Source organism: Bacteroidota bacterium (assembly GCA_018831055.1).
GTDB lineage: Bacteria > Bacteroidota > Bacteroidia > Bacteroidales > B18-G4 > M55B132.
Genome location: JAHJRE010000122.1, coordinates 1 through 48,172 on the forward strand (window position 1 = coordinate 1; position 48,172 = coordinate 48,172).

At 44.7% G+C, this 48,172-nt stretch carries 35 protein-coding genes; 18 read left to right on the plus strand and 17 right to left on the minus strand.

Features of this window, described 5'->3' with window-relative positions:
- Window positions 1–81 precede the first annotated feature (81 nt).
- From KKA81_07565 to priA, 4 genes are read left to right on the plus strand one after another with little or no spacing between them, the layout of a single operon-like run.
- The gene (locus KKA81_07565; protein MBU2650776.1) at window positions 82–1,188 is read left to right on the plus strand and encodes an AI-2E family transporter; all 1,107 of its coding nucleotides are present in this window, start codon (window positions 82–84) and stop codon (window positions 1,186–1,188) included.
- Between the two features lie 31 nt (window positions 1,189–1,219).
- The gene (locus KKA81_07570) at window positions 1,220–2,395 is read left to right on the plus strand and encodes a class I SAM-dependent RNA methyltransferase (protein MBU2650777.1); all 1,176 of its coding nucleotides are present in this window, start codon (window positions 1,220–1,222) and stop codon (window positions 2,393–2,395) included.
- Window positions 2,396–2,404: 9 nt separating this feature from the next.
- On the plus strand, window positions 2,405–3,385 hold the full coding sequence (gene pfkA / locus KKA81_07575) for a 6-phosphofructokinase (GenBank protein MBU2650778.1): 981 nt from the start codon (window positions 2,405–2,407) through the stop codon (window positions 3,383–3,385).
- A gap of 31 nt (window positions 3,386–3,416) precedes the next feature.
- Window positions 3,417–5,894: a primosomal protein N' gene (gene priA, locus KKA81_07580; protein MBU2650779.1), complete on the plus strand. Its 2,478-nt coding sequence runs from the start codon at window positions 3,417–3,419 to the stop codon at window positions 5,892–5,894.
- A gap of 10 nt (window positions 5,895–5,904) precedes the next feature.
- Here the strand turns inward: priA and KKA81_07585 are convergent, their stop codons facing one another.
- The 4 genes from KKA81_07585 to KKA81_07600 form a co-directional block, all read right to left on the minus strand.
- Window positions 5,905–6,189, minus strand: a complete 285-nt coding sequence (locus KKA81_07585) for a septum formation initiator family protein (protein MBU2650780.1) — start codon at window positions 6,187–6,189, stop codon at window positions 5,905–5,907.
- Window positions 6,190–6,276: 87 nt separating this feature from the next.
- Window positions 6,277–6,831 (minus strand): HDIG domain-containing protein, encoded by a 555-nt coding sequence (locus KKA81_07590; GenBank protein MBU2650781.1) that lies wholly within the window; start codon window positions 6,829–6,831, stop codon window positions 6,277–6,279.
- A gap of 11 nt (window positions 6,832–6,842) precedes the next feature.
- Window positions 6,843–7,316, minus strand: a complete 474-nt coding sequence (locus tag KKA81_07595) for a GNAT family N-acetyltransferase (GenBank protein ID MBU2650782.1) — start codon at window positions 7,314–7,316, stop codon at window positions 6,843–6,845.
- 14 nt (window positions 7,317–7,330) lie between these two features.
- On the minus strand, window positions 7,331–8,266 hold the full coding sequence (locus tag KKA81_07600; GenBank protein MBU2650783.1) for a molybdenum cofactor synthesis protein: 936 nt from the start codon (window positions 8,264–8,266) through the stop codon (window positions 7,331–7,333).
- Window positions 8,267–8,354: 88 nt separating this feature from the next.
- Between KKA81_07600 and KKA81_07605 the strand changes: the two genes are divergently transcribed.
- Window positions 8,355–8,723 (plus strand): DUF5362 domain-containing protein, encoded by a 369-nt coding sequence (locus KKA81_07605; GenBank protein MBU2650784.1) that lies wholly within the window; start codon window positions 8,355–8,357, stop codon window positions 8,721–8,723.
- Here the strand turns inward: KKA81_07605 and KKA81_07610 are convergent, their stop codons facing one another.
- From KKA81_07610 to KKA81_07645, 8 genes are all read right to left on the minus strand, one after another.
- Window positions 8,724–10,730, minus strand: coding sequence for a tetratricopeptide repeat protein (locus KKA81_07610; protein ID MBU2650785.1), 2,007 nt, complete (start codon window positions 10,728–10,730; stop codon window positions 8,724–8,726).
- Window positions 10,727–11,179: a cyclic pyranopterin monophosphate synthase MoaC gene (gene moaC, locus KKA81_07615; protein ID MBU2650786.1), complete on the minus strand. Its 453-nt coding sequence runs from the start codon at window positions 11,177–11,179 to the stop codon at window positions 10,727–10,729. Before moaC ends, KKA81_07610 begins: the two co-directional genes overlap by 4 nt.
- Window positions 11,180–11,236: 57 nt before the next feature.
- Entirely contained in the window at window positions 11,237–12,037 is an 801-nt protein-coding gene (locus tag KKA81_07620) for a radical SAM protein (GenBank protein MBU2650787.1), read from the minus strand.
- On the minus strand, window positions 12,021–13,196 hold the full coding sequence (locus tag KKA81_07625; protein MBU2650788.1) for a molybdopterin molybdotransferase MoeA: 1,176 nt from the start codon (window positions 13,194–13,196) through the stop codon (window positions 12,021–12,023). The genes KKA81_07620 and KKA81_07625 overlap by 17 nt, the downstream gene beginning before the upstream one ends.
- Window positions 13,197–13,253: 57 nt before the next feature.
- The gene (locus KKA81_07630) at window positions 13,254–15,143 is read right to left on the minus strand and encodes a hypothetical protein (protein MBU2650789.1); all 1,890 of its coding nucleotides are present in this window, start codon (window positions 15,141–15,143) and stop codon (window positions 13,254–13,256) included.
- Between the two features lie 82 nt (window positions 15,144–15,225).
- Window positions 15,226–17,283, minus strand: coding sequence for a polyphosphate kinase 1 (ppk1, locus tag KKA81_07635; protein ID MBU2650790.1), 2,058 nt, complete (start codon window positions 17,281–17,283; stop codon window positions 15,226–15,228).
- A 93-nt stretch (window positions 17,284–17,376) separates the two neighbouring features.
- Window positions 17,377–17,868 carry a histidine phosphatase family protein gene (locus KKA81_07640; protein MBU2650791.1) on the minus strand — a complete coding sequence of 164 codons (492 nt, stop codon included), beginning with the start codon at window positions 17,866–17,868 and terminating at the stop codon, window positions 17,377–17,379.
- Window positions 17,869–18,060: 192 nt separating this feature from the next.
- A complete protein-coding gene (locus KKA81_07645) occupies window positions 18,061–19,341 on the minus strand; it encodes a serine hydroxymethyltransferase (protein MBU2650792.1) in 1,281 nt (426 codons plus the stop codon).
- A 208-nt stretch (window positions 19,342–19,549) separates the two neighbouring features.
- Between KKA81_07645 and KKA81_07650 the strand changes: the two genes are divergently transcribed.
- The 11 genes from KKA81_07650 (at window position 19,550) to KKA81_07700 (ending at window position 34,386) form a co-directional block, all read left to right on the plus strand.
- On the plus strand, window positions 19,550–21,580 hold the full coding sequence (locus KKA81_07650) for a gliding motility-associated C-terminal domain-containing protein (protein MBU2650793.1): 2,031 nt from the start codon (window positions 19,550–19,552) through the stop codon (window positions 21,578–21,580).
- Between the two features lie 40 nt (window positions 21,581–21,620).
- Window positions 21,621–22,328 (plus strand): DNA alkylation repair protein, encoded by a 708-nt coding sequence (locus KKA81_07655; protein ID MBU2650794.1) that lies wholly within the window; start codon window positions 21,621–21,623, stop codon window positions 22,326–22,328.
- Between the two features lie 93 nt (window positions 22,329–22,421).
- Window positions 22,422–23,891, plus strand: coding sequence for an IMP dehydrogenase (guaB, locus tag KKA81_07660; protein MBU2650795.1), 1,470 nt, complete (start codon window positions 22,422–22,424; stop codon window positions 23,889–23,891).
- A 39-nt stretch (window positions 23,892–23,930) separates the two neighbouring features.
- Window positions 23,931–25,967: a peptidyl-prolyl cis-trans isomerase gene (locus KKA81_07665; protein MBU2650796.1), complete on the plus strand. Its 2,037-nt coding sequence runs from the start codon at window positions 23,931–23,933 to the stop codon at window positions 25,965–25,967.
- Window positions 25,968–25,976: 9 nt separating this feature from the next.
- Window positions 25,977–26,819, plus strand: coding sequence for a hypothetical protein (locus KKA81_07670; protein ID MBU2650797.1), 843 nt, complete (start codon window positions 25,977–25,979; stop codon window positions 26,817–26,819).
- A gap of 76 nt (window positions 26,820–26,895) precedes the next feature.
- The gene (locus tag KKA81_07675) at window positions 26,896–28,248 is read left to right on the plus strand and encodes a peptidylprolyl isomerase (protein MBU2650798.1); all 1,353 of its coding nucleotides are present in this window, start codon (window positions 26,896–26,898) and stop codon (window positions 28,246–28,248) included.
- Between the two features lie 95 nt (window positions 28,249–28,343).
- Window positions 28,344–29,315, plus strand: a complete 972-nt coding sequence (locus KKA81_07680; GenBank protein ID MBU2650799.1) for a MoxR family ATPase — start codon at window positions 28,344–28,346, stop codon at window positions 29,313–29,315.
- 102 nt (window positions 29,316–29,417) lie between these two features.
- Window positions 29,418–30,815 carry an efflux RND transporter periplasmic adaptor subunit gene (locus KKA81_07685; protein MBU2650800.1) on the plus strand — a complete coding sequence of 466 codons (1,398 nt, stop codon included), beginning with the start codon at window positions 29,418–29,420 and terminating at the stop codon, window positions 30,813–30,815.
- A gap of 16 nt (window positions 30,816–30,831) precedes the next feature.
- Complete coding sequence (locus KKA81_07690; GenBank protein ID MBU2650801.1) at window positions 30,832–32,193, plus strand: ABC transporter permease; 1,362 nt, start codon at window positions 30,832–30,834, stop codon at window positions 32,191–32,193.
- 11 nt (window positions 32,194–32,204) lie between these two features.
- Window positions 32,205–33,692 (plus strand): TolC family protein, encoded by a 1,488-nt coding sequence (locus KKA81_07695; protein ID MBU2650802.1) that lies wholly within the window; start codon window positions 32,205–32,207, stop codon window positions 33,690–33,692.
- Between the two features lie 52 nt (window positions 33,693–33,744).
- The gene (locus KKA81_07700; GenBank protein MBU2650803.1) at window positions 33,745–34,386 is read left to right on the plus strand and encodes a peroxiredoxin; all 642 of its coding nucleotides are present in this window, start codon (window positions 33,745–33,747) and stop codon (window positions 34,384–34,386) included.
- 48 nt (window positions 34,387–34,434) lie between these two features.
- On the opposite strand, the gene KKA81_07705 is transcribed toward KKA81_07700, so the two are convergent.
- The 5 genes from KKA81_07705 to KKA81_07725 all read right to left on the minus strand — a co-directional run bounded on the left by KKA81_07705 (window position 34,435) and on the right by KKA81_07725 (window position 44,906).
- Entirely contained in the window at window positions 34,435–39,159 is a 4,725-nt protein-coding gene (locus KKA81_07705) for a GH92 family glycosyl hydrolase (GenBank protein ID MBU2650804.1), read from the minus strand.
- Window positions 39,160–39,291: 132 nt separating this feature from the next.
- A complete protein-coding gene (locus tag KKA81_07710; GenBank protein ID MBU2650805.1) occupies window positions 39,292–40,266 on the minus strand; it encodes a N(4)-(beta-N-acetylglucosaminyl)-L-asparaginase in 975 nt (324 codons plus the stop codon).
- A gap of 6 nt (window positions 40,267–40,272) precedes the next feature.
- Entirely contained in the window at window positions 40,273–41,445 is a 1,173-nt protein-coding gene (locus KKA81_07715; protein ID MBU2650806.1) for an MFS transporter, read from the minus strand.
- Window positions 41,446–41,514: 69 nt separating this feature from the next.
- Window positions 41,515–42,339 carry an endonuclease/exonuclease/phosphatase family protein gene (locus KKA81_07720; GenBank protein ID MBU2650807.1) on the minus strand — a complete coding sequence of 275 codons (825 nt, stop codon included), beginning with the start codon at window positions 42,337–42,339 and terminating at the stop codon, window positions 41,515–41,517.
- Window positions 42,340–42,377: 38 nt separating this feature from the next.
- Window positions 42,378–44,906, minus strand: a complete 2,529-nt coding sequence (locus tag KKA81_07725; protein ID MBU2650808.1) for a glycoside hydrolase family 2 protein — start codon at window positions 44,904–44,906, stop codon at window positions 42,378–42,380.
- Between the two features lie 88 nt (window positions 44,907–44,994).
- Here KKA81_07725 and KKA81_07730 point away from each other — a divergent pair, with 88 nt between their 5' ends.
- Together KKA81_07730 and KKA81_07735 are read left to right on the plus strand one after the other, a co-directional pair.
- Window positions 44,995–47,406: an endonuclease MutS2 gene (locus tag KKA81_07730; protein MBU2650809.1), complete on the plus strand. Its 2,412-nt coding sequence runs from the start codon at window positions 44,995–44,997 to the stop codon at window positions 47,404–47,406.
- Window positions 47,407–47,419: 13 nt separating this feature from the next.
- Entirely contained in the window at window positions 47,420–47,683 is a 264-nt protein-coding gene (locus KKA81_07735) for a hypothetical protein (protein ID MBU2650810.1), read from the plus strand.
- The last annotated feature ends 489 nt before the right edge of the window (window positions 47,684–48,172 follow it).

The following is a 48,172-nucleotide window of genomic DNA, read 5'->3' on the forward strand; positions in this document are numbered from 1 at the left end:
AAATTTTAAAAGAAGAAATAAAACTATAGCTTATTTTCCCTCTTTATTTTGTATCTTGGGGATCCAAATCAATTATTGTTTATGAACTACAGATTCCCTCTTATAGTCAGGTTAACCTTTATCCTACTTTTCATTTTCTTGTTCTTTTATGGAGTAATCGTTGCCAGGAATTTCCTTGGCCCTTTGGTTTTGGCCGGCCTTTTCAGTTATCTTTTGCTTCCCCTGGTGAATTTCCTTGAAAGACATCATATTCACAGGGTTATTGCCAGCCTTTTCAGCCTTATCCTGCTGATTGGCCTGTTAACATTTATACTTATTCTTATGTATAAAAATGTGGTAGTCCTGGTTGACGACCTCCCCACATTAAAAGCTAAAGCCATTTCAAACATCGACCATATGTCGGTATTTATCCAGGAAACATTTGGATTTACCATCGAAAATCAGAAGAGTTTTCTGAAAGAAAGCGTGAACAACCTGTTCAAAGCCGGAAGTGAGTTTACCAATTCTATTCTGAACACTACCACCTCCACCATTTTCAAGCTTGGCATTTTGCCAGTATTCATCTTTTACCTGCTCTATTACCGGCATCATATCAGAGAATTTCTCGAAAAAGCCATTCCTGCAAAGCACAGTGAAAACGTCCAAAATATCATCCGGAAAGTTTCTTTCATCACTCCGCGCTATATAGGCGGTGTTTTCACGGTGGTTATGATCCTGTGTGTGTTGAACAGCCTTGGATTATACATCATCGGAATGAAACACGCTATTGTATTCGGTATTATTTCCGCTATGTTTTGTTTCATACCCTATTTCGGCACATGGATTGGTGCAAGCATTCCGTTTCTCTTTGCTTTGCTGACCGGCGACAGTCCAAATCTTGCACTGCATGTTATTTTTGTATTCCTGATCATTCAATTCACTGAAAACAATATCCTTACCCCTAATATTACCGGAAGCTATGTCCACCTGAATCCACTTTCCACTATTCTTTCCCTTATTGTTGGTGGTATGATCTGGGGACTGATAGGGATGTTTGTAATAGTACCCATTATGGCCATAATGAAAATAATATTTGATCAGTTCGAACCGCTGCAACCATATGCTTTCCTCATCGGGGAAAGGGTTTCAGAAGGACCTGGTTGGTTGCTCAGGCTTAGGAGCATGCTTACAATCAAGAAAAATAAATGATTACTTTTGCCCGGCTTTAACGATAATTACTTTGGATTTCCTTGATAAGACATTTACCATCATTGCTAAAACCCTTTTCGGGCTGGAAGAGGTTTTACTTCAGGAATTACAGGAATTGGGAGCCGAAGAGGCAGTCACTATTACCCGAGGGGTTTCCTTTCGTGGTGATCGTAAGCTATTGTATTCCTGCAATTACGCCAGCCGCCTCGCTTTGCGCTTTCTTGTCCCCATTGCCGAATTCCCTGCCAGAGACGAGGAAGAGCTGTATAACCGTATTAAGAGAATTCCATGGGAACAATATCTCGACATTCGCCAGACTTTTGCCATAGAAAGTAATATTTTCCGTTCCCGGTTAAACCATTCAAAATATATCGCCTTAAAAGCCAAGGATGCTATTGCTGATAGGTTTCGCGACAAAAGAGGCCAAAGGCCATCGGTAGATACCATTGAACCGGATGTTCGTATCAGTCTCCACATTCAGCAGGATAATTGCACGGTTCTGCTCGACAGCTCCGGAAGCTCCCTGCACCTGAGAGGTTACCGCAACCGTACCAGCCCGGCCCCCCTTAATGAAGTCCTGGCAGCAGGAATGATAAGGCTTTCGGGTTGGGACACCACAACCGACTTCGTTGATCCCATGTGCGGATCCGGAACTCTTCCCATTGAAGCATGCCTTATGGCAATGCACGTGCCTCCGGGAAAGATTCGTCAGGATTTCGGGTTCATGAAATGGAAAAACTTTGATGCTGATCTGTGGATGAAGATCCGGGAATCATTGGATAGCAAAATTCTATCCCGCCCTCCCTGCCGAATACAAGGATATGACAATAATCCGGATATGGTGTCAATATCACGCACACATGCAACATCCGCCGGTGTTAAGGCTTTTACGGATTTCGCCAAAAGAGATTTTTTCACTGCAGAACCTCCCTATCCTTCAGGTTTCATGATCACAAATCCTCCTTATGGTGAACGGATACAGGTTGAGAATGGTGCGTTATTCTACAAGAATATTGGCGATACCTTAAAAAAAATCTATGCAGGATATACCGCCTGGATATTAAGTGGTGATATGGATTCACTTAAACATCTGGGTTTAAAACCAAATAAAAAAATATCATTGCTAAACGGACAGCTTGAATGTAAATTCCAGAAATTTGAATTGTATTCAGGAAGCAGGAAAATCACAAAACACACAGAAGATTAAATCATTATGATGAATAATTTAAAAAGAATTGGAGTGTTTACTTCCGGAGGAGATTCCCCCGGTATGAATGCGGCTATTCGCGCAGTCGTCAGAACAGCCATCTATGAAAATATTGAACCTGTTGGTATCTACAGAGGATACCAGGGGCTCATTCACGGAGAAATGGAAATCATGCACAGCCGGTCTGTATCGAACATTATTCAACGTGGCGGCACCATCCTGAAATCGGCCAGAAGCGAGGAATTCAGGACTGAAGATGGAAGAAAAAAAGCTTACAACAATCTTATAAAACATAAAATTGATGCCCTGGTAGCAATAGGTGGGGACGGCACTTTTACAGGAGCCAGGATTTTCGGGGAAGAATATGACTTCCCTATTGTCGGGCTGCCAGGCACCATTGATAATGACCTTTTTGGAACGGACTTTACCATAGGCTACGATACAGCCATCAATACGGTTGTACAGGCAGTCGACAAGATCCGTGATACTGCCGACTCACACGACAGGCTTTTCATCATAGAGGTTATGGGACGAGATGCCGGGTTTATTGCCCTGCGAAGCGGTATTGCCACCGGCGCTGAAAAAATACTCATACCCGAAACCCCAACCTATATCGATAACCTGATCCGCCTGCTCAAACACGACTGGAGTAAAAATAAAACTTCAGGAATCATCATTGTTGCAGAAGGTGATGAGTCGGGTGGCGCCATCGAGGTAGCCAAAAGAATCAACGAAAAATTCACCCAGTATGAAACCAGGATATCCATCCTGGGACATATGCAACGTGGCGGTTCACCTACAGCCATGGACAGGGTTTTGGCGAGCCGTCTGGGTTATGAAGCTGTAAAAGCTTTGATAGATGGACAAAGAGATATCATGATCGGTGAGATTAACCACCACATCGTCCATACTCCTTTTGAAAAATCGATCAAGCACCATCAGACCGTGGATCTCGGACTGCTTGAAATAGCAAGGGTTCTGGCACTCTAATATACGGGTATTCCCGTAAATCCAATCCATCATGGAAACATCAACCCTTTTTGCCGATGTAATCTTACCCCTGCCCATTCCTGGTACTTTCACCTACAGGATACCCAGAGACAAGGCAGAAGAGATTATGGCCGGAAAAAGAGTGGTGGTTCAATTTGGAAAGAGAAAGATCTATTCGGCAGTCGTATTGGATGTCCATGACCGTATCCCGCAAAGCTATGCAGTAAAGTACATCCTGGATATCCTCGATGATCTTCCTGTTGTAAATGAAGTCCAACTACGGTTCTGGAGATGGATGTCGGAGTATTACCTCTCTACCCTCGGGGAAGTTATGCATGCCGCCCTTCCTTCAGGATTCAAACTTGCCGGTGAAACAAGGGTATTGCTCAATCCCGGGATGACTGCCGACCCGATCACATTAAATGAAAAGGAAACGCGAATCCTGGAGGCTCTTGGCTATCAGCATTCACTCACTATCCATGAGATCAGTAAGTTGCTCGATCAGAAAAAAGTCATGAACGTGGTAAAAACCCTTCTCGACAAATCCTTGATCATTACTGAAGAAGAGATCCACGACCGATACCGGCCCAGGCAGGAAACCTTTGTTTATCTGAATCCGGAGTATGAAGCTGAAGATAAACTCCATCAACTCTTTGATGAACTGAACCGCAGAGCGTTCAAGCAACTTCAAATGCTTGTCTCTTTCCTGAACCTTGCCCATGATGCGGCTACAAGGGAACAGGGTATCAGAAAAACAGACCTGATCAAAAGTGTTGATGCAACCTATGCCCAGTTCAATGCCCTGGAAAAAAAAGGAGTGTTCCTTACACGCGAGCAGGTGGTTTACCGCATGGCTTCTTTCAATGCAAGCCTTAACCCAAAGGAAATAATATTTACCGGATCCCAGGAACAGGCTTTGAGTGAAATCCGGGAAGTTTTTGCTCACAAGGATACTGTCCTGCTTCATGGGGTAACTTCCAGTGGTAAAACCGAAATCTATATACGGCTGATCCAGGAAACCATTGAAAAAGGCGAACAGGTTCTGTATCTTCTGCCGGAGATAGCCCTAACAACACAGATTATACAACGGCTCCGAAAATACTTCGGGAATAAGGTCGGTGTATACCATTCCCGGTTTAATGAGCACGAGCGTGTGGAAATATGGAAACGGTTATTAGAACCTAACAACGACCTCCCTATCATCCTGGGAGCCCGTTCTTCACTCTTCCTTCCCTTTAGTAATCTTGGTTTAATCATCGTTGACGAGGAATACGATACATCGTTCAAGCAATTCGACCCCGGTCCCCGGTATCATGCACGCGATAGCGCAATATATCTTGCACATCTTCACAAAGCCAAAACCATCCTGGGTTCTGCGACACCATCCTATGAATCATACTTTAATGCCCTTTCAGGAAAATATGGTCTGGTCTCGCTGAATGAACGATACGGCAATATTCAGTTGCCGGAGACAAAGTTCGTCGACCTCCGGCGCGATCATATCACCGGTAAGAAAAAAGCTCACTTTACCAGCACTCTTCTCCATCACATCAGAGATGCCCTCGACAATCATCATCAGGTGATACTCTTCCAAAACCGGCGGGGATTTTCAACAAGGCTGGAATGTCACCATTGTGGCTATACACCATCCTGCACCCGTTGCGATATTACCCTCACTTACCACAAAAGCCATGATCAGCTTCGTTGCCACTATTGCGGTTATTCCACACCCGTGCCTGCCCGATGCCCTTCCTGCGGTAGCAATGAAATCTTTATGAAAGGATTCGGAACAGAAAAAGTGGAAGAAGAATTGCAGATATTTTTTCCACAAGCCAGGATACGCAGAATGGACCTTGATACAACACGCGGGAAATTCTCACACCAGGAGATCATCAACGAATTCGAAGCCGGCAGGATCGATGTCCTGGTTGGAACTCAAATGGTAACCAAGGGACTGGACTTTGATAATGTAAGCCTTGTTGGGATCATGAATGCCGATAACCTGTTGAATTTCCCCGATTTCAGGTCGTTCGAGAGAGGATTCCAACTCATAACACAAGTGAGTGGGCGGGCAGGACGAAAGAATAAAGTGGGAACAGTTATCATTCAAACCTATAATGCCGCTCACCCAATATTGCAGTACATTGCTCAAAACGCATACCATCCAATGTTCCTGGAACAAATGAAGGACAGGCAGAAATTCCGCTACCCTCCCTACTACCGCTTGATCCGGATCCGTGTGAAACACCGCGACCCAGACCTGCTCAACGAAGCCAGCGGATTATATGCCCGTATCCTGAAAAAAACCTTGGGAAACCGCATCCTGGGCCCCGAATACCCCCTGGTCGCCAGGATTAAAAACCAATATATCAAAGACATCCTGGTTAAATCGGAAAAAGATGCTTCCATTTCCTGGGTTAAATCAAAAATACTTGAGGGAACCCAGGAACTACAATCGGAACATAAATTCAAAGGGATAATGATACAGATGGATATTGACCCGGTTTAGGAAAGGCTCCTTATTCTTTGATGATCAAAAATAAATCTTCATCATCCTTTTTCATCAGATATTTTTCGCGGGCGAATCGTTCCAGCACTTCCTTATCGGTCATAAGCTGATGCGAAGCGGTTTTATTCTTCTCTATTTCCTCCCGGTAAAAATCCATTTCACGCTCCATCTCTTTCAAAGAAGAAGATAACCTGTACTGATTTACCAGGCTGTTGTTGTCGAAAAAAGCAAGCCAGACAAAGAAGATCAGGGTAGCGTAAACGTATTTATTTTTGAAGAATCCCGGAATCCGCATATTATTTGAGCTTTACACAAAGGTAACCTAATGTTTTACTGGTTTCAAGCACAATATAAATATTTTTTCAAATGCACGATGTTCATATCATAAACCCAGCTGGTCGCTGATCCTGCTCATGGCCTGAATGCTTAGTGCAGCAAATTCATCCAATGGTATCCCTGCTTTTTCACATTCCAGGATAGTATCGCGGTTCACCGAAGCAGCAAAGCTTTTTTCTTTCATCCTTTTAGTCACGGATTTCGGCTTTACACTTGCGATTTTTTTATCCGGGTAAACCATTGCTGTTGCCATAACCAGTCCTGTTATGGTTTCTCCGGCAGCCAGGGCATGATGGAATAATTCTCTCCTTCCGTCGCTATGCGCGTACTCATTATGCAAACGTATGGCTTCAATAATTTCTTCATCAACCCCCTTCTCCCTGAGTATTTTAACCGTCTCATGTGTATGGGTTAATGGATCCGCGTTGGTGATCTCCACATCCAGGTCGTGCAATAAACCCGCCAGACCCCATTTTTCAACATCCTGACCGAGTTTTTCTGCCATTGCTCTCAGAACAGCTTCCGAGGCCAGGCAATGGTTTATCATTCGTTCATTTTTTACATAATGCCGGAGCAAATCAAGGGCTTCCTGTCTATTCATGATTTTACTTATTAATAATTCCCGAACTGATCTTTCTTAAGCCTCACATTGATCCATGAAGGGTCAAAAATTGCATTGTATTTCCGGTAAAAGGAGATAGCAGGTTCATTCCAATCGAGGACCTGCCACATTAGTCTTGCCACATTTTCCTCCCGGCTGATGCGAATTATCTCCCTGAACAGTTCACCCCCTATTCCCTTTCTCCTGTAATCCTGTTTAACAATAATATCTTCCAGGAAAATACATTTACCTTCCCAGGTAGAGTAAGAATAATAGTAAAATGCCATTCCCACTGTTTTTCCTTCCAGGATGGCAAGGATGACATGGAAAAAGGGGTGATCGCCAAAACCGTCCTCCATGAGTTTTTCAACCGTCACCGTCACAGCATCTGGGGCTTTTTCATAAACGGCAAGTTCACGTATAAGATTAAGCACTTCAGACATATCGGCTGCTTCCGCTTTCCGGATTATGATGTTCTCTGCCATTTCCCTGATTAGATTTAATGTGAATCAATACCATGAAGCATAAAAACCATATGTCTGAGTGATTTGGCTATTTCCGTCATATATTCATTTACCGCCTTAACACTACCGGGCAGCGCAAAAATCAGGGTATCACCCATGACCCCGGCTATACTGCGGCTGAGAAGAGCGTTGGCTTTTTCCATTCCATAGCGTATCCTTATACCTTCCATAATACCAGGTATCTCTTTATCCAGATTTTCCCTTATCACTTCCGGCGTAATATCGCGAGGCCCGATACCGGTACCACCGGTGGTGAAAACAAAATCAAGGCCTGAAACCGTGGCATCTTTAAGCAAAAGGTCTAATTGCACGGGATCGTCCGGAATAATATGATGCACAATATCAAATGGCCATCCTTCAAACCGGAAAAAAGTCTCCATAGCAGAAATAACTGCAGGGCCACTCAGGTCTTCGTATTCCCCGGAACTGGCCCGGTCACTCAGAGTGATCACAGCAGCCCTGAACTGATACGGGATGTATTCCAGGATGTCGCCTTCTTTTAACTTTCCTCCCCGTATTACCCTGCAAAAGATACCTTCCTTTGGCATCACACAGTTGCCAACCTCCCTGAATATGGCACAGGAATCCCCATGGCATTTCTTACCGATCTGCGTCACCTCCAGGATAACATCTCCTGAAACGAAGATATCCAATGGATGAGACTCATACAATAACATACCTTCTGTAGTAATATTTTCGGCAAACTCACCAAAAGCAATTGTCCTGCCGGCCAGTGCTGAAAACTTGTTCACGCTCTCCAACGCAAGCAGACTGATTTGGCGATGCCATTTACCCGAATGGGCATCCCCTTCTACCCCATTGTCATTCAAACTGATCTCCGCTACAGGCTTTTTAATCGTGCCCTTTTCCTCAGAGATATTTACCGAAACAATCCTGATTTTTTCCAACATGCGCTAAATCTTTTCCAATCCGGTATTACCGGATTTACAATGTTATTGATTATTTTTACCTGACAAATTTACCTAAAATTAACCCGACATGGAAAATACACAAGATCAAAACATGCTGATCCGGGAGATAGCCTCTCCTCTTTACAATGGAAAAGGATGGATGAAATTCCTCGGGATATTATCGATTATTTACGGGGTGTTTCTTGCATTAACTATTATTGGCATTCTGATCGCCTGGTTGCCGATCTGGCTGGGGATTCTGATTTACAATGCTGCTGTTTCCTGTGAAAATGCATACATGAACGGAGATAAGTACTCTTTGATGAAATCTATGCAGCAATTGCAAAATTATTTTGTTATTAACGGGGTACTTGCTTTAGTCGGAATAGTTTTCACAGCCATTGCACTCGGACTGGGATTGATCAGCACAATTTACCAATATCTCAATTTTTACTAATTACTTATAGCAGAACCGGCTGATGGCTTTATAGGCATCCTGTATACCCAGTTCACCTGCTTTGCTAAGATCGGCGCATCCTTCCTGAAGCCGGCTCACATATATCTGCGTTAATCCACGGTTGTAATAAGCTTCCGCAAGCCTGGGATCTTTTTCATAGGCTGTCAGGAAATCCTTTATGGCTTTTTCAAACTCTTTCATGCCCAGATAAATGTTGCCTCTGTTATAATATGCGATACCAAGTCCGGGCCTTAGTTCGATCACTTTTTGAGCATCATGCAAGGCTTTGGTTAAATCAGGTGATTCAGGTTCCTGATTCAATATCTGAGGATCGGCCTTTCCAAGACTTATGGTTACCTTGCTGCTGTACATGCCTTCAGAGAACCTCATCATCTCCAATTCATAGGCAACCAGGGAACGGTTCATAAAAGCAAGTTCATTCAGGGGATCCATTTCAATAACTTTACTATATGCTTCATAAGCATCCCGGTAATTTCTGAGCATGCTGCTCACCATGCCTTTGAAAAAATAGGATTTTGTCGAAAAAGGATCGTAAATGACCAGGCTATCGCTCAGTCTGAGAAGCCTTTCAGAGTCATGGTCGCTCAAAGAAGGAACTTCTCCTCCAAAGACCACCGGAATGCTTTCCTTTTTTTTCAGTGTCAGGTCATATAGTTTCTCATACCGTTTACCGGATCGTGATAATTCTATGAACCGGTCTTCATCAGTCACCACAAAACACGACAAGAGGGGTGCCGGGACCAGAGATTTATCCATCTGGGCAATTTTGCCTTCCTCCGACCGGGTTGTACGGAAATCTGCCTCAAACTGGATAATCTTATGGAAATACGATGAATCGGCGTATTTTTTAAATATATCATCGCTGTTTTCCCCTGTCCCATGCAAGGCATTGATTATGTCCATCGCCTTTTCATAATCGGCTCTGGCTCCGGCATTATCACCGGCACTTCCCCGTGCTGCCGACCGGTTAATATAGGCACCGGCAAAATCAGGAAAGAGTTCAATGGCTTTGGTGTAATCCTCGATGGCTTCAGGATATCGTTTAAGCTGATGACGCGCGGCAGCACGATTATATAAAGTATATACGTTTCTTGGATTAAGCATCAGAACGCGGTCAAAATCCAGGATGGCCCCTTCAAGATCCTCCATGTCCGCCTTTAACAGAGCACGGTTGTAATAAGTCAGGGCATTGTAGGGATCCATTTCGATCACTTTATTGAAATCAGCCATAGCCCCTGTAGAATCGTGCAATTCCAGCTTAACCATTGCCCGGGTGAAGTAAGAATAAGGATCATTGGGATCCAAACGAATGGCTTGTTGAAAATCCTCCAGTGCACTCTCATATTCTTTAACCTCCAGCCTGATTAAGCCCCGCTTTATGTAAGCTCCCGTATTGAAATAATCAAGCTGTATGGCTTTATTACAATCCTTGATGGCACCTTCGTAATCTTTCAGCTGGTTTCTGGCAATGGCCCTGTTAAGATATGCTGTTGCATCACTTACATCATATTTAATGGCCTGGTCGAAATCATCCCTGGCGCTGATATAGCTCTTCATATGAATTCTTGTTGCACCACGGCTTACATAAATTCCTGCGTTAAAAGGATCTATCTCCAAAGCCCTATTAAAATCCTGAAGTGCACTGTGATAGTTCTGCATCTGATCACGTGTAACTCCACGGTAATGATAGGCATGGGAATAAAGAGGGTGCATTTCTATGCTCCGGGTGAAATCACTCTCTGCACCCAGGTAATCACCAAGGTTGTATTTGGCAATACCACGAAGAAAGTAAGGCTCAAATAAGTCAGGTTTGTATGTGATTACAACATTAAAGTTCTTCAGTGCATCCTGAAAATTATTTTCCCTTAACGCATTTTCACCCAGGGTCATGAAATGCTTAATATTCACCTGGGCTGTGAGGTTGAAGGTCAACATCAACAGAATCAACACACTTACTATTCTTTTACTTAAATTCACAACATTCATAAATCCTTCTTGATCTTTTCTACAAGTCTCACATCCTCGATCACCATTGCCTTATCGACCGCCTTACACATGTCATATACCGTTAGCAGGGCAACCTGAACGGCCGTTAGCGCTTCCATCTCAACGCCTGTGGGACCGGTACATTTAACCTCGCTGTTTATCCTTATCCCTCCCTCTTCCTGGATAGCTTTAACGGAGATTCCTGTTAAGGACAAAGGATGACAAAGTGGAATGAGGGTGCTTGTCATCTTTGCTCCTGAAATCCCTGCAAATTCAGCAATAGCTAAGACATCACCCTTTTTTATGCTGTTTTCCCGGACCAGGCGCATGGCTTCCGTGCTTAACCGGATGAAACCGGTTGCCCTGGCAATCCGATGCTGTTGTGACTTATTGCTTACATCCACCATCCTTGCTTTGCCTTGTTCATCCGTATGACTTAATTCTCCCATTGATTATCTATTGATAGGATAAAAATAATCATTTTCCGGTTCAAAGCGTGTAACCATTTATCCACCTATATTATAAAACCTTCCCGTATGGTTTTCCGAGCCGCATCGGGGTTTATTCTTCAAAGCTTCCAGGATGGCTTTTTCGGCTCCCAATTCCCTGACATTGTATGCCAAATCGTTAAACAAACAGGGTTGAATCATCCCGTTAGCAGTAAGCCGCAAACGGTTGCATTTTGCACAATTGCCGCCTTCACCGCCAATAACCTTGGAGAAATAACCTCCACTGAGGCTCATCTGGCGAATGTATCTAACCTGTAATCCTTTGGTAGCAGCGTATTCCGCTACCATCCGGGCATCTTCCTCAAATGGTGATTGCCTTATCACACAATTGAGTTTTACCGGAGCAAGACCAGCTTCCAATGCAGCATTAATTCCATCCAAAACTGCGTACAGGTCACCTCCACGGGTTATCTGGCGGTATTTTTCAGGGTCTGTAGTATCCAGACTGACATTCACCCTGTGCAGTCCAGCCCTTTTTAATGACAAAGCAAATTCACGCAGAAGTATCCCATTGGTCGTCATCCCGAAATCTTTCAGTCCTTTCAGCGCAGCAATCTTTTCTATCAGATAAACTATATTTCTTCTCACCAAGGGTTCACCTCCTGTAATACGGACCTTGTCAACACCCAAACGAACAGCCACTGTAACAACCTCCAGGATTTCATCATACGTAAGGATGGATTCGTGGGATAGCAAACGTATCCCTTCTGCAGGCATGCAATAGACACAACGCAGGTTACACCGGTCGGTGACCGAAATCCGGAGATAGTTTATTTTCCTGTTAAAGCTGTCGAACATGAACTCTGGCGCCTTCTTTCAATATAGTTTCTCCGATGGGTATAGCAATCATACCATCAGCACTGCTTAATGAATGGATATGTCCGGATCCGTGATATTCGAGAGGAATAACAAAGCCTTCCCGGTTGATGGACACAGGTATCCACGACATACGGTCGGATCTTTTCCTCTGATAGGTAACCCCCATAGGTAATATCAACCTCTTATCATTCTCTTTCATACCCATCATTCTTCGTATCATCGGTTTGACGAAAATGTTGAATGTATTGTAGGAGGAAACAGGATTACCGGGCAGGCCAAAAATTCTTTTGTCGCCAAGGTGCCCGAATACAGTTGGTTTACCGGGCTGCATGGCTACTGTCTCAAAAATGATCCTGATACCTAGTTTTCTGAATACTTTGGGAATAAAATCAAAATCACCCATAGATACACCCCCGGTAAGCAAAACCACCTGATTCTCATGGATTGCTTTATCAAGTATCCTGTAACTTTCATCCTCAGTATCGGGTGCAATACCATAATAATAAGGCTCTGCACCAGATAGTTTCGCCTGTGCCAGAAGCTGCCATGAATTGCTGTTCCGTATCTGTGATGGACCGGGCTTTTCATCAGGTTCCACCAATTCATCTCCTGTGGAGATAATTCCAATTTTCGGCTTCACGGCTACCCTGGGTTTTGTGCAGCCAACCGAAGCCATCACTGCAATATGTGGCGGTTGCACCCATGTTCCGGCCGTTAATACTATATCACCTTCCCTGACATCTTCACCGAGCCTGGAAATATTGGTCTTAACCTTATCTGCTAAAATACGGATACTATCTCTTCCTGCAGGTTCTGTATCTTCAACCGGGACTACTGCATCCGCACCCTGAGGTATCATTGCTCCGGTCATGATCTTCGAACACTGACCTTCTCCAATCGCCTTTTCAGGAACCTTACCCGCAGGAATTGTTTCCCGGATTAACAACTCTTTATCCATGTCGCTCATCCTGAAAGCAAATCCATCCATCGCGGATTTATCAAATGGCGGCATATTCAAATCTGATGTTACGGGGGCAGCAAGCACACGGCCTATAGATTCCATGAAAGGAATCTCCTCGGAAGGGAGGACAGGCACATTTTCCAGTACCAATGCAAGGGCTTCTTCAAATAATATCATGACAAACCAACGGGAATAATGTCAATTATTGCACAAAGGTAGGGTAAACAATCTCGTTTAGCGCAAATTTGCAATACGTTGATCTCCGATTTTCCGGAAATCACGGATTCGGCCTTTGCATGCTCTGATGGTTGGATATTTCAGATCATAGAAAACATCCATATAAAATGAAAGAGTTTCTTTCAGCTCGCGGCGATGAACCAGGTGTTGTATTTTTCCTGTTTCGTATAGCTTATCGGTAGTAACAATATTCCTGTCAACATCAAATCCTGCGCCCATAACTACCCTGGGCCCTGCAAATTCAACCAGAGCACCCTTTTCACCAATGATGATATCCCCCTGTGTAACATAACTGGCGTAAGCACCCCCCGTCGTCGGCCCGGGTATAACAGATATGTACAGAAGGCCTTCATTTTTCAGATCCAAAAGTGCCATGTTCATTTTAGCCATCTGGGCGAGTGACATAGGCCCTTCGTTCATCCTGGCCCCACCCGATGAACAAATAGAAATAAAAGGATGACGGTATTTAACGGCAAAATCCACAGCCCTCTTGAATTTCTCCCCAAAAACAGCCCCAAATGAACCTCCAAAAAACTTTAAGTCGGTGATAACAAGCACAACCTGACGGCCATTGATCTGGGCAGTACCGGTGACCAATCCTTCCGTTGAAAAGGTTGTGCCCTTCAGTTTCTCCAATGATGATTTATATTGTCCAAAGTAATAGCGCTCCTTTCCAATAAGTTTTTCCAGGGTCAAATGGCCTTCAATCTCGTGGAAAGTATCGCGATCGCATATTTTCTCGATTTGCTCCTCAACAGCTAAATATTCTCCTTTACCGCATTTGGGACAAGCATAAAAATTCGCTATGTAATCTTCAACAGGAATAAATCCACACCCACCGGCTACACGAAAAACATTCATATCCGGATCCCATTCCTTTTGACAATGATAAACTTCCGTCCCTTTTATCCCTTCTTTTTCAAGGTGAGCTTTGATCAGGAACATTGTATGGAAATCCTCCCTGTCAATATCTATAGTATTGATCTTTGCATGATCAATCGTTTTTATCTTTCTCTTGGCAAGCTTATCAAGCGTATCATTGAAAATCCCGTAGTGTAACACTTTATTCCTTCTTTCCTCAAGCAACTTCGGGATGACCTTGGTTTTCACTGAACGTTTTTTGCTTTTCGATGAGGTAAGCCATTCATTTAGTGTTTCTGATAAAGCTTCTTTGATTGTACCGATAGTAAAATTATAATCGGTATGTGCACCTTCCGGCGGTTCCGGCAGGATTTCATCAATCATACCGATTTCTTTAATATGAACAGCACCCGGTCTCAACACTTCCAGTGAATCTTTGAGAGTGCCCTCCAAATCTTCTCCCGCTGCAAGCCTTTTATGGAAAATGATACGACTGCAACTCTCCGGGGCAATTACCGAATACAAAGCATTCTCGAGCATATAACCTTTATCGGCCACCTGCAGTGCCAGGGCACCTCCGCTACCTCCTTCACCAATTACAAAAGAAACAGTAGGTACGGCGATCTGGCAATACCGGCTGATGCAATCTGAAATTAAAAAGGATTGCCCTCCCAGTTCCGAGTTCATCGAAGAATCACCCCCAAAAGTATCTATGAAAGAAATTACAGGAAGCTTTTCTTTTTCAGCAACATCAAGCATTTCAAGCGCATAGCCATAGCCTGTGGCCGTCATCATCCCGGTAGCCCTGCTTTCTTTCCCTAATCTCTTCTTTTCCTGGCCAAGCAGCATACATTTTATGCCATCAAATACTCCCAACGCCGCAATAAGCGTCGGATCAGGTGAATCCATGTAGTGAAGATCACTGAAAACTCCTTCAATGATATCAGAACTTCGAATTCTTTCCGGATGTCTTACCAGATCATACCTTTCTTTGTAATTACGGGAAGGAACTATATCTTTTTTCATTGTTTTCCAATTAGTTAAAATCAGTTTGCATGATTAACGGATTCCAGGAAACCAAAAATGCGCAGCAAGATAATAAATATCATCAAACCTTCTTCAGCTTTTTATTGAAGTAATCATATATCTCAAACTGTGATCTGTGTTGTTTCTTTCCATTACCCTTTTTATATTGGTTCAGGTTATCTTGTCCAAGATACCGTGCCTTGGTATTATCGCGAAGCTGGATCTGGAGCATATCCATTAATTCCTGCTTTATACCCGGATCAGTAATAGGACAGGCAATTTCCACTCTATGATCGAAATTTCGGGGCATCCAGTCGGCCGAAGCAATATAATACCGGTTATCGCCATTATTACAAAATACATAAACTCTGGAGTGCTCGAGGAACTTATCTACAATACTGATGGCTTCAATATTTTCGCTTAATCCCGGAACCCCTGGCACCAGAATGCAAATCCCCCTCACAATCATTTTTATTTTTACCCCTGCCTCACTGGCTTCATAAAGCTTCCGGGTGATTTTCGTGTCTGAAAGACTGTTCATCTTCAGGATGGCCCAGGATTCCAGTCCAGCTTTGGCATTTTCTATTTCATTATCCAGCATTTTCATAAAGAAACTGCGGATATAGAAGGGTGCTACAATAAGGGTACTGAAAGTGGGCATAATAAACTTCGACTCAAAAAGATGAAAGACTTTGTTCACTTCCAAGGTGATCTGCTGGTTACCGGTAAGAAGGCTATCGTCGGCGTAAACTTTTGCAGTTGATTCGTTGAAATTTCCGGTACTGATGTTGGCATAGTAAACATTGACACCATCTTCCTTTCTGCGAATCAGGATCAGCTTGCTGTGAACCTTAAAACCCGGGATGGTCTGAATCACTTTCACTCCTTCTTCCTGTAACTTTTGTGTCCAGTAAATATTGGCTTCCTCATCAAAGCGGGCCTGTAACTCCATAAAGACCGTTACTTCCTTGCCGTTCCTGGATGCATTAATAAGTGCATTCATTACACTTGAATCCCTGGCTGCCCGGTAAAATGTCATTTTTATTGCTCTTACCAGCGGATCAATGGATGCTTCGCGTAAAAGATCAATAATATACTGGAACGACTGATAGGGATAGTGAAGCATAATATCCTTTTCCCGGATGGTTTCTATGATACTCCGGTTGGGAGGCAATCCGGGATGTGGCAATGGCGGAGACGGCGGATAACGGAGATCTTTCCTGCCAATGATAGGGAAAGCCATGAAATCCTTGAAGTTATGATAGCGGCCACCTGCCCGTAAATGATCCTTCTTGGTGATGTTGAATTTCTTCATCACTTTTCTCAGGAAAGCTTCCGGCATCCTCTTGTCATATACAAAACGAACCGGCTGTCCTTTCTTCCGCTGCTTAACGCTTTCACCGATTATCTCCAGGAAACTTTTCGATACGTCGTTGTCTATATCCAGCTCTGCATCGCGGGTAAACTTTATGGTATATGCTTCAAACAGATCAAATCCAAAGACGGAAAACACATCATTAAGGCAATAGCGGATCACATCATCCAATAGAATAAGAAATTTTTTCCCGTCATCATCCGGTAATTGCAGAAAACGGGAAACTACATTAATAGGCAGACTAACCAGGGCAAATTCACATTTAGCCTTATCGGTCGATTTACGAAGAGATACCGCTAAATGAATCGTATCATCCTTTAAATTGGAAGCATCCCTGATACTGTCCAGCATCAGCGGAAATAGATAAGGACGTACCTTTTCCCTGAAATAATTTCGGACTATCTCTCCCTGTAAAGGGTTTAACTGCTTTTCATTCAGTAAAATAATGTCATTTTCATGAAACAATCGCACTAAATTTTCATAGGCAGCAGTAAACTTCCCCTCCTGTTTCTCCACGATTTCGTTAATTCTTTCTAGGGTATTGGCTGTCTGGCTGATATCAATCCCTTTTATCTCCTCTATATTCAAAAGCCTTCTTAAAGTAGCCACCCGAACCCTGAAAAACTCATCACGATTGTTCGAATAAATACCTAAAAACTTCATCCTCTCAATAAGCGGGGTTGACTCATCCATCGCTTCCTGAAGCACACGCTCGTTGAAATCCAGCCAGCTTCTTTCCCTGTTAACCATCAAAGGAGCTTCCATACCTGTAATTTATTGAACAAAGGTAAAAGAAAGTTTTCGAACACGAATAATCAGATTTATCATTCAAAAATGAAATCTAACAGACGATCCTTACTAAAGCTTTTTTGGATAGATAACGAAATTGGTTTTGTTCCTGGCCCGGATGATGTCGGTCCAGCTATCGGTTTTGAACGATATACTCACAATCCCGGAGGTAGGCAGCCAGTCGATCTTCTTATCAAGAAAGAAATTGGCAAAATTTGTGAATGTGGGATTATGACCCACCAGCATCAATGATTCCACCGAATCGGGTAAATCAAAAAACTGATCAAACAACTGATCTGCACTGGCATGGTAAATCTGCTTTTCAACTTTGATATTGTCAACGGGATATCGCAAAGCATGGGCTATAATTTTTGCTGTTTCCATAGCCCTCACGGCATGGCTGGATTTGATGTAATCAACCGTTACCCGATTTTTCAGTAAATAATCAATAACCTTTTTGGTCCTTCTTTTCCCTTTTTCCAGGATGGGTCTTTCCTCATCCATAAGTTCAGGGTAATTCCACGATGATTTTGCGTGACGAACCAGGTAAAGAGTCTTCATATAAAGCATTTTGGACTAAAACTCACTATAACGACAAATCCCCTACTCAGATTTCCGTTCTTTGTGATTCAACCCGTTATATAGAAACCGGCATAAATCTAATTTTTTTAACAGCAGGCGTAAATCTTTCTCTGTTAAATTATTATTAAATTTTTCCAGCCAAAAGACTCAGGATATCTGGAATACCTTATTTTACCATGCAAACATGGGAAAATCCTTCATCATCTTATTCACTTTCAGTTTTACTGCTTGTAAAACTTTTTCATCTTCAATATTGGTGATCACTTCATCGATCAACTCAACGATCGGTGCCATATGCTCTTCTTTCAGTCCACGGGTGGTAACAGCCGGTGTACCTACTCTTAATCCTGAGGTCTGGAAAGGATTCCTGCTGTCGAAAGGCACCATATTCTTATTAACGGTGATGTCGGCCAGTACCAGGGTGTTTTCTACTTTACGACCGGATATTTCCGGGAACTTATTCCTGAGATCTATCAGCATAAGATGGTTGTCGGTACCACCCGATATCACATGATAGCCCTTCTCTACAAATGCTTTGGCCATGGCTGAGGCATTTCTCTTCACCTGCAGGATGTACTCGAAGAACCCATCGGTCAGAGCCTCTCCGAAAGCTACGGCCTTGGATGCAATCACATGCTCCAGTGGCCCTCCCTGTATACCGGGGAATACGGCTGAATTGATAACCTGCGACATCATCTTTATCTCTCCCTTAGGAGTAGTCTGCCCCCAGGGATTTTCAAAATCCTTTCCCATGATAATAAGTCCACCTCTCGGGCCGCGTAAGGTCTTGTGTGTGGTGGTAGTGATGATATGACAATGAGGAACCGGATCATTCAATACTCCTTTGGCAATGAGTCCGGCCGGGTGAGCAATGTCAGCCATCAAAATGGCTCCGACCTGGTCGGCAATCGCTCTCATGCGCTTAAAATCCCAGTCGCGCGAATATGCAGAGGCTCCGGCCAGTATAAGTTTCGGTCTTTCCTTTAGGGCAAGCTCCTCCATCTTATCATAATTGATCACACCGGTTTCCTGCTCCACGCCATAAGCAACAGGCTGATAAAGAATACCGGAGCTATTTACCGGCGATCCGTGTGAAAGATGCCCCCCATGTGCCAGATCTAACCCCATGAATTTATCACCCGGCTGAAGGCAGGCCAGGAAAATCGCCATATTGGCCTGGGCTCCGGAATGTGGCTGTACATTGGCATACTCCGCTCCAAAAAGCTCACAGGCCCTGTCGATAGCAAGCTGCTCGGTCTCATCAACGAATTGGCATCCACCATAATACCTCTTACCCGGATATCCCTCGGCATACTTGTTGGTCATCACAGATCCCATGGCTTCCAACACCTGATCACTGACAAAATTCTCAGAAGCAATCAACTCAATCCCGTCAAGCTGTCTTTCCCTTTCCTTGTGGATAATCTCAAAAACTCTGGTATCTCTTTCCATAATATTGATATTTATAATTTGAACTTTGTATCAAGTTTTCTCAGATATAAGGCAGCACAAAATTACTTGAAAATTTTGAGAACTGCTAAACAGAAAGTTAAATTTGCATTGTATCAACTGACTTCTTAATATTCTGGTTATACTTTCATATACAGTTACAGTATACACAATGAATCAGAAGATAAAGAGTTAATACAAAAACATTCTTATGGGCGGAATCCGAAATATCCTTTTCAGTCTTACCCTGCTTTTCCTGGCATTGAGGATATTTCCGCAATCCGTCCCATATTTGCGCTGTCTGCAAACCGCCTCCGATCAGGTTACCCTTAGCTGGATCAGCCCCGTTAATGCTGGTAATTTCACTGCATACAACATCTGGCATGAAGGCACCGGCTCGCCGGGCATATTCACCTTCGTGACTTCAATTACCAACTATGGTATTAATAGTTTTACCCACATCCTGCCCGGAGCTTCCCAGGAAAAACAAAGATACTTTCTGATCACAGATGTCATCTCAGGTAACCCCATCCTATCCGATACCCTGTCAACAATGCTTTTAAATGCTGAAGATCAGGGGAACGGACTTATCCAGCTTTCCTGGAACACACAGCATGATCCTGAATTGCCCTCCTGGAACGGTAATTATTATGTTCTGGTCGAATACCCCCAGGGAAACTGGCAGATTACAGGTTTAAGCAATACGAACAGCTATACCTATGAAATAACTGTTTGCGACGATAGCCTCACCTTTCGTGTGGAAGCCCCCGATGCATCCGGATGCACTTCGGTTTCCGGATTTGCCGGAGGGCATTACCGCGATAACCGGAAACCTCCCATGCCGGTAATTGATTCGGTAAGTGTCAATACATCTTCAGGAAAAGCTACCCTGGGCTGGCAGGTCAACCCTGCCATGGATACAGAAGGGTACCTTGTATACCGATACATCAATAACAACTGGATCATTATCGATACAGTTTGGGGAAGGTCTTCCACCTTTTACGAAGACCCGGGGTCATTTCCCTGTAGCCTGCCGGAATCATTTGCGCTGGCCGCTTTCGATAGCTGCGGAAACAAAAGCCTCGGTACTTTTCTGGAACCCCAGAATACCCTGATCATCGATTCATACAATTATAATCCCTGCGATTTATCGGTAAATATTTCCTGGAATACCTACCAAAACATGCAGGGAATACTTGCAGGCTACCAAATACTGGTTAGTCGCGACGGAGGCCCCTTTTACCTGGCAGGTACAACAGCTGCCGGCACCAACTCCTTTCAGGTTCAGAATCTTATACCAGATGCTTCATACCGCATCATGGTTAGAGCTTATAGCAGTGGTAGCCAAAGTACTTCTTCCAGTTGCTTCCTGGAGATATATACACAACAGTACAACCAACCATCGTATAACTATTTGGCCAACGCCAGCGTCACAAATGGGAACCACATCAGACTCACTTGTCTGACAGATACGACCGCAACTGTGAACAGCCTTCTGATCCTGAGATACGATGAAGATGCCGGCCAGTTTTTGGAAATCGGAGCGATTGAACCGGTAACCAGCGATCTCAGTTACTATGACGACCTTAGCGCTATTGCTTCACAAAGAAGTTATATCTATGAAATCAGGGTGGTTGACAGTTGCGGTAAACAAATCCTGACTTCAAACATTTTCCGGACAATTTTTTTAAAAGTCACACTGGAAGGAACACAACAGGTCAACCTCGACTGGTCACATGTGGAAGGACTTGCGGGCGGTATCGAACATTATGAGGTTTACCGGCAAACAGAAGACCAACCGGCAAACATTCCCATTGCCATCCTGCCGGCAGGAACACATACTTATGAAGACAATATCAGCAGTGTAAATGGCAACTTTTCATACCAGGTGGCCGCAAAGGAAGGAAACACCAATCCCTGGGGCCTTAAAGAAACCGTTTGGTCGAATGAAGCCGTTGTGAATGCACCTCCACGACTTTTCTTCCCCAATGCCTTCCATCCTGCTGGTATTAACGGAGTCTTTAAGCCCGTGGGAATATTTATCAACCAGACAAATTACCAGCTCCGAATATACAACCGCTGGGGAGAACTGGTTTTTGAATCCGAATCGTTTTCGCGGGGCTGGAATGGCGACTACAAGGGAAATACTGCTCCCACCGGTGTGTATGTATATCACGTCACCTACCTCGACGCTCAGGGTAGGTTCTTTGAAGAAAAAGGGAGTTTTGTGCTGTTAAGGTGAAGCATTGTTTGTGTTTTTAAAATAACCGATCCAGGATATTATGAACAACATTATTGAAGTCGTAAGAAATGAGTTAAGATTCCGCTCCGATGCCAAAAACCGTGAAAGCGGCCGGCGCTTTTTCAAAGAAACGATTCAACTATACGGAGTCAGATCTGCTGAAGTGAAAAGGATCAGCAAAGAGAATTTCAAAGCAGTCAGACACCTGTCAAAGAAGGAGATATTTGATCTTTGTGAAATCTTCTGGCAATCGGGAATGATTGAGGAGAATTTCATTGCCTGCGACTGGTCATATTTCCTGAATAAACAATATGAAACGGCTGATTTCGCTGTTTTCGAAAGATGGGTAGACAAGTACATTTCCAATTGGGCGACCTGTGATACACTTTGCAATCATAACATGGGAACTCTGATCATGATGCATCCCGGATTCCTGAAGGAACTGAAACGTTTTGCAGAATCAGAAAACCGCTGGAAAAAACGTGCAGCTGCCGTGTCATTGATCGTTCCCGCCCGCAAAGGATATTTCCTTCCCGAGATCCTGGATATTGCCAATATCCTCCTTACCGATATAGATGATATGGTTCAGAAAGGATACGGATGGATGCTCAAAGAATCAAGTAAAGCCCATCGTCAGGAGGTATTCGATTACGTGATAAGTAAAAAAGCCATAATGCCCCGGACGGCCTTGCGTTACGCAATTGAAAAAATGCCGGAAGAAATGCGGAAAAAAGCGATGGAAAAATGATGCAAGCACCAGTTTTGCAACCTTTTCAATTAACTTTTTTTAATAATCTACATTCCATTATTTTCATACCTTTGCAGGTCAAAAAGTACGCCTATGTATTTTGACAGCGAAAAATTCCTCGGAGAAGGACTCACATACGATGATGTGCTTATTGTTCCCGCCTATTCTGAGATACTTCCACGTGATGTGGATATCAGTACACGCTTCACACGTAATATCAAATTGAATATCCCGATTGTTTCCGCCGCGATGGATACCGTCACCGAATACAAAATGGCCATTGCTATTGCCCAGGAAGGCGGGATCGGTGTCATTCATAAGAATATGTCTATTGAGGAGCAAGCCAATGAAGTCAGAAAGGTCAAAAGGGCAGAGAACGGCATGATCCTGGATCCTATTACTCTTGAAAAGCATGCACTGGTAAGGGATGCACTGCACATCATGAAAGAATACGGTATAGGGGGCATACCTGTAGTTGATGGTGAGAAAAACTTTGTAGGCATAGTAACCAACCGCGATCTTCGTTTTGAACAAAACATCGAACGCCCTGTTAGTGAAGTCATGACAAAGGAAAACCTGATCACGGTTACCGAATTCATTGACTTTGAGAAGGCAGCCGAGATCCTACAGCGTCACAGGATTGAGAAGCTTCCGGTGGTAGACAAAGACAACAAGCTGGTAGGACTGATCACTTACAAAGACATTATTAAGATCAAAGCCAGGCCGAATGCATCCAAGGATGACCGGGGGCGCTTGCGGGTTGCCGCTGCCATCGGGATCAGCGCGGATACCTTTGACCGTGCAGCCGCTCTGATCGACGCCGGTGTGGATGCTCTGGTGATCGACACAGCCCATGGACATACCAAAATCATTCTCGAGTTCACCCGGAAGATTAAAAGCCTCTTTCCTGCAGCAGAGCTGGTGGTAGGAAATATCGCCACCCCCGAAGCGGCCCATGACCTTGTCAATGCCGGTGCAGATGCTGTAAAAGTAGGCATAGGCCCGGGATCTATCTGTACAACACGAATTATTGCAGGTATCGGTGTTCCCCAGCTCTCTGCCGTTTATGCAGTAGCCAAAGCCTTAGTCGGGACCAACGTTCCTGTTATCGCTGATGGTGGTATCCGGTATACCGGAGATATTACCAAAGCATTGGCTGCCGGAGCATATACCATTATGGCCGGCTCACTGTTTGCCGGTGTTGATGAATCACCCGGAGAAACAATTATCTACGAAAGCCGGAAATACAAGATATACAGAGGAATGGGCTCCATGGAAGCCATGGAAAAAGGCTCCAAAGACCGTTATTACCAGGATGCGGAAGATGATATTAAAAAGCTCGTCCCTGAAGGCATTGTCGGACGCGTTCCCTATAAAGGAATGCTGTCGGAAGTCATCCACCAGATGGTAGGAGGCCTTCGGGCCGGAATGGGATACGCCGGTGCACCCAATATTGACAAACTGCATCAGGCCAAATTTATCAAGATCACTTCGGCCGGTGTGACGGAAAGTCATCCGCATAATATAACCATCACCAAAGAAGCACCCAATTATAGCAGATAAAACCTTGTTTAATTAATCTTTATAAGTAATCCTGATCCCATGAAAAAAGTAAACATGTTGAATGTAATTGTATTGTTTTTTACTCTGTTTTTCATCTCTAACCTTTTTGCCCAAAACAAGGGCGATGAAAGAGTGTTGATGACCATTGGCGGCGATGAGGTCTCCGTGGCCGAATTCATGAATGTTTACAATAAAAATAACGTGAATAACGATATGGTCGATAAAAAATCCATCCAGGAATACCTCGACCTTTATATCAATTTTAAGCTGAAAGTAAAAGAAGCCAAAGACCTTGGCATGGATACGGCTGCCACTTTCGTGAAAGAACTGGATGGTTACAGAAAACAGCTTGCCGAACCCTATTTTATCGATGAAAAAGTAAATGAAAGTCTCCTCCGGACGGCTTACGATAGAATGAAAATAGATATCAGAGCAAGCCATATCCTGGTCAAATGCGATGAAAATGCACCACCCGCTGATACGATGGCAGCCTATGAAAAAATCATGAAAATCCGCGAAAGGATTATGAATGGCGAAGATTTTTCAGTGATTGCAGCTACGGAAAGCGACGATCCTACTGCTGCTGACAGGCCCGGACAGGAAGGCAGACCCGGAAGAAAAGGCAATCATGGTGATCTTGGTTACTTCTCCGTTTTTGATATGATTTATTCATTTGAAGAGACTGCCTACAATACACCCGTTGGTGAAATGTCAATGCCCGTCAGGACAAATTACGGATACCACCTGATCAAGGTTACCGACCGTTCCGAAGCTCTTGGAAGAGCCCAGGTAGCTCATATTTACCTGTCATTCCCGAACTTCCCAACCAAGGAAGACTCTTTGAATAATGAGAAAAAGGCAAAAGACATCTATCAGGAGCTGATGAACGGTGCCAACTGGGACGAAACGGTAAAAAAATATTCTGCCGACAAAGGGACAATAGACCGGGGTGGTGTTCTTCCCTGGTTCGGCTCAAACCGTATGGTCCCCGAATTCATCCAGACTGTTAAAACTCTCCGGGATTCCGGGGATATCTCCCAACCCATACTTACCATCTTTGGATGGCATATCATTCAACTTAAAGACAGGAAAGTGCCCGGAACCTACGAGGAGGAAAAGGAAAACCTGAAACGCCGCCTGATCAAAGATTCCCGTGCGAAAAAAAGCAGAGAGGCCGTGATCGCCCGGATTAAAAAAGAATACGGATACCAGGAATACCCGGGAAATTTCCGGGAAGTCCTCCTGGCCATCGATTCCAGCTTCCTGAAAAACCAATGGAAAGCCTCCCAGGCATCAAACCTCAGTGGTCCTGTTTTTATCCTGGGAGATGAAACAATCACTCAGCTGGATTTTGCTGATTACATCGAGAAAAACCAGATCAAAAGGGGAATCAAACAGCAAGATCCTTTTTTGAAAGAATTGACCCAAAATTTTATCGATGAAAACTGCCTGGAGTATGAAGATAAACGATTGGAAGCCAAATATCCTGAATTCAGAATGCTCATGCAGGAATACCGCGATGGTATCCTCCTGTTTAACCTTACCGATGAAAAGGTATGGTCAAAAGCTGTTAAAGATACCGTTGGACTCAATGCATTTTACAAGGCCAACAAGAATAATTATATGTGGAATGAACGTATAGATGCAACAATATATATCATCAATGAGGGCACAGACCCCGATCTGCTCCGGGACAAAATCAAATCAGGCAGCACGGATGAAGAAATACTGAACGCTTTCAATACCGATGGGAAAGAAGTTGTTTTCATTGAATCAGGGAAATTTGAAAAAGGAGATAATCCTTTAATTGATAACACATCCTGGTCGAAAGGGATATCCAAAATATATAAAGTAAGCGATTATCCCGGTTTAAAAAGCAAACCCGGTATTTCCGACAATGCACTTGCCGTTGTTAAAACCAACCGCAAACTGAAACCCGAACCCAAGACTTTGAAAGAAGCCAGGGGAATTATCACATCCGACTACCAGAACTCTCTTGAAGACGAATGGATCAAAGAACTGAAAGGAAAATACGAAGTGGTTGTGAATCAGGAAGTCTTATCTGCAATCAAATAAAACATAAAATTGAAGTTTGTCACAATAATCTTAGCTGTAGTTTTTTTAACCGGGTGCAGGAATTCGTCCGATGACGGGGAATCCAGCATACTGGCACGGGTCAACGATGAATATCTCTATGAATCGGAGATAAGAGACCTCATCCCCGACAATATTTCCCCCCGTGACAGTATCGTGCTTGTTAAGAATTACATCAATAGCTGGATTACCAAACAAGTCCTCATCAACCAGGCTGAAAAGAATCTTTCCCGGGAGCAGATGGATTTCAACCGCCAATTGCAGGAATACCGCAATTCGCTGCTGATTTACCAGTACGAAAAAGAACTGTTGTACCAAAAACTTGATACCGTTGTGAAAGATTATGAAATCTTTTCTTACTACAACGATTTCAAGGAAAATTTCATCCTTAAGGAAGATATTTATACAATCAACTTTTTACAAATGCCAGAAGGAAGCGAGGCTGCAGAGGTTATTGAGGATCTTTTTACCAGCGGTAATCCCGAACTTAAAGATTCTATCATCACGCTGATGGTAAACGTGGCTGGTATGTATGATTTCAGTGATAAGAACTGGTTATCGCTCAATAGTCTCAAAAGTATTTTTCCTGGAATATTTTTAACCAGGGATGATCAGGAAATATCAAATTCCAACTTCAGGGACACTAACGGTCAGGTTATCACGCTGATAAGCATCGGGGAAATGAAAAATGAAGGACAAGTTGCCCCATTATCATATGTCTCCGATAATATCCGTGAAATAATAATTAACAAAAGAAGAGCCGACTTCATCAAGAACATGCATAATGAAATTGTCAGGAAGGCTTATCAGAACGAAGAGGCTGAAATATATTAAAATCCGGTATACATTAACCGGAGCAGACAATATTATCCAAACAGATTGGTTATAACCTATGTTATCAGGACTTGTAATGAAAAACCGTATTCTTCTAGTTACACTCTTAATCGGGTTATGGCCGTTATTGGCTTATAATCAGGATAATATCGTCGACCAGGTAGTGGCTGTGATCGGAAAAAACATCATCCTCCAATCGGATGTTGAAAACCAATACATACAATATCGACTTCAGGGGAATATAAAAGGCGGAGAGCAAAATGTAAAATGCCAAATCCTGGAGAACCTGCTTTTCCAAAGCCTGATGCTTAACCAGGCAGAACTCGACTCTATAGAAATCACCGATAGTCAGATCGACCAGACCATGGAACAACGTTTGCGTTATTTCATAGCCCAGTTTGGATCCAGGGAGGCCTTTGAGGATTATTACGGCAAGAGCATTTCGGAGTTTAAAAACGAATTCCGAGAAGACATCCGCGACCAGCTGATGATTGAAACAGTACAACAGGGCATTACCGGTAAAGTTAATGTCACGCCCGCAGAGGTGAAAGCCTATTTTAAATCCATCCCTACCGATAGCCTTCCATTGATCAATTCTGAAGTGATGATCGGACAGATTGTGATCAATCCTCCTATCAGCCTTGAGCAAAAACTGGAAGTTAAAGACAAACTCAGAGGGTTCCGTGACAGAATACAAAGAGGTGAAAATTTCTCTGCTTTAGCCGTACTTTATTCTGAAGATCCGGGGTCGGCGCGTAAAGGAGGAGAACTGGGCTTTTATGGGAGAGGTGAATTATATCCTGAATTTGAAGCAGTTGCTTTTAAACTAAAAGACGGGGAAGTGTCCGAAATCGTGGAAACGGAAGCCGGCTTTCATATTATTCAAATGATAGAACGACGAGGAGAATACGTGAATGTCAGGCATATTCTTATCCGGCCTAAAGTATCTCCCATCGACCTCCAAAAGGCCAAAGAAACCCTTGATACGGTTGCTTTGCTGATCCGAAGCGATAGCCTTACTTTTGAGGAGGCTGTTGCAAAATATTCGGATGATCCGGGAAAAAATAACGGAGGGCTGCTGATTAACCCAATGACCGGTAATACCCGCTTTGAAGTTACACAGTTGGATCCCAGCGTTTCATTCACTATCGATAAAATGAAAGTAGGGGAAATATCCGATCCCGTTCCTATGGAAACGGAAGATAAAAAAGAAGCATATCGCATCCTGTATCTGATGAAAAGAACTCTGCCCCATCGCGCAAACCTGGAAGAAGATTACCAAAAGATCCAGGAATGGGCGCTGATGGAAAAGCAGGAAAAAGCAGTCAGAGAATGGATTTCGAAAAAGGTGAAAAAAACTTATGTGAAAATTAGCGAAACCTTCCAGGATTGCGAGTTTCAAAACAACTGGTTTGTTAAGGAAAAATAATCTTATGATACCCACATAATTTATTATCACAGATACAACAATTATGAAACCATTAACACGTGGGTTCCATCATATCTTTAAAAACAATTTCTTCTATGACTAATTATACATCTGACGTTGAAGCTATTGATGCAATGGTTGAAAAATACAGATTGCTGAAAGATGAAGTAGCTAAGGTTATTGTCGGGCAGGATGAAGTTCTGAAGAACATCATTATTTCTATCTTCAGCAAAGGTCATGGTTTGCTGGTTGGTGTTCCCGGTCTTGCAAAAACACTGATGGTGAACACGATAAGCAAAGCTCTTGGTTTAACCTATTCCAGGATTCAATTCACACCCGACCTGATGCCGAGTGACATTATTGGAACGGAAATCCTGGATGAAAACAGAAGATTTAAATTTATCAAAGGCCCCGTTTTTGCCAATATCATATTAGCAGATGAAATAAACCGTACACCCCCAAAAACGCAGTCGGCTTTGCTGGAAGCTATGCAGGAAAAAGCCATCACAGTTGCCGGGCAAAATTACAAACTGAGTGAACCCTTCTTTGTTCTGGCTACCCAGAATCCTATTGAACAGGAAGGCACCTACCCTCTGCCGGAAGCACAGCTCGATCGTTTCATGTTCAATATCTGGCTCGATTATCCTTCTGAACAGGAAGAGATCAATATCGTAAAAAGCACAACCGGCACCGATATGGCCGAGCCGTCCGTGGTACTGCAGGGAGAAGAGATCCTGTTTTTCCAGAAGCTTTTGCAAAAAGTACCGGTACCTGAAAATGTATATGAATATGCAGTAAAACTGGCTGTTAAAACACGCCCCGGTCAACCCGGTTCCCATCCCTGGGCAGGTGAATACCTGACCTGGGGCGCTGGCCCCCGTGCCTCCCAGTTCATGATCATAGGTGCCAAATGTCACGCGGTGATCAATGGAAAATACTCTCCCGATATAGAAGATGTACAGGCTGTTGCTTTGCCCATACTCCGACACAGGATAGTTAGAAATTACAAAGCGGAAGCCGAAGGTATCGGTGTGGAAAAAATCATCAAAGAATTGTTGAAAACATAGACTATATTTGAAGCTTTCCTGAATATTCCGGAGCCTATGCTCTGAAATTAGCTTAAAACACCCCCGGAGCCGACAAGCTCCGGCAAAAAATATTACGCAACTATGAAAAGAAAAAGGATTATTTCCATCATCTCAACCGCTGTCCTGGTGATTATCATCATTGCCATTATTTTTTCCTCCGGAAGTAAACCGTCGGAAACCATTATGGTTGAAGTTAAACAAGGTGAATTCAGGATCAATGTGACAACTACGGGAGAACTGGAAGCAAAAAACTCGGAAAAAATTATAGGTCCCAGTAATCTAAGAGAATTCAGAATATGGGAACTTAAGATCGAAGACATTATCCCCGATGGAACCGTCGTGGATTCCGGTCAGTATGTCGCCCGCCTTGATAAAACCGAGTTCGCCAACAAACTTAAAGATAAAGAAATTGAGCTGGAACAAGCTCTTACACAGTTTACCAAAACCCAGCTTGATACTACCCTTGAACTAAGGGAGACACGTGACGAACTGATAAACCTGAAGTATAACCTCGAAGAAAGGCAAATCGCCGTAGATCAATCGATATATGAGCCACCCGCTACACAACGACAGGTGCAGATCGATCTCGACAAAGCCCAACGTGCTTACGAGCAGGCTACCAGTAACTACAAGGTGAAACGCGATAAAGCCATTGCCAATATGAGCGAAATCGCTGCCGAACTCAGAAAAAACCAACAGGAATACGACCAGATGAAGGCCCTCGAAGAAGAATTTACCATCGTGGCACCACAGTCAGGTATGGTTATCTATAGAAGACGATGGGATGGACAAAAACAGGGTATCGGATCCACCATTAACATGTGGGATCCGGTTGTGGCCGAACTGCCTGACCTTACAAGAATGATATCCAAAACTTATGTGAATGAAATCGATATAAGCAAGGTTAAATCAGGTCAAAATGTCGAAGTGGGTGTTGATGCCTTTCCGGATAAAAGATATTCGGGCGTTGTCAGCGAAGTGGCCAATATCGGAGAACAGCTTCGTAATTCCAACGCAAAAGTCTTTGAGGTGATCATAGAAATTAACGAATTCGACTCCATCCTTAGACCTGCTATGACCACAAAAAATATCATCATCACCGACATCGTCGACAGTGTTTTTTACCTCCCCATCGAATGTATCCACGGTAACGACAGCATCACGTATGTTTATAAACCGGGTGTGAAACAGCAAGTGATTACAGGTAAATCAAATGAAAATGAAATTATTATACGTGATGGTCTCAAAGCCGGAGATGAGGTTTATTTGCTTGCGCCTGAAGGTGCCGAAGACTACCGCTTGAAATTCCTGGATGAAGACATCCTGAAAAAATACGAGGAAGAAAAACAAAAAGAAAAAGAACGATTGGAGGCAGAGCAGTTAAAAAACGAAGAAAAAGCCAGGGAAAAAGAAAACAGGAAATTTGATCCGGCGGCTATGGAAAAAATGCGGCAGGGCAAGAAACGTCAGGGTAATTAAGCCAAACAATACTATCATGCAGAGATATTACCTTATATTCAATATTGCTCTGGAGGCGGTTATGGCCAATAAGTTCAGGTCATTCCTGACAACCCTCGGGATCATTTTCGGTGTGGCTGCGGTTATCTCCATGATGGCTATCGGAAATGGAGCCAAAAAAGAAATTCTTGATCAGATGAAACTGGTGGGAGTCAACAATATAGTTATTACCCCATCCGAAGAGGAAGACCTGGGCAGTGAAAGCTCCGACACCGATGAAGAAGGGAAATCAATGAGCAAAAAGTTCTCCCCGGGGTTGACTCTGAAAGATGCCGAATCATTGAAAGAAATCATCCCAACCGTGGTTTCCGTCAGTCCTGAAGTTACCTACGAATCAGTTATAATCAAAGACGGTCGCAGAAAATCCGCACGCCTGAATGGGGTTACCCCGGCATTTTTTGATGTGTATAACATGAATCTGGAAAACGGGATTTTCTTCAACGATGAACACATGAGGAATTCTTCGCCCGTTTGTATTATCGGACCTACTATTAAAGCCAATTTCTTTCCGAATGAAAACCCGCTGGGAAAATACCTGAAATGCGGTCATGTCTGGTTTAAGGTTATTGGCGTTCTGGAAGACCGAAAGGTTAATATTGGAGACGGCAAAGACCTTGGCGTCAGCAATTATGGAAACGACCTTTACGTCCCGCTGCAAACTGCTTTGATACGGTTTAAAGACCGCGCCCTGATCAATGCCCAGTCAATATACGGCGGGGGATCAAGCGTTACCATAAGAGGAGGTTTTGTCTCCTTCTCCAGTTCAGGCTCTTCAGGAGATGTCGAAAAAAACCAACTCGATAAAATTGTAGTTCAGGTAAATGAAAGTAAAGAACTGATACCGACAACTGAGGTAATACAAAAAATGTTGTTCCGCAGACACTCCGAGGTTAAAGACTTTGAAGTTAAAGTCCCGGAACTGTTACTAAAACAGGAACAACGTACTAAAGACATCTTCAACATCGTACTTGCCGTTATTGCCGGTATTTCGCTGATCGTGGGTGGAATTGGCATCATGAATATCATGCTTGCCTCGGTTCTGGAACGTACCAAAGAAATCGGTGTCAGACAAGCTACAGGAGCAAGAAGGAAGGACATTATTGTGCAGTTCCTCATGGAAGCCATCCTTATCAGTATATCCGGTGGGTTTATCGGTATTGTTACCGGTGTGGCCTTTTCCAGGATCATCATGGAAACAACCGGCATACTCACCATAATCTCGTTTTTGTCAATCGTCATCTCCTTCGGGGTTTCAGCTGCCATTGGTATCCTCTTCGGATATATGCCCGCGAAAAGGGCTGCAGAACAAGATCCTGTTGTTTCATTGAGATATGAATAGATTATTGCATCATGAAAAAACTTGTATTACTATTAGTTATCCTTTTACCGGGATTTTTATCGTATTCCCAGGAAAACATCAACAGGCTCTCTCTGGATGATGTAATTTATATCGCGCAGCAACAATCTCCCGAAGCCCTTATTGCCAAACACCGCTTCAGAAGAAGCTACTGGGAGTACAGAACTTACAAGGCAAATTATCTGCCTTCCCTTCGGCTTGATGGTACTATCCCAAACTTTAACCGGTCAATCGATAAAATCACTCAAAACGATGGTACCGATATTTATCGTGACAGACAATATTCCAATTCATCCCTTAATCTATCCGTGAACCAGAATGTAGGTTTCACCGGCGGCCAGCTTTTTCTTAGTTCTGGTTTGCAGAGACTGGATAATTTCACAGACTCCACAACGCAAACATCCTATCTGTCAACCCCGGTCAATATTGGATACAGCCAGCCCATCCTGAAGTATAACCCTTATAAATGGGATAAGAAAATCGAGCCTCTGAAATATGATCTTGCAGGACGGCAATACCTGGAAGACATGGAAGATGTCGCGATCACAGCCACAAATCATTTTTTCAACCTTCTCCTGGCACAGATTGAGAAAAATATCTCTGTTAAAAATTATCACAATTACGATACTTTATTCAAAATTGCAACAGGCCGTTACGTATTGGGTAAAATTGCTGAAAACGAATTGCTTCAGCTTGAATTGAACCTGTTGAGAGCAGAAGCGTCTCTGGAAACAGCCCAGCTTAACCTCGAAGACAATCTTTTCCGTCTGAAATCATTCCTGCGCATCCAGGATGAAATACCGGTGGAACTGATCCCCCCAAAAGAAACGTATCATTTTCCCGTTGAATCGGCTAAAGCAATAGATGAAGGCAAAAACAATACCTCCACAGCACTCGACTTCCAACGGCGCATGCTGCAAGCCGAAAGCGAAGTAAACAGAGCTAAACTGGATAACCGTTTTGATGCTGAGCTATACGCCGTGTTCGGACTTACACAAACTGCCAATCTCGTCCCGGAAGCTTATAAAAACCCCCTCGACCAGCAACAGGTTAGCCTTGGAATTCATATCCCTATCCTTGATTGGGGGCTGGCAAAAGGTAACATCAGAATGGCAGAATCAAGCAGGGAACTGACCCGCACTTCCATCGAACAGGAACAGATAGATTTTGAACAAAACATCTTCCTGACTGTTATGAAATTTAACATGCAGAAAAACCAGCTTCTCATTGCAGCCAAAGCCGACACAGTAGCCCAGAAACGCTTTGAGGTTACGCAGAAAAGATATATGATAGGCAAAGTCAATGATGTGCTGGAGCTGAACAATGCACAGATAGATAACGATAATGCAAAAAAAGACTATTTCCGTGCATTACAGCAATACTGGCTGAATTACTATGATCTCAGGAAATTAACTCTGTACGATTTCAGGCAAAATCAGCCTATTAAATTCGATATTTCCGAAATAGGATATCTGAAATAAGCAAACCCGTTCTCAGAATAAAATAAATCATTGGTAATAAAAATTTAACATTATGGCAGTTTTAGTAGGAAAAAAAGCACCTTTATTTGAAGCCGATGCAGTAATCAACGGCGGAGAATTTGTGGAGAAATTCTCCCTTGAGCAGTTCATCGGGAAAAAACATGTAATTTTCTTCTTTTATCCTCTCGACTTCACCTTTGTTTGCCCGACCGAAATCCTTGCATTCCAGCAAAAACTGGATGAATTTGAGAAAAGGAATGTGGCTGTTGTCGGTTGTTCCATCGACTCCAAGTTCTCTCACTGGGCCTGGCTTAACACTCCGGTAGATAAAGGCGGTATCCAGGGCGTTACCTTCCCCATTGTTTCCGACCTTTCCAAAACCATTTCTGAAAACTATGATGTGTTAGCCGGTGAATATGATTATAACGACGATGGTGAAATGGAATTTGAAGGAGAACCGGTTGCTTACCGCGGTCTCTTCCTCATCGACAAACAGGGGATAGTCCGCCACCAGGTAGTCAACGACCTTCCGCTTGGCCGTAGCGTAGATGAAACGCTCCGTATGGTTGATGCCCTGCAGTACTTCGAAGAACATGGTGAAGTTTGTCCGGCCGACTGGCATAAAGGCGACGAAGCCATGCAGGCAACCGCAGAAGGTGTGGCTAATTACCTTGGGAAAAAACATGGTCATTAATTAATTGAGCATTCTAAAAAAAAGACCGGTTACAACCGGTCTTTTTTTTTATTCCACAATAATCTCATCCGCGAATATCCATGCCTTATTCCCCGCTCCTACATGCCATTCGGGGCAAACACCACGGTTCCGCGCTATTATCTTTATGTACCGGACCTGTTCATTAAGTCCTTGCAACATGAAATCCTTGATGATGCCTCCTTCATACTTCTCATCCACATCGTTTTTCACCGTTCCGGCCGCTTGGAAATCATTCTTATCATCCGAGAAATAAAAGCTCACTTCTTCCGGCATAAAAATCCAGGATTTCTGATCCTGCAGGAAACCTATCCCAATGACATGGATATCCTGAATCTTTCCTAAATCAAGAATAACCTCAAGGTCAACTCCATAATATCCCTGCCAGAAGCCTGTCCTGAAATTATCACCTCCCCGCAATTGGTCGATGAGAGCAATATCTCCCCCGGCAGTATATTGAGTGTTGTATGGATTCCTGATCTCCAGACTCCGTCCTTCCGGCATCTTGTTAAAGGATGCTTCCACAACTTTGCTGGGGACCAGACCTTCTTTCACTGCAAAGGCCTTCAATGTTGTGTTTTCCGTAATAACAAAAGGAGATGTGTATGTCATCGATTCTGTTGTTGGCTCACTATCATCCAGCGTATAGTAAATGGTGCATCCATCCAGGATGGTTCCCAGCGAAACCTCCATGCTTTGTGTAAACGTTTTCCCTGTTGCCTTGACAAATGGGACGGGTGTGATCAGAAAATCACGGATGGCCGAATGTGGCCTGTTTTCAGGAGCAACTCCCCAGGTCGTTGATGGCTCTTTTCCCATATCCAGGATCAGCTCCCCTCCATCCATAATGTCTTCCTGGGTTATGTAACACTTCTCCAACAAAATACCGTTCAAAACGGCAGACTGGATATACGGATTGCCTGGGCCGTTGCCCTTTGCTATGAGGGTGAAGGTTTTGCCATTCTCAAGGTTGATCCGTACCGTATCGAAGAGCGGACTGCCAATCGCATATTCAGGGATGCCGGGAACCACAGCATACAATCCCATGGCACTCAACACATACCAGGCCGACATTTGTCCGCAGTCTTCATTGCCGCATAAGCCGTCAGGTTTGTCTGTGTACATCTCTTTCATGATCCTGCGCACAAGCTCCTGTGTTTTCCAGGGCTGGCCTGAGTAATTATACAAATAGGCCATATGGTGGCTGGGCTCGTTCCCGTGTGCATACTGCCCTATCAACCCGGTGATATCCGCCTGCTGACGGCCAGCCAGATCCTGAGGAGCATTGAACATCTCGTCCAGCTTCCGGTTGAATGCTTCCTCTCCTCCCATCAGCTCCATTAAACCTGCAACATCCTGGGGGACAAAGAAATTATATTGCCATGTGTTGGCCTCGGTGAGCATGAAATTTACTTCGGCCGGGTTAAACGGCTCTACGAACATGCCGTTGATCTTTCCACGCATAAAACCAGTGGATGGATCGTAAAGGTTCTTGTAATACTGGGCCCGTTGGATAAACTCCTCGTATGTCCCGCTCTTACCAAGCCATTGCCCCATCTGTGCTATACACCAGTCATCGTAAGCGTACTCAAGAGTTTTGGAAACCGATTCGCCTTCTTTACCTGCCGGGATATACCCATACTGCCTTAAATACTTTAATCCGTGATGATCCTGCCCGGCACTTCGTATCATGGCCCGTAATGCCAGATCAGCATCATATCCCCGGATACCCTTGGCATAGGCATCCGCAATAACAGGGATAGAATGATAGCCGATCATGCACCAGGTCTCATTGGCAGCAAGTTCCCATACCGGCAGCAAACCTCCGGTCCGGTATATGTCAAGCATGGTGTTGATAAGCTCGTTGGTCCTCTCCTGCTGTATGATCGTAAAAAGCGGATGAAGCGCCCTGAAGGTATCCCAGAGCGAAAAGACCGTATAGATATTACCCGTTTTGCTCTCATGTACCTGCAAGTCATGCCCCCGGTATTTGCCGTCTACATCAGAATATAGGTTCGGTGCTATAAAAGAATGATACAGTGCAGTATAGAAACTTATCCTCTCCTCTTCACTGCCCCCTGATACAGATATCCTTCCCAGTTCGTCATTCCATTGCACCAGCGCATCCCTGCGTACCTTATTGAAATCAAAACCCGGTATCTCCTGCATCAGGTTTTTGCGGGCATTCTCAGCACTAACGGCAGAAATTCCCGTCTTGACCATTATAAGCTCGCTGCTGTCGGTACTGAAACTGACATAAGCCTTGAGGTCGTTCCCTTTGGCATGATCCTTACCTTCCTTTACCTCTCCTGATTCTGCAATTCCAAAATCTTTAAAAGCTTTGCTGAACTCTGCGTAAAAATAGAGGTATTGGTCATCTGCCCAGCCCCTTGTACGGCGAAATCCTTCCACCGCCCTGTCGCTCACAATCCTTACCTCCGATTCAATGACCTTATCGCTGGTTACGCCTTCTTTCAGGTCTATCAGCACATGCGATTGACCGGATTTGGGGAATACATATCGTTGCAATCCGGCCCTCGGTGTAGCTGTCAGTTCAACGGAAACACCGTAGTCATCCAGAAAAACCTTGTAATATCCCGGGGAGGCCGATTCGGTATCATGACGGAAGCGCGACCGGTATCCTGACCCGGGATCCTCCTCACTGCCGGGCATTATTTGCACTTCTCCCGTTCCTGGCATGAAACGGAAATCACCGTAATCACCTACCCCGGTTCCGCTGAGATGTGTCATACTGAATCCCAGGATGGTACTGTCGGAATAATGATATCCCGAGCATCCGTCCCAACTGTCTTTTCGTGTATCCGGACTGAGTTGTACCATACCGAAAGGGGTAGTGGCCCCGGGAAATGTATGCCCGTGACCATCTGTCCCGATGAAAGGATTCACATAACGGGCATATTCATTGAGTACCTCGAAACGGGTACGGGCTTCTATGCTTTGCCGCCCATCAGGCATGACAGTGCGGGCCCTAACGGTCATATCCCTGTCTACCACAAGTTTCCCTGAATATAGTTTTCCTGTACTGTCATCGTCAATGGCTACCCAGACTTTAGCCTGGTGAAAAGGACTTTCCAGCGTAATAACTGTGTCGTTGGTTAAAAACACTTCACCGTGTGGTAAGCCGGGTTCAGGGATCCTGTAATGATAACCCATGGCATCCAAACGGTCAAAAAGATAACCCAGTCTTTCCAGGAAAGAGTCATAATCCCTGCGCTTGGAGGAAGTCCACAGCACCTCCGATAACGCCGACATCCTGGGCAGGGCCATGTATTCAAGGTGGCTCCAGGTTGGGATGTATTCTGTCCAAAGGTTTCCCTGGCCACCCAGGATAAAGTTCGCCTCTTCTTCATTCAGTGCGGCAGGAACAGGATCAAACCCGTAAACCTTTTCCAGGGGAGTAAACCCTCCGATAGCTTTGGGTTCCTGAGAAGGATCACCCTGGTAATAATCAAAATAACAGTGCGATGTCGGACTCATCACCACATCATGTCCCTGCTGTGCGGCTTCAATACCGCCGCTGACACCGCGCCACGACATTACGGTGGCTTCCGGCGCCAAACCGCCCTCCAGGATCTCATCCCAGCCTATGATGCTCTTGCCTTTTCCATTCAGGTATTTCTCCATCCTCTTGATGAAGTAACTCTGCAATTCATGCTCATCGGCCAGTCTTTCTACCCGTATCCTGCGCTGGCAATCAGGGCATTTTTCCCATCGGGCTTTCGGACACTCATCCCCACCGATATGGATGTATTTCCCGGGGAACAGTTCCGTCACTTCATCCAAAATCCCTTCCAGGAAGGTAAAAGTGCCTTCTTTACCGGCACAGTATACGTCTTCGTACACACCCCAGCGGTCGGTGACCTGGAACGGCCCGCCGGTACAGGAATATTCCGGGTAAGCGGCCAGGGCAGCCAGGCTGTGACCGGGCATTTCAATCTCCGGAACTATGGTTATGTACCGGCTTGATGCGTAATCAACAATATCCCTGACTTCATCCTGGGTATAATAACCCCCGTAACGGCTTCCGTCGCGGTTCTGTCTCCAGGCAGACACCTCAGCCAGCCGCGGGTATTTTTTTATCTCTATCCTCCATCCCTGGTCTTCGGTCAGGTGCCAGTGAAAGGTGTTCATCTTGTGCAAAGCCAGCAGGTCAATGAATTTCTTCACCGAGTCGGCCGGAAAGAAATGCCGGCCTACATCCAGGTGCATGCCGCGCCATTGGAACGCGGGCTTGTCGCGCACGAAGACACAGGGTAAGCGCAGGTCAGATCCTGCAAGACCACCCTTGCACTCTATCTCCGGAGGCATAAGCTGCAGCATGGTCTGAACCCCGTAAAAAAGCCCCCTGGCTGTGTTAGCCTGCAGGATTACATGGTTTCTTTTGATCTGCAGGAAATATCCTTCATCTCCCAGGAGGCTGTCGGCCCCCTGCAAAGAAAACAGAATATCATTACTGATACTCTTTACATTGGTAACATCTTCTATGGCCAACTCTGTTCCCGTTGATGCAGCGATTTTTTCGGCAAAATAAACTGCCACCTCTTTAGACTCAGGCGCCAACCCATCATATAAAATCCTCGTATCTCCGCTAAAATCAAAATATCCTTTATTATCCCAAACATTCCAGGGCTTGGGTATGATGTGGATCTTTTTTACATCGTTCCGGTTGCAGGATGTAAAGGCCAACAGGATAATGATTGCCAGAGGGATGGAAATGCGGAAGGAGAGTTTCATAAGTGCGGGGTTTTTGGATACGGATGAATTATTTTGTAAATATAAATAATTTCATCCGACTCGATATTCTTACATAACAAAGCAGTTTCTGATTATCAAACCGATTTACAGTGCTCATCGATAATCATTCCCTTATTCCATATAACACTCCGAATCCACAAGCCTGTTTTCACCATCCTGATAAACGGCAAAATCAAATCCCTTGTGGATCGAATAAGCAGCAAATGTACCATCTTTGCGCAAGGCGAGATAGCCAACCTGCATATTGGAAAGATCGGGATTCTGTTTAATGATCCTGGTTACGGCTTCTTTAACGGCTTCTTCCGGGGTAAGGCCATTACGCATCAGCTCTACCACCAGGAAAGACCCCAGTGTCCGCATTACCAGCTCTCCATTGCCTGTAGCCACCGCTCCTCCCACTTCATTGTCGAGAAAAAGCCCTGCCCCGATAATGGGACTATCCCCTACCCTGCCATGCATCTTGAAACCCATTCCGCTTGTCGTACAAGCCCCGGCCATATTCCCTTGCCCGTCGATGGCCAGCATGCCGATGGTATCATGGTTCTCAATATTGATCACCGGCTGGTATTTGGCATCTATCAGCCACTCTTTCCAGACTTTTTCCATTTCAGGTGTCAGCAGGTTTACTTCCGGAAATCCATTTTCCCTGGCAAACTGCAGGGCACCTTCGCCGGCAAGCATCACATGGGGTGTTTTTTCCATCACCAGCCGGGCAACTGAAATGGGGTGTAATATGTTTTCCAGGAAACATACGGAGCCACAATTGCCATTTTCATCCATGATACACGCATCGAGGGTTACATGACCGTCGCGGTCGGGATATCCCCCTATGCCAACACTGTGATTGTCAGGGTCGGCCTCGGTGACCATAACGCCCTTTTCTACGGCATCAAGGGCCCTGCCTCCGGCAGATAACACCTTCCAGGCTTCTTCATTGGCCTCCAACCCATGATTCCAGGTGGAGATCACAATAGGAGCTCCTTTGCTAACGGTTATTGGATTGGCCGATATCACCGGCTTCCGGAGTAAAGCGGCCCCGGCAAGCGCCATGGATGAACGTACAATAAATTTCCTTCTGTTGATCATGATGGTCTAATTGATGCGTAAATTCCTGAACCCCACATACAAGATATAGCCGATACAGGCCAGTGGAACAATGAAACTAAACAATACAGAGGTGACCTCCGATAACCCGTTCATCAGCAAGGGTACCAGTGCACCCCCCACAATGGCCGTTACCATAAGTCCTGAAAGCTCATTGCTGCGCTCCGGTAAACGTTCGATGGTGATAGAAAAAATCAAGGGGAAAACATTGGCAAATCCCAACCCTGTGATGAAAAAACCACTCACAGAAAGGCTTTCATTGCCGGTGAAGATACCCAGTATCCCCAGGATGCTGATCAATGCCGTGATAAGCAGAAAGGTTTTCGGTTTCAGCCAGTTCAGGATCAAACCACCGGAAAACCGGCCAATGACCAGCGCTGTAAAAAACAATCCGGTACCGAGTAATCCCTTTTCAGCTATGTTGATGCCAAACTGCTCTTCCAGATAAAGAGGAATGCCCTGACTAACAGACACCTCAGCGCCAACATATAAAAATATCCCCGTCACCATCAACAATACATATGGATTTTTAAACAGCAACTCCATGCAGCTTTTAAAAGAGGCATGGGGAGCTTCCTCGTGCCGCTTTTCATTCACCCTGCTCAACGCCAATAAAACGATGGTCAGCAAGATAAAAGAACTGTAAATCGGGAAAAGGATCTTCCAGTCGAGACCGAAATAGCTTACCGCTAATGGTGGAATCACCGCGCCCGACAAAGAACCTATGGCCTTGACAAACTGACCAAGCGACAGATTCCTTGAATATTTTCCTTCCGGTGAGACATCCCGCATGATGGGATTGCCGGCCACCTGAAGAGTGGCTGCACCGGTGCCCAGGAGAAAAATGGTCACTATAAATACCTCAAACGAATTCAAACTGCCAAATACAGGTATAATCAATCCTAAAAGCGCAATAACCAGTCCCAGCATCAATACGAACTTCTTGCCTTTCCTGTCCTGGAATATCCCCATAGGTATCGACAATATCCCGAACATGATAAATCCGAAAAATGTGATAAATCCGGCGGTAAAATTCGAGAGCGCAAACTCTTCACGGGCCAGTCCGACAAAAGGACCCACAGCATCACCAAAACCCATGCACAGAAAAGAAAGAAAGACCGGGACGGTGGCAAACTGAAATTGATTTTTACTTGTTGTCATTGTTCATTTTTTAAACCACACAGAAGAGAGGACTTTCCTTTGCCTTCTCATCCCCATGGTATGTTAAATTCAGTTGATTATTATAAATACGGGCTTGTGGTCAGAGATAAAAATCTCTCCCGGCATATTCCCGATTACCCTGTAATCTGAAACATTAAAATCTTTCGAAACAAAGATAAAATCAATCAGCGCGTCATTTTCCGGTTTATTGTCAAAGCCGGTGAATGTCGGCAATTCACTTTCTCCGGAACTATGCGCCATCCTGGAATCCCTCAGGGGGGTACCCAAAATGAGTATTTCCTGATATGGGGTTGTTCCGGGTGAAGTATTGAAGTCGCCGGTTAATATGACCGGCAATCCTGCGGCCTGCTCCCGGAGACTGTCCTTGATCATTCGGGCACTGTTCAGCCTCGCGGTCTCTCCCACATGATCAAAATGCGTATTGCATACAAAGCAGCGTTTTCCATCCTGCTTATTTTCCAGGATGGCCCATGTCACTATCCTTTCACAGGCAGCATCCCAGCCCTTGCTTCCGGCAACATGAGGGGTTGCGGAAAGCCAGTAGTGTCCGTTTTCAAGCATCGTGAATTTATCCTTCAAATAAAGGATAGGAGCATATTCCCCTTTCTCCATGCCATCCAGCCTGCCAACACCAACATAATCATAATCCGGCAAGGCTTCCAGGATATCGTTTAACTGCTTGTGCAAAACCTCCTGCAAACCGGCTATATCAGGCTGATAATCCGAAATAACATTGCAAACCAAATCTTTCCTGGCTTGCCAGTCATTGGGCTTATCATCCGGGTTATCATAACGTATATTAAAACTTATAACCCTCAATTCCCCGGCTTCCTGGGAGAATAACCCTGATGCCAGTAAAATAAAGAAGATCATGTGCAAGCACCGTGACCCTATCCCTCTGTTGAAAAAAATCAATGCCCTGTTTCCCATAACGATCTTACCTCTGGTTTTTGAATGTCAAACTGAATATTTCCCTTGGTAAATGCCGATATTTCAATGGTATCACCCGGCAGGAGGTCAAAATAATTCCTGTCAAACCATACATCCTCACCCGGGTAACTCAGGTGAACATAACGGGCCGGCTTTTCACTGGAGATCAGTATCCTTATCACTTTATCATCCTTTGCAACCTGCAACCTGAAACCTGGTTCCCTCAAAGATATATTTTTAGCAACAGTAAAGTAATGTATTGCATTGTACTCATCTCCTGCGGCATCAAGCGTGGCTTCCAGTATCGCCTTTCCCTCGCCTCCGGCCATTTTTACCATTCCACTTCTGCTTCCTGACCAGATCAGATCAGAACCCGGCTTAACCTGTATATCTCTTTTACTTTCTTCATAAAGCTTTCCATCGGTATCAAAGAGTTTTATTTCCAGGATGGCGGAAAAGGGCTGATAAACGTCTGAAACAGAATATACAAGCACACTATCTCCCTTTTCTTCGAATACCAGGATACTTTCCCTGTAGGCTTTTTCCACAAAGTACTGCAAGGCTTTCCAGCGGCCAAAATAATCCCTTCCCGACCAGGAAATCACCGGCCAGGTATCGTTCAACTGCCAGTACAAGGTTCCCATGCAACGGGGCATGGCTTTGCGATGTGCTTCCAGGGCTATGCGTATGCCTTCCGCCTGCAGGATCTGGCTCACATAAACATAATCTTCAAAGCTCTCCGGAACTTCAAACCATCGTTCCATATATTTATCAATCAGCTCAAAGCCTCTCGGGTGCTTTTGATGTACTGCCATTACTTCCGAATCCAGCGTTTTGTCCTCCGGTCCGGCAAATGCCTCAATGGTTTGTATATCAGGAAACCCCTGGAAACCATATTCGCTCATGAACCTCCCGGTCTTCTCACGGTAAGTCTCAAAAGGGGCTTCCCCCCACCAAACACCCCAGTAATGCGAGTCTCCCTCGGTGTAGGCAATGTCGCGGCCCCATCCATGCCTGGGTGAAGAGGGATGATATGGCCTCCCGGGATCCAACCGATCCAGCAGACCGGGCAGAATATCATGGAACAGTTCTGTATATGCCTTCCAGACCGCAGCAGAATCAGCCGGTGAATATCCCAGTTGCTGCTGCCAGCCCCAGTTGTGCCATCCTTCATCAACTTCATTGTTGCCGCACCAGATCACAACCGAGGGATGGTTGCGTAAACGGATCACCTGCTCCTCAGCTTCAACCCGCGCATTTTCCAGGAATCCGGCATTCCCGGGATACATATTACAGGCATACATGAAATCCTGCCATACCATGATCCCGTATTCATCACATAAATCATAAAATATATCACTCTCGTAAATACCTCCGCCCCAAACCCTTAACATATTCATGTGGCAGGCGTGGGCATCCAGGATTAAATCCCTGTATTCCTCCTCCGTTACCCGGGTGGTAAAATGATCCATGGGAATATAATTGGCTCCTTTGATAAAAACAGGCAAGCCGTTGATCCTGAAATAAAAACTTTCACCGAACTCATCTTTTTCCGTGACGAGTTCGGCTGTTCGCAAGCCTATCCTGTCGTCCCGGAAATCCTCCCGGAGACCGTCGTCGACACTGCATCTCAATGAGTATAATTCAGGACTGCCCATTCCATTGGGCCACCACAAACGTGGATTATCAATGGTGAAACCGAACCTGATTTTCTGAATGCCTTTTTCAAGGGAAATTACTTCCTGTGCATATTGCACCCCATTTCCCTTGTCTTTGATGCATATTCTGCATTTCCCCTTGCCGTCCGAAATGAGCGTAACCCTTGCGCTGATAAAGGCTCTGTCATCGTCAAGGGAATCCACGGTATATGAAACATCATCCAAACGCCACGATTCCCAGGCCTCCAGGTAAACCGGTTTCCATATGCCGGAGGTAGCCAGTTCCGGCCCCCAGTCCCAGCCAAAATGATAGGGCGCTTTGCGCAGATAGGCCCGGGGATCCGGCAAGGGTATGCTTGCGGTATCGGCTGCATGATGAATAAATTCCACCGGGGAGTAAAACATCAGGCGGAGAGTGTTGGAACCGGGATTCAGCATGTTTGCTGCATCCAGTCTCCACTGACGGAACATATTATCCGCTGCTAAAACCCGTGTATCGTTCAGGTAAACATCGCAGCGGGTGTCCAATCCTTCAAAAACAAGGTCGATATGCGAATTATTCAGGATGTCACCAGCCAGATTGAAGGTATCATAGTAAATCCAATCGTGTTCGCCTATCCATTGGACTTTTTTTTCGTTATCGCCATAAAAAGGATCCGGAATGATCCCGGCTTTCATCAGATCGGTATGAACAAAACCGGGAACCTCTGCCGGGCAGGTGGCCAGGGTATCGGACGCACTGACATACCAGCCCGTGTTGAGATCCTGCCTGATAAGTGCCGGTTTCCTGGAAGAACAGGACCCAAGAAGAAGTCCCGTCAAAGCAATAAAAAACAGTGAATAGCTTTTCACAACAGCCCGGTTTTATTCCGTGCTAATTTATAGAAAAAACGGCAGCCAGGCATCCTTGTCCTTCCTTCATTATTCGTAATTTTGTTTTATGGTCTACCCTGATAATTTTGAAGAAAAGATCGGCTTCACGCAGATCTGCCGGCTCCTGGAATCATATTGCATCAGCAGGCTTGGACAACAACATATTACAAAGATATCTTTCAGTTCCGCTTTGGAAGAGATATCGGAAAAACTGTATGAAACCGAAGAATTCCGGCAAATCCTGCTTTCACCAGAGCCCTTTCCTCAACAGGATTACTTTGACCTTACCCCTGAGTTTTCCAGGATTAAGATACCCGGCACTTTTATCGAGATCCAGAGCCTTGTCGACCTGCGTCTCTCACTGAATACCATAAATCTATGTGCCGGATATTTCAGGAAAGCCGAAAAGAACCTCTATCCCACACTCCGGAAGCTGGCTGAGGAGATCATGATCGATCCGGCCATTATCAGCTATCTCGACAAACTCCTGGATGAAAAAGGCAAGATCAGGGATAATGCTTCACCCGGACTTGCCAAAATCCGCAAAGAGCTGAATTCCAGGCTATCGCAGATTGACCGCATGATCAATAAAGCCCTGGCTTCTGCCAAATCCGAGGGTATTACCCCCGATGATGTGGAGGTGACCATCCGGAACGGACGGATGGTGATCCCCGTGCTTGCCCAGAATAAACGCATGATCCGGGGTTTTATTCACGATGAATCATCAACAGGTCAAACGGTATACATCGAACCGGCGGAGGTCTTTGATGTAAACAATGAGATCCGTGACCTTGAGAATGCCGAAAAAAGGGAAATAATCAAAATACTGACTGCATTCACCGACTTTCTTCGTCCCTATCTTGGCGACTTACACCGGGCTTATATTATCCTTGGCAAGCTGGATTTCATCCGCGCGAAAGCCAGGCTTGCCCTTCACATAAATGCCGTGTTGCCCCAGATCGTGAACGAGCCCCATATCGACTGGATCGATGCCGTCCATCCGCTTTTGCACCTCTCCCACAAGGCCAGAAAAATGGAGGTCGTGCCATTGAATATCCGTCTCGACCGAAAACAAAGGATTTTGGTTATTTCCGGTCCGAATGCAGGAGGAAAATCCGTTTGCCTGAAAACCGTCGGATTACTGCAATACATGTTGCAATGCGGCCTGTTGATCCCCTTGCAGGAGCATTCCCGGGCAGGGCTTTTTAAGGATATCTTCATCGATATCGGTGATGACCAGTCACTGGAAAACGATCTCAGCACCTATAGTTCTCATCTGAGGCATCTGCGCTTCTTCCTGGAAAATGCCGGTCCCGAAAGCCTGTTCCTCATCGATGAATTTGGCACGGGAACCGAACCTCAGCTCGGAGGTGCCATTGCAGAGGCATCCCTGGAACGGCTCAATGAAAAGAAAGCCTTTGGCATTGTAACAACCCATTATGCCAACCTGAAACTGCTTTCCGGTGAACAGGAAGGCATCATCAACGGGGCCATGCTCTTTGATACACGGGAAATGCGACCTTTATTCCAGCTTCTCACCGGTAAACCCGGCAGTTCCTTTGCCTTCGAAATAGCAGGAAAGATTGGATTCCCGGCCGATGTGCTCGAAAAAGCAAGCCTGAAAACCGGGAAATCACAGCTCGACTTCGATAAACAACTGCAGCAACTTGAAGTTGAAAAGGAAGAAATTATCCGGCAAAGGCAGGAATTTACCGTTGCCGACACTTTCCTGTCGGAGATGATTGAAAAATACCAAAAGCTGGTTGCCGACCTGGAAGCAAAAAAGAAAGACATCCTGGAAAAAGCCAGGGAAGAAGCCCTTGATATTGTTAAAACCAGCAACCGCCTGGTGGAAAACACCATCCGCGAGATCAGGGAATCAAATGCCGAAAAGGAAAAAACAAAAGAGGCCCGCAAGATCCTGGAAGAACACAAAGAGGCCATTGAAAAACCGAAACCGGAACCCAGGGTAAAAAAGATACCAAAAAAACCCGTCAGGCCCAAACCGTCAGAAGACCCTATCGTTGCCGGAGACATGGTAAAGCTGAAAAATCATAATGCACCCGGGGAAGTAGTTGAAATACGAGGCAAAATGGCTACCGTCTTTACAGGATCCATGAAACTAAATATTCCTCTTGACCAGTTGGAAAAATCAGATCAGAAAAATATTAAGCCCTTCTCCGCGAACAGAAAGTACGGGCAAATTGTTAATGATCTCAACGAAAAGCATTCGCGGTTCAGCCTGAGCATCGATCTCAGAGGGAAAAGAGCCGAAGAAGCGTTGGGAGAGCTGGGCCGGTATATCGATGATGCCCTGCTGCTGGGAATAAGAGAGTTTAGCATCATTCACGGCAAGGGTGACGGGATACTGCGGACGGTAGTAAGAGATATGCTGGCAGGAATGGATGAAGTTAGGCAATACCGGGATGAGCATGTGGAACGCGGAGGTTCGGGCATTACCATTGTAACATTGAAATGACATTGATTTAATTATGGAAGAGAAGGAAACCCACATTCCTATTATCAAAAGAATCCCCTGGCTATCTGTTGCCGGAATCGCTCTGGGAGCCCTGGGCGGCTATATCTACTATATCAGGATCGGCTGTAACTCAGGATCCTGCCCTATTACCAGCAATCCATGGATGAGTATGCTCTGGGGTGCGGCAATAGGATATCTTTTGTTTGATATGTTTTCAGGAAAAAAGAAGAAGAGAATGCAGAGAGAAGATCGCAGATCAGAGATCGCAGATCAATAAAAAGCATCCTCATCTTCCTCCACCAAACACCATGATTTGCAATTCTGTATTCTGTATTCTGTATTGTCAATCGGATTGTCAATGGGCGATTTAATATTGCCAATGCATTGCAAATAGAAAATATTCAATTGCCCATCCTATTGTACATACAGAATACAGAATACAGAATTGAGAATACACTCTGCCTCCCACCACCTTCACCGCCTCCTTTTCTTTCCCGTTTACGCTAATAGCCACAACATAGGCTTTCTGGCGGCAGTCTGTTCCCGGGATCATCTTTGTTTCTCATGGAAAAGGGATGGGGAAGACAACGTTGTAGCGAAAGATGGAGAGGCGAATCGGGAATGATTTGCGATTCTGTATTCTGTATTCTGTATTGTCAATCGGATTGTCAATGGGCGATTTAATATTGCCAATGCATTGCAAATAGAAAATATTCAATTGCCCATCCTATTGTACATACAGAATACAGAATACAGAATACAGAAT

Bases quoted from the DNA above. Each gene is read 5' to 3' on its own strand.
- KKA81_07565 (MBU2650776.1), top strand. From the start codon at position 82: ATGAACTACAGATTCCCTCTTATAGTCAGGTTAACCTTTATCCTACTT.
- pfkA (MBU2650778.1), top strand. From the start codon at position 2,405: ATGAATAATTTAAAAAGAATTGGAGTGTTTACTTCCGGAGGAGATTCC.
- priA (MBU2650779.1), top strand. From the start codon at position 3,417: ATGGAAACATCAACCCTTTTTGCCGATGTAATCTTACCCCTGCCCATT.
- KKA81_07585 (MBU2650780.1), bottom strand. From the start codon at position 6,189: ATGCGGATTCCGGGATTCTTCAAAAATAAATACGTTTACGCTACCCTG.
- KKA81_07590 (MBU2650781.1), bottom strand. From the start codon at position 6,831: ATGAATAGACAGGAAGCCCTTGATTTGCTCCGGCATTATGTAAAAAAT.
- KKA81_07595 (MBU2650782.1), bottom strand. From the start codon at position 7,316: ATGGCAGAGAACATCATAATCCGGAAAGCGGAAGCAGCCGATATGTCT.
- KKA81_07600 (MBU2650783.1), bottom strand. From the start codon at position 8,266: ATGTTGGAAAAAATCAGGATTGTTTCGGTAAATATCTCTGAGGAAAAG.
- KKA81_07605 (MBU2650784.1), top strand. From the start codon at position 8,355: ATGGAAAATACACAAGATCAAAACATGCTGATCCGGGAGATAGCCTCT.
- KKA81_07610 (MBU2650785.1), bottom strand. From the start codon at position 10,730: ATGAATGTTGTGAATTTAAGTAAAAGAATAGTAAGTGTGTTGATTCTG.
- moaC (MBU2650786.1), bottom strand. From the start codon at position 11,179: ATGGGAGAATTAAGTCATACGGATGAACAAGGCAAAGCAAGGATGGTG.
- KKA81_07620 (MBU2650787.1), bottom strand. From the start codon at position 12,037: ATGTTCGACAGCTTTAACAGGAAAATAAACTATCTCCGGATTTCGGTC.
- KKA81_07625 (MBU2650788.1), bottom strand. From the start codon at position 13,196: ATGATATTATTTGAAGAAGCCCTTGCATTGGTACTGGAAAATGTGCCT.
- KKA81_07630 (MBU2650789.1), bottom strand. From the start codon at position 15,143: ATGAAAAAAGATATAGTTCCTTCCCGTAATTACAAAGAAAGGTATGAT.
- ppk1 (MBU2650790.1), bottom strand. From the start codon at position 17,283: ATGGAAGCTCCTTTGATGGTTAACAGGGAAAGAAGCTGGCTGGATTTC.
- KKA81_07640 (MBU2650791.1), bottom strand. From the start codon at position 17,868: ATGAAGACTCTTTACCTGGTTCGTCACGCAAAATCATCGTGGAATTAC.
- KKA81_07645 (MBU2650792.1), bottom strand. From the start codon at position 19,341: ATGGAAAGAGATACCAGAGTTTTTGAGATTATCCACAAGGAAAGGGAA.
- KKA81_07650 (MBU2650793.1), top strand. From the start codon at position 19,550: ATGGGCGGAATCCGAAATATCCTTTTCAGTCTTACCCTGCTTTTCCTG.
- KKA81_07655 (MBU2650794.1), top strand. From the start codon at position 21,621: ATGAACAACATTATTGAAGTCGTAAGAAATGAGTTAAGATTCCGCTCC.
- guaB (MBU2650795.1), top strand. From the start codon at position 22,422: ATGTATTTTGACAGCGAAAAATTCCTCGGAGAAGGACTCACATACGAT.
- KKA81_07665 (MBU2650796.1), top strand. From the start codon at position 23,931: ATGAAAAAAGTAAACATGTTGAATGTAATTGTATTGTTTTTTACTCTG.
- KKA81_07675 (MBU2650798.1), top strand. From the start codon at position 26,896: ATGAAAAACCGTATTCTTCTAGTTACACTCTTAATCGGGTTATGGCCG.
- KKA81_07680 (MBU2650799.1), top strand. From the start codon at position 28,344: ATGACTAATTATACATCTGACGTTGAAGCTATTGATGCAATGGTTGAA.
- KKA81_07685 (MBU2650800.1), top strand. From the start codon at position 29,418: ATGAAAAGAAAAAGGATTATTTCCATCATCTCAACCGCTGTCCTGGTG.
- KKA81_07690 (MBU2650801.1), top strand. From the start codon at position 30,832: ATGCAGAGATATTACCTTATATTCAATATTGCTCTGGAGGCGGTTATG.
- KKA81_07695 (MBU2650802.1), top strand. From the start codon at position 32,205: ATGAAAAAACTTGTATTACTATTAGTTATCCTTTTACCGGGATTTTTA.
- KKA81_07700 (MBU2650803.1), top strand. From the start codon at position 33,745: ATGGCAGTTTTAGTAGGAAAAAAAGCACCTTTATTTGAAGCCGATGCA.
- KKA81_07705 (MBU2650804.1), bottom strand. From the start codon at position 39,159: ATGAAACTCTCCTTCCGCATTTCCATCCCTCTGGCAATCATTATCCTG.
- KKA81_07710 (MBU2650805.1), bottom strand. From the start codon at position 40,266: ATGATCAACAGAAGGAAATTTATTGTACGTTCATCCATGGCGCTTGCC.
- KKA81_07715 (MBU2650806.1), bottom strand. From the start codon at position 41,445: ATGACAACAAGTAAAAATCAATTTCAGTTTGCCACCGTCCCGGTCTTT.
- KKA81_07720 (MBU2650807.1), bottom strand. From the start codon at position 42,339: ATGATCTTCTTTATTTTACTGGCATCAGGGTTATTCTCCCAGGAAGCC.
- KKA81_07730 (MBU2650809.1), top strand. From the start codon at position 44,995: ATGGTCTACCCTGATAATTTTGAAGAAAAGATCGGCTTCACGCAGATC.
- KKA81_07735 (MBU2650810.1), top strand. From the start codon at position 47,420: ATGGAAGAGAAGGAAACCCACATTCCTATTATCAAAAGAATCCCCTGG.